At 60.2% G+C, this 53,405-nt stretch carries 63 protein-coding genes and 1 pseudogene (2 of these 64 running past the window's edge); 26 read left to right on the top strand and 38 right to left on the bottom strand.

Annotation, left to right across the window (positions count from 1 at the left end; genetic code table 11):
- The 3 genes from LQK83_RS09890 to LQK83_RS09880 form a co-directional block, all read right to left on the bottom strand.
- Positions 1 to 607: the 5' portion of an SDR family oxidoreductase gene (locus tag LQK83_RS09890; RefSeq protein ID WP_230837233.1), read on the bottom strand. It extends 254 nt beyond the left edge of the window; only the first 607 of its 861 coding nucleotides appear in the window; it begins with the start codon at positions 605 to 607; the stop codon falls past the left edge of the window.
- A 140-nt stretch (positions 608 to 747) separates the two neighbouring features.
- Positions 748 to 1,077, bottom strand: a complete 330-nt coding sequence (locus tag LQK83_RS09885) for a DUF982 domain-containing protein (protein ID WP_230837232.1) — start codon at positions 1,075 to 1,077, stop codon at positions 748 to 750.
- Between the two features lie 66 nt (positions 1,078 to 1,143).
- Positions 1,144 to 1,479, bottom strand: a complete 336-nt coding sequence (locus LQK83_RS09880) for a hypothetical protein (RefSeq protein WP_230837231.1) — start codon at positions 1,477 to 1,479, stop codon at positions 1,144 to 1,146.
- A 163-nt stretch (positions 1,480 to 1,642) separates the two neighbouring features.
- Between LQK83_RS09880 and LQK83_RS09875 the strand changes: the two genes are divergently transcribed.
- Complete coding sequence (locus LQK83_RS09875) at positions 1,643 to 2,008, top strand: hypothetical protein (RefSeq protein WP_230837230.1); 366 nt, start codon at positions 1,643 to 1,645, stop codon at positions 2,006 to 2,008.
- Positions 2,009 to 2,115: 107 nt separating this feature from the next.
- On the opposite strand, the gene LQK83_RS09870 is transcribed toward LQK83_RS09875, so the two are convergent.
- Entirely contained in the window at positions 2,116 to 2,616 is a 501-nt protein-coding gene (locus LQK83_RS09870; protein ID WP_230837229.1) for a YciE/YciF ferroxidase family protein, read from the bottom strand.
- 241 nt (positions 2,617 to 2,857) lie between these two features.
- On the opposite strand from LQK83_RS09870, the gene LQK83_RS09865 reads away from it, so the two are divergent.
- The 9 genes from LQK83_RS09865 (at position 2,858) to ligD (ending at position 9,171) form a co-directional block, all read left to right on the top strand.
- Positions 2,858 to 2,977 (top strand): hypothetical protein, encoded by a 120-nt coding sequence (locus tag LQK83_RS09865; RefSeq protein ID WP_230837228.1) that lies wholly within the window; start codon positions 2,858 to 2,860, stop codon positions 2,975 to 2,977.
- On the top strand, positions 2,974 to 3,135 hold the full coding sequence (locus LQK83_RS09860) for a hypothetical protein (RefSeq protein WP_230837227.1): 162 nt from the start codon (positions 2,974 to 2,976) through the stop codon (positions 3,133 to 3,135). Before LQK83_RS09865 ends, LQK83_RS09860 begins: the two co-directional genes overlap by 4 nt.
- A gap of 37 nt (positions 3,136 to 3,172) precedes the next feature.
- Positions 3,173 to 3,436: a hypothetical protein gene (locus LQK83_RS09855; protein WP_230837226.1), complete on the top strand. Its 264-nt coding sequence runs from the start codon at positions 3,173 to 3,175 to the stop codon at positions 3,434 to 3,436.
- A gap of 77 nt (positions 3,437 to 3,513) precedes the next feature.
- Positions 3,514 to 3,699: a hypothetical protein gene (locus LQK83_RS09850; protein WP_230837225.1), complete on the top strand. Its 186-nt coding sequence runs from the start codon at positions 3,514 to 3,516 to the stop codon at positions 3,697 to 3,699.
- A gap of 77 nt (positions 3,700 to 3,776) precedes the next feature.
- Entirely contained in the window at positions 3,777 to 4,430 is a 654-nt protein-coding gene (locus LQK83_RS09845; RefSeq protein WP_230837224.1) for a BON domain-containing protein, read from the top strand.
- A 105-nt stretch (positions 4,431 to 4,535) separates the two neighbouring features.
- Positions 4,536 to 5,561: a DNA topoisomerase IB gene (locus LQK83_RS09840; protein WP_230837223.1), complete on the top strand. Its 1,026-nt coding sequence runs from the start codon at positions 4,536 to 4,538 to the stop codon at positions 5,559 to 5,561.
- A gap of 41 nt (positions 5,562 to 5,602) precedes the next feature.
- Positions 5,603 to 5,878: a hypothetical protein gene (locus LQK83_RS09835; protein WP_230837222.1), complete on the top strand. Its 276-nt coding sequence runs from the start codon at positions 5,603 to 5,605 to the stop codon at positions 5,876 to 5,878.
- Positions 5,875 to 6,708: a non-homologous end joining protein Ku gene (gene ku, locus LQK83_RS09830; protein ID WP_230837221.1), complete on the top strand. Its 834-nt coding sequence runs from the start codon at positions 5,875 to 5,877 to the stop codon at positions 6,706 to 6,708. Before LQK83_RS09835 ends, ku (LQK83_RS09830) begins: the two co-directional genes overlap by 4 nt.
- Positions 6,709 to 6,711: 3 nt before the next feature.
- Positions 6,712 to 9,171 (top strand): DNA ligase D, encoded by a 2,460-nt coding sequence (gene ligD, locus LQK83_RS09825; protein WP_230837220.1) that lies wholly within the window; start codon positions 6,712 to 6,714, stop codon positions 9,169 to 9,171.
- 24 nt (positions 9,172 to 9,195) lie between these two features.
- Here ligD and ku (LQK83_RS09820) read toward each other — a convergent pair whose 3' ends face one another.
- Both ku (LQK83_RS09820) and LQK83_RS09815 read right to left on the bottom strand, forming a co-directional pair.
- Positions 9,196 to 9,984 carry a non-homologous end joining protein Ku gene (ku, locus tag LQK83_RS09820; protein ID WP_230837219.1) on the bottom strand — a complete coding sequence of 263 codons (789 nt, stop codon included), beginning with the start codon at positions 9,982 to 9,984 and terminating at the stop codon, positions 9,196 to 9,198.
- A gap of 394 nt (positions 9,985 to 10,378) precedes the next feature.
- Positions 10,379 to 10,855: an MgtC/SapB family protein gene (locus LQK83_RS09815; RefSeq protein WP_230837218.1), complete on the bottom strand. Its 477-nt coding sequence runs from the start codon at positions 10,853 to 10,855 to the stop codon at positions 10,379 to 10,381.
- Positions 10,856 to 11,022: 167 nt separating this feature from the next.
- On the opposite strand from LQK83_RS09815, the gene LQK83_RS09810 reads away from it, so the two are divergent.
- The 3 genes from LQK83_RS09810 to LQK83_RS09800 all read left to right on the top strand — a co-directional run bounded on the left by LQK83_RS09810 (position 11,023) and on the right by LQK83_RS09800 (position 12,964).
- Complete coding sequence (locus LQK83_RS09810; protein ID WP_230837217.1) at positions 11,023 to 12,285, top strand: cation:proton antiporter; 1,263 nt, start codon at positions 11,023 to 11,025, stop codon at positions 12,283 to 12,285.
- Positions 12,286 to 12,354: 69 nt separating this feature from the next.
- Positions 12,355 to 12,579, top strand: coding sequence for a hypothetical protein (locus tag LQK83_RS09805; RefSeq protein ID WP_230837216.1), 225 nt, complete (start codon positions 12,355 to 12,357; stop codon positions 12,577 to 12,579).
- 148 nt (positions 12,580 to 12,727) lie between these two features.
- The gene (locus LQK83_RS09800) at positions 12,728 to 12,964 is read left to right on the top strand and encodes a hypothetical protein (RefSeq protein WP_230837215.1); all 237 of its coding nucleotides are present in this window, start codon (positions 12,728 to 12,730) and stop codon (positions 12,962 to 12,964) included.
- 266 nt (positions 12,965 to 13,230) lie between these two features.
- On the opposite strand, the gene LQK83_RS09795 is transcribed toward LQK83_RS09800, so the two are convergent.
- Positions 13,231 to 13,425 carry a hypothetical protein gene (locus LQK83_RS09795; RefSeq protein WP_230837214.1) on the bottom strand — a complete coding sequence of 65 codons (195 nt, stop codon included), beginning with the start codon at positions 13,423 to 13,425 and terminating at the stop codon, positions 13,231 to 13,233.
- Between the two features lie 441 nt (positions 13,426 to 13,866).
- Positions 13,867 to 14,052 carry a hypothetical protein gene (locus LQK83_RS09790; protein WP_230837213.1) on the bottom strand — a complete coding sequence of 62 codons (186 nt, stop codon included), beginning with the start codon at positions 14,050 to 14,052 and terminating at the stop codon, positions 13,867 to 13,869.
- Between the two features lie 391 nt (positions 14,053 to 14,443).
- Between LQK83_RS09790 and LQK83_RS09785 the strand changes: the two genes are divergently transcribed.
- The 3 genes from LQK83_RS09785 to LQK83_RS09775 all read left to right on the top strand — a co-directional run bounded on the left by LQK83_RS09785 (position 14,444) and on the right by LQK83_RS09775 (position 15,533).
- Positions 14,444 to 14,926 (top strand): sigma-70 family RNA polymerase sigma factor, encoded by a 483-nt coding sequence (locus tag LQK83_RS09785; protein ID WP_230837212.1) that lies wholly within the window; start codon positions 14,444 to 14,446, stop codon positions 14,924 to 14,926.
- Positions 14,922 to 15,248, top strand: coding sequence for a DUF4142 domain-containing protein (locus LQK83_RS09780; protein WP_330166277.1), 327 nt, complete (start codon positions 14,922 to 14,924; stop codon positions 15,246 to 15,248). Before LQK83_RS09785 ends, LQK83_RS09780 begins: the two co-directional genes overlap by 5 nt.
- A 75-nt stretch (positions 15,249 to 15,323) precedes the next feature.
- Positions 15,324 to 15,533, top strand: coding sequence for a hypothetical protein (locus LQK83_RS09775; RefSeq protein ID WP_230837211.1), 210 nt, complete (start codon positions 15,324 to 15,326; stop codon positions 15,531 to 15,533).
- Here the strand turns inward: LQK83_RS09775 and LQK83_RS09770 are convergent.
- Complete coding sequence (locus LQK83_RS09770; RefSeq protein WP_230837210.1) at positions 15,530 to 15,838, bottom strand: hypothetical protein; 309 nt, start codon at positions 15,836 to 15,838, stop codon at positions 15,530 to 15,532. The genes LQK83_RS09775 and LQK83_RS09770 overlap by 4 nt on opposite strands.
- A gap of 147 nt (positions 15,839 to 15,985) precedes the next feature.
- Between LQK83_RS09770 and LQK83_RS09765 the strand changes: the two genes are divergently transcribed.
- From LQK83_RS09765 to LQK83_RS09750, 4 genes are all read left to right on the top strand, one after another.
- Positions 15,986 to 16,276 (top strand): glycine zipper domain-containing protein, encoded by a 291-nt coding sequence (locus LQK83_RS09765; protein ID WP_230837209.1) that lies wholly within the window; start codon positions 15,986 to 15,988, stop codon positions 16,274 to 16,276.
- 90 nt (positions 16,277 to 16,366) lie between these two features.
- Positions 16,367 to 16,972, top strand: coding sequence for a BON domain-containing protein (locus LQK83_RS09760; protein ID WP_230837208.1), 606 nt, complete (start codon positions 16,367 to 16,369; stop codon positions 16,970 to 16,972).
- Between the two features lie 84 nt (positions 16,973 to 17,056).
- Positions 17,057 to 17,242 carry a DUF3008 family protein gene (locus LQK83_RS09755; protein ID WP_230837207.1) on the top strand — a complete coding sequence of 62 codons (186 nt, stop codon included), beginning with the start codon at positions 17,057 to 17,059 and terminating at the stop codon, positions 17,240 to 17,242.
- Positions 17,243 to 17,254: 12 nt separating this feature from the next.
- On the top strand, positions 17,255 to 17,548 hold the full coding sequence (locus LQK83_RS09750) for a BON domain-containing protein (RefSeq protein ID WP_230837206.1): 294 nt from the start codon (positions 17,255 to 17,257) through the stop codon (positions 17,546 to 17,548).
- 12 nt (positions 17,549 to 17,560) lie between these two features.
- On the opposite strand, the gene LQK83_RS09745 is transcribed toward LQK83_RS09750, so the two are convergent.
- From LQK83_RS09745 to LQK83_RS09730, 4 genes are all read right to left on the bottom strand, one after another.
- The gene (locus tag LQK83_RS09745) at positions 17,561 to 17,752 is read right to left on the bottom strand and encodes a hypothetical protein (protein ID WP_230837205.1); all 192 of its coding nucleotides are present in this window, start codon (positions 17,750 to 17,752) and stop codon (positions 17,561 to 17,563) included.
- Between the two features lie 344 nt (positions 17,753 to 18,096).
- On the bottom strand, positions 18,097 to 18,594 hold the full coding sequence (locus tag LQK83_RS09740) for a BON domain-containing protein (protein ID WP_230837204.1): 498 nt from the start codon (positions 18,592 to 18,594) through the stop codon (positions 18,097 to 18,099).
- A gap of 10 nt (positions 18,595 to 18,604) precedes the next feature.
- Positions 18,605 to 18,862 (bottom strand): hypothetical protein, encoded by a 258-nt coding sequence (locus LQK83_RS09735; protein WP_230837203.1) that lies wholly within the window; start codon positions 18,860 to 18,862, stop codon positions 18,605 to 18,607.
- A gap of 41 nt (positions 18,863 to 18,903) precedes the next feature.
- Positions 18,904 to 19,179, bottom strand: coding sequence for a hypothetical protein (locus LQK83_RS09730; protein WP_230837202.1), 276 nt, complete (start codon positions 19,177 to 19,179; stop codon positions 18,904 to 18,906).
- 143 nt (positions 19,180 to 19,322) lie between these two features.
- Here LQK83_RS09730 and LQK83_RS09725 point away from each other — a divergent pair, with 143 nt between their 5' ends.
- On the top strand, positions 19,323 to 19,466 hold the full coding sequence (locus tag LQK83_RS09725; protein WP_230837201.1) for a hypothetical protein: 144 nt from the start codon (positions 19,323 to 19,325) through the stop codon (positions 19,464 to 19,466).
- A 47-nt stretch (positions 19,467 to 19,513) separates the two neighbouring features.
- On the opposite strand, the pseudogene LQK83_RS09720 reads toward LQK83_RS09725, so the two are convergent.
- The 10 genes and pseudogenes from LQK83_RS09720 to LQK83_RS09675 form a co-directional block, all read right to left on the bottom strand.
- Positions 19,514 to 19,767, bottom strand: a pseudogene (locus tag LQK83_RS09720) (FAD-dependent oxidoreductase); the annotation flags it as partial.
- On the bottom strand, positions 19,757 to 20,137 hold the full coding sequence (gene sdhD, locus LQK83_RS09715) for a succinate dehydrogenase, hydrophobic membrane anchor protein (protein ID WP_230837200.1): 381 nt from the start codon (positions 20,135 to 20,137) through the stop codon (positions 19,757 to 19,759). The pseudogene LQK83_RS09720 and the gene sdhD, both read right to left, overlap by 11 nt.
- Before the next feature lie 227 nt (positions 20,138 to 20,364).
- Entirely contained in the window at positions 20,365 to 21,138 is a 774-nt protein-coding gene (locus tag LQK83_RS09710; RefSeq protein ID WP_230837199.1) for an enoyl-CoA hydratase, read from the bottom strand.
- Positions 21,139 to 21,215: 77 nt separating this feature from the next.
- Entirely contained in the window at positions 21,216 to 21,962 is a 747-nt protein-coding gene (locus LQK83_RS09705; RefSeq protein ID WP_230837198.1) for an SDR family oxidoreductase, read from the bottom strand.
- A 10-nt stretch (positions 21,963 to 21,972) separates the two neighbouring features.
- Positions 21,973 to 23,421 (bottom strand): aldehyde dehydrogenase family protein, encoded by a 1,449-nt coding sequence (locus LQK83_RS09700; RefSeq protein ID WP_230837197.1) that lies wholly within the window; start codon positions 23,419 to 23,421, stop codon positions 21,973 to 21,975.
- A 20-nt stretch (positions 23,422 to 23,441) separates the two neighbouring features.
- Positions 23,442 to 25,064 carry an ABC transporter ATP-binding protein gene (locus tag LQK83_RS09695; protein WP_230837196.1) on the bottom strand — a complete coding sequence of 541 codons (1,623 nt, stop codon included), beginning with the start codon at positions 25,062 to 25,064 and terminating at the stop codon, positions 23,442 to 23,444.
- Positions 25,064 to 25,930: an ABC transporter permease gene (locus LQK83_RS09690; protein ID WP_230837195.1), complete on the bottom strand. Its 867-nt coding sequence runs from the start codon at positions 25,928 to 25,930 to the stop codon at positions 25,064 to 25,066. Before LQK83_RS09690 ends, LQK83_RS09695 begins: the two co-directional genes overlap by 1 nt.
- Positions 25,930 to 26,877 (bottom strand): ABC transporter permease, encoded by a 948-nt coding sequence (locus LQK83_RS09685; RefSeq protein ID WP_230837194.1) that lies wholly within the window; start codon positions 26,875 to 26,877, stop codon positions 25,930 to 25,932. Before LQK83_RS09685 ends, LQK83_RS09690 begins: the two co-directional genes overlap by 1 nt.
- A gap of 53 nt (positions 26,878 to 26,930) precedes the next feature.
- The gene (locus LQK83_RS09680) at positions 26,931 to 28,418 is read right to left on the bottom strand and encodes an ABC transporter substrate-binding protein (RefSeq protein ID WP_230837193.1); all 1,488 of its coding nucleotides are present in this window, start codon (positions 28,416 to 28,418) and stop codon (positions 26,931 to 26,933) included.
- A gap of 83 nt (positions 28,419 to 28,501) precedes the next feature.
- Complete coding sequence (locus LQK83_RS09675) at positions 28,502 to 29,842, bottom strand: acetylornithine deacetylase/succinyl-diaminopimelate desuccinylase family protein (protein WP_230837192.1); 1,341 nt, start codon at positions 29,840 to 29,842, stop codon at positions 28,502 to 28,504.
- Positions 29,843 to 29,917: 75 nt separating this feature from the next.
- Between LQK83_RS09675 and LQK83_RS09670 the strand changes: the two genes are divergently transcribed.
- The gene (locus LQK83_RS09670; RefSeq protein ID WP_230837191.1) at positions 29,918 to 30,490 is read left to right on the top strand and encodes a PAS and helix-turn-helix domain-containing protein; all 573 of its coding nucleotides are present in this window, start codon (positions 29,918 to 29,920) and stop codon (positions 30,488 to 30,490) included.
- 93 nt (positions 30,491 to 30,583) lie between these two features.
- On the opposite strand, the gene LQK83_RS09665 is transcribed toward LQK83_RS09670, so the two are convergent.
- Positions 30,584 to 31,600 carry a hydroxyacid dehydrogenase gene (locus LQK83_RS09665; RefSeq protein ID WP_230837190.1) on the bottom strand — a complete coding sequence of 339 codons (1,017 nt, stop codon included), beginning with the start codon at positions 31,598 to 31,600 and terminating at the stop codon, positions 30,584 to 30,586.
- Between the two features lie 112 nt (positions 31,601 to 31,712).
- Positions 31,713 to 32,948 (bottom strand): ROK family transcriptional regulator, encoded by a 1,236-nt coding sequence (locus tag LQK83_RS09660; RefSeq protein WP_230837189.1) that lies wholly within the window; start codon positions 32,946 to 32,948, stop codon positions 31,713 to 31,715.
- A 232-nt stretch (positions 32,949 to 33,180) separates the two neighbouring features.
- Here LQK83_RS09660 and LQK83_RS09655 point away from each other — a divergent pair, with 232 nt between their 5' ends.
- The 3 genes from LQK83_RS09655 to LQK83_RS09645 all read left to right on the top strand — a co-directional run bounded on the left by LQK83_RS09655 (position 33,181) and on the right by LQK83_RS09645 (position 36,520).
- Positions 33,181 to 34,221, top strand: a complete 1,041-nt coding sequence (locus LQK83_RS09655; RefSeq protein WP_442966730.1) for a substrate-binding domain-containing protein — start codon at positions 33,181 to 33,183, stop codon at positions 34,219 to 34,221.
- Between the two features lie 155 nt (positions 34,222 to 34,376).
- Positions 34,377 to 35,708 (top strand): sugar ABC transporter permease, encoded by a 1,332-nt coding sequence (locus LQK83_RS09650; protein WP_442966729.1) that lies wholly within the window; start codon positions 34,377 to 34,379, stop codon positions 35,706 to 35,708.
- Between the two features lie 11 nt (positions 35,709 to 35,719).
- Positions 35,720 to 36,520 (top strand): ATP-binding cassette domain-containing protein, encoded by an 801-nt coding sequence (locus LQK83_RS09645; protein ID WP_230837188.1) that lies wholly within the window; start codon positions 35,720 to 35,722, stop codon positions 36,518 to 36,520.
- 61 nt (positions 36,521 to 36,581) lie between these two features.
- Here the strand turns inward: LQK83_RS09645 and LQK83_RS09640 are convergent, their stop codons facing one another.
- The 13 genes from LQK83_RS09640 to chvE form a co-directional block, all read right to left on the bottom strand.
- Complete coding sequence (locus LQK83_RS09640; RefSeq protein WP_230837187.1) at positions 36,582 to 37,883, bottom strand: glycosyltransferase; 1,302 nt, start codon at positions 37,881 to 37,883, stop codon at positions 36,582 to 36,584.
- 91 nt (positions 37,884 to 37,974) lie between these two features.
- Positions 37,975 to 38,712 (bottom strand): HAD-IIB family hydrolase, encoded by a 738-nt coding sequence (locus LQK83_RS09635; RefSeq protein ID WP_230837186.1) that lies wholly within the window; start codon positions 38,710 to 38,712, stop codon positions 37,975 to 37,977.
- Positions 38,709 to 40,247, bottom strand: a complete 1,539-nt coding sequence (locus LQK83_RS09630) for a glycosyl hydrolase (protein ID WP_230837185.1) — start codon at positions 40,245 to 40,247, stop codon at positions 38,709 to 38,711. Before LQK83_RS09630 ends, LQK83_RS09635 begins: the two co-directional genes overlap by 4 nt.
- Before the next feature lie 65 nt (positions 40,248 to 40,312).
- Entirely contained in the window at positions 40,313 to 41,185 is an 873-nt protein-coding gene (locus LQK83_RS09625; RefSeq protein ID WP_230837184.1) for an amidohydrolase family protein, read from the bottom strand.
- A gap of 103 nt (positions 41,186 to 41,288) precedes the next feature.
- Entirely contained in the window at positions 41,289 to 42,197 is a 909-nt protein-coding gene (gene folD / locus LQK83_RS09620) for a bifunctional methylenetetrahydrofolate dehydrogenase/methenyltetrahydrofolate cyclohydrolase FolD (protein ID WP_230837183.1), read from the bottom strand.
- A gap of 7 nt (positions 42,198 to 42,204) precedes the next feature.
- The gene (gene purU, locus LQK83_RS09615; protein ID WP_230837182.1) at positions 42,205 to 43,089 is read right to left on the bottom strand and encodes a formyltetrahydrofolate deformylase; all 885 of its coding nucleotides are present in this window, start codon (positions 43,087 to 43,089) and stop codon (positions 42,205 to 42,207) included.
- Between the two features lie 241 nt (positions 43,090 to 43,330).
- Positions 43,331 to 44,836 (bottom strand): aldehyde dehydrogenase (NADP(+)), encoded by a 1,506-nt coding sequence (locus tag LQK83_RS09610; protein ID WP_230837181.1) that lies wholly within the window; start codon positions 44,834 to 44,836, stop codon positions 43,331 to 43,333.
- Positions 44,837 to 44,938: 102 nt separating this feature from the next.
- Positions 44,939 to 45,856 carry a dihydrodipicolinate synthase family protein gene (locus LQK83_RS09605; RefSeq protein ID WP_230837180.1) on the bottom strand — a complete coding sequence of 306 codons (918 nt, stop codon included), beginning with the start codon at positions 45,854 to 45,856 and terminating at the stop codon, positions 44,939 to 44,941.
- Between the two features lie 12 nt (positions 45,857 to 45,868).
- The gene (locus LQK83_RS09600; protein ID WP_230837179.1) at positions 45,869 to 46,807 is read right to left on the bottom strand and encodes a Gfo/Idh/MocA family protein; all 939 of its coding nucleotides are present in this window, start codon (positions 46,805 to 46,807) and stop codon (positions 45,869 to 45,871) included.
- Complete coding sequence (gene araD / locus LQK83_RS09595; protein WP_230837178.1) at positions 46,807 to 48,549, bottom strand: L-arabinonate dehydratase; 1,743 nt, start codon at positions 48,547 to 48,549, stop codon at positions 46,807 to 46,809. Before araD ends, LQK83_RS09600 begins: the two co-directional genes overlap by 1 nt.
- A gap of 147 nt (positions 48,550 to 48,696) precedes the next feature.
- On the bottom strand, positions 48,697 to 49,902 hold the full coding sequence (gene mmsB, locus LQK83_RS09590) for a multiple monosaccharide ABC transporter permease (RefSeq protein WP_230837177.1): 1,206 nt from the start codon (positions 49,900 to 49,902) through the stop codon (positions 48,697 to 48,699).
- 9 nt (positions 49,903 to 49,911) lie between these two features.
- A complete protein-coding gene (gene mmsA / locus LQK83_RS09585) occupies positions 49,912 to 51,432 on the bottom strand; it encodes a multiple monosaccharide ABC transporter ATP-binding protein (RefSeq protein WP_230837176.1) in 1,521 nt (506 codons plus the stop codon).
- A 232-nt stretch (positions 51,433 to 51,664) separates the two neighbouring features.
- Positions 51,665 to 52,735, bottom strand: a complete 1,071-nt coding sequence (chvE, locus tag LQK83_RS09580) for a multiple monosaccharide ABC transporter substrate-binding protein (protein WP_230837175.1) — start codon at positions 52,733 to 52,735, stop codon at positions 51,665 to 51,667.
- A 162-nt stretch (positions 52,736 to 52,897) separates the two neighbouring features.
- Between chvE and LQK83_RS09575 the strand changes: the two genes are divergently transcribed.
- Positions 52,898 to 53,405: the 5' portion of a LysR family transcriptional regulator gene (locus LQK83_RS09575; protein WP_330166275.1), read on the top strand. Its footprint extends 434 nt past the window's final position; 508 of the gene's 942 nt are visible here — the first part of the coding sequence; its start codon is at positions 52,898 to 52,900; the stop codon falls past the right edge of the window.

Raw genomic sequence — 53,405 nt, 5'->3', positions numbered from 1 at the left:
TGAAATTCTGGACCGCGCCTTTGGTGGTCGCGTAGGCAAGAAGCGTGGGCTTCGGATTGTCGGAATTGATGGAGGCGGTGTTGATGATCGTGCCTCCCTCGCCCAGATGCGGCAGCGCAGCCTTCGACAGGTAGAACATTGAAGAGATGTTGGTCGCTAGGGTCAGATCCCATTCGGCGTCGGAGATATCCTCCAGGGTATCGAATGTCATCTGGTGGGCGGCGTTGTTGACCAGAATGTCAAGACCGCCAAAGGATTGGACGACCTTGTCGATCAACTGACGACAGTTATCAGCTTTCGAGACGTCGATGCGGATCGTCTCGCATGCGCGTCCCTCCGCTTCGATCAGCTTTCGCGTACTCTCAGCATCCTCATCTTCATTGAGGTAGCAGATGGCGACGTCAGCGCCTTCGCGTGCGAAAGCGATCGCCACGGCGCGGCCGATGCCGGAATCGCCACCGGTGATCAGCGCGCGTTTGCCTTGCAGTCTCCCCGAGCCGACATAGCTTTCCTCGCCATGATCGGGTCTCGGCTGCATTGCGTCGGTCTTGCCTGGAACCGCCTGCTGCTGCTTGGGAAACGGAGGACGGGGGAAGTGCTCGTTCATCTGATTTCTCCTTCAGTCACGTTGGGATGAAACCGTCGCTCTGGAGAAATGTTCCGGCCCGGCCTCCCCCCCCAAAAAACGCAAATCGGCCCGCGCATCGCACGGGCCGAATTCGGGCAATGGATCGGCTGAGGGTGCCGTTACACCGGCAGCGCGAAACCCTTCCGTCGCTCCGACGCACGGGGCAGCACGGACGACCTCTGCTTGCGGGCAGGCGCCCGGCCGAAGATCAGAATTCCAGCTTCCAGTGCCGCCGCCATGAACGCCTCGCGTGCCTTTTCCGAGCGGCCAAGCTCGTGACACGCGAGCTTGCACTCCTGAATGGCAGTCTGATGGTGCTTGCCACCAGGCGCCGGCCAGTCGTCGTGCAACAGGGAGAGAGCCTGCATCGGCCCCTCCACAACGGTCGCGTCGTCGTCAAGAACGCCAACGCGGATGGGTGCAATCCATTTGAGATCGAATGTGAGCATGTGCGCTACCTCCAGCCCTCACAACTCGGCCCGAAGACAAAGGTTCCTGAGCTTGTTCACGATTGCTCAACCTTTGCCTGGCCCCCGCGCCGTAAGCGGCAGAATGACCTTGGGATCAACAGAACCACTCAACAGCTGGCGCGGTCCTTCGCTCACGTAACGGCCGCTCAGATCTTCGATCACGGTATAGAGCTTCTCGTTCCGAAAGGCGGAAGCGTCCGCTGTCGACACCCCCTCGCCCGGCTTCGCGTGATGTTGCAGAAAGTCCGCCTCGGCTTCGGCAGCAACCACACGAGCATCACCGCTGGTTCTGGCACGCACAATGACTTCGCCCTGGTCCGGCGAGAGGGACCAGTTCGGATCATCGGCTTCGGCGACCGGGATGAGCCTATAGATATGCATGATTGTGCCTCCGTGCTTGCCCATGCCGGATGAACCGCGCGGCCTAGATCTTGTTCCCGCATCCTCCCTTTCGATGGAACCGAAGCCGCAACGCCGCGTTTGAACACCGGCGTTCGTCTGACGAACCGCAGCGTCAGGAACCCTCTCAGAAGGAGGAAAGAGCATGAGCATGAAGATCGCAACGACGCGGCTTGCCGATCCGGGTGACGACTGGCACGGGCCGATCGTCGAGATCACGACAGACGACCACATCACTCTTGTTGTCAATCTGCCACTGGCTCCGTCGCAGGCAGAGTCCGACCCCATCGACCGGGCGCTCGGCGCACTTTCGGATCTGTCCTCCGCTGCCGGCGATGAGCGGGCAAGGCGCGCCGGCAAGGATGCGAAGGCCAGTGCGCGCAGTGCGCAGGATCAGGCCGAACTGGATGACCAGTTGAACGCGGGGCTGGAGGATTCCTTTCCTGCAAGCGACCCGGTGGCAACGGTCGTCACGTCTACATTGCCGAAACGGGCCCATGCCGGCTCGTGAGCGCGGAACTTCGCCGTTTCGTTACCGTAAGGCACAAGAAAACCCGGCGGGATCAATCCGCCGGGTTTTTGTGTTCAAGCGACGGTGACGACGGCTGATCGAAACGATCAGGCAGCCTTCTTCTGGGCAGCCTGGTTGACGGCCGCTTCGGCAAGCTTGGTCAGCGCCTCATCGGTTTTGGACTCCTCGGCCAGCGTCTGCTCCAGAAGCGTCACGGCGTCCTTGAGGCCGAGTTCGCGGGCCCAGGCCACCAGCGTGCCGTAGCGGCTGATCTCATAATGCTCGACAGCCTGAGCCGCAGCCAGAAGGCCAGCGTCGAGCGCAGGCGCTCCCTTGAACTCCTCCATGATTTCCTCGGCTTCTTCAACGATGCCCTCGATTGCCTGGCAGGTCTTGCCACGGGCATTCTTGCCGATGATTTCGAAGACCTGCTGCAGACGTTCGACCTGCCCTTCGGTCTCGTCGCGATGTTTCTGGAAGGCATTCTTCAGCTTGTCGCTCTGCGCATTCCGCGCCATTTTCGGTAGAGATTTCAGTATCTTACGCTCAGCATAATAGATATCCCTGAGCGTCTCGTGAAAGAGGTCATTGAGGGTTTTCTCGGCCATTGCAGGGTCTCCTTTGGCTCATGTTTCATGCCACAGTCGAACATGTCGCCGCCCGATTTGTTCCAGTTTTCGAAGGCGGTGCGTGAGCGGCCTTCCACCCCCCCCCCAACGGATCCGCCGCCGGGTTACTTTCTCATGCACAACAAGATGTTCATCAGTGACATCTTCCGGAACCTTGCTGCGCTTTTTCAGTTGGGCCCGCCACACGAGCCGAAGTCTCCTAACGATAGAAGAGGCGCATATGAGGGTTGCAATCATCGGAACGGGTTATGTTGGACTGACGACCGGATGCTGCCTGGCGGAGCTGGGTCATCGCGCCCGCTGTTTTGACGCTGATCGGGCAGCCGCGGCGATCACATGATCGACTTGCGGAAGATCATCGATCCGGCAACGGCAATCGCAAGCGGTTTTCGTTATCGCGGGGTCGGACGCAACGGAGGGCCCGTGGCCCCGCGTGCAGAAAGCGGCGGCGAGATCGGTCCGCTGACGGCGGACAAGGCGGCAGCCGCGGCATTTTGAATATCTGCGACAGCATCGTGAAAGAAGGAGGTTTCAAATGACGAAGGCACAACAGACGACGGATCACGAAAAAATCAGGGCCTGGATCGAGGCGCGCAGGGGACGCCCCTCCAAGGTCGCCGCGAAGGGCAAGAGCGGCATTCTGCGCGTGGAATTCCGGGAAAAGGACGAGGATCTGACCGAAATCGGCTGGGACGAGTTCTTCCGGATTTTCGAGGAGTCGAACCTCGCCTTTCTCTGCCAGGAGGAAACCGCCAAGGGCGAGAAAAGCCGTTTCAACAAATTCATCGACCGCGACTGACCCAGAGACAACCTTCTGAAACGACGTCGCCGCCAGCGGGTACCGGAGCATCCGATGCAGGAGAGGAGACAAAGCCGATGCGCGAAGACAAGGCCGAAGACAAGCGCACAAGCGAGATCGAACGTGACGCCGAAGGCCAGTTTGCTCCCAAGCAGGCCGGCGGAAAGAACAATGGCGTCGCTGACGCCAAGCCGCGCGTCATCAACACGTCCGAGGACGCCACCATCCACAACCGTCCGCCCAAGTCGGACGGCAAGAATTAGGCCTCGCTACGAGCCTGGAACAATCAGCCAAGGTTGACGTTCGATGACTATACCGACATCCAAAAGGAGATCGAGACATGGACGATCGTGATTACGAACACGGCCGCCGGCGCGGCCCCATCGTTGCTGGCCATCCGGATCGGGAGCCGAGGGAACGCGGCCACGCGGGCACCTATGACAGGAGCACGTATGGCGGCGATCATCCGCGTCCCGGCGCCCCGCGCTACGGACGCCAGGAAGGCTATAGTGACGGTTTCGATCAGGGCTATGGCGATGGCGGCCCAACCGGAAGCGGCTATGCCCGCTACGCTGCGAGCGGCTTCTATCCGTCCGACCATCCTTTCCAGCGGGGCGGCTACGCCCGAACTGCCTACCCCTATCAGCACTCCTTCCGGGGCAGAGAAGAACGAGGCGGACAGGGCTATTACGGCGAGCGGCGCGATGAGGGCGAATTTCGCGGCAAGGGCCCGCGCGGCTATCAGCGCGCCGACGAGCGGATTGAGGAAGATGTCAATGACCGGCTGAGTGATGACCATCACCTCGATGCGTCAGATATCGAAGTCTCGGTCAAAGCAAGCGAAGTGACGCTGACCGGCGAGGTCAACAGCCGCGCCGACAAGCGCCGCGCGGAAGATTGCGTCGAAAGCGTTTCGGGCGTCACCAACGTGCAGAACAACCTGCGCGTCCGCGGGACCTCCGACCCTCGCTCGGCAACGCTGACACAGGCCTGAACAAGCCTGCCCCTCCCTCCCCCCGAGTACGAAAAACGTCGCCGCAGTCGAGGCTGCGGCGACCTCAGGCTCAACTCGCTTTCGGCGCCACTGAAATCCCCTCCCATGGATGACCCTTTCGATCCCAAACTCTTGCGACAGGCCGGACTGGTTTATGTGAGCGACCGCGAGCCCGGGATCACGCGCCGCAAGCGCGGCAAGGGCTTCAGCTATCATCTGCCGGGCGGCGAAGCCCTGAACGCCGCCGCCGACAAAGCCCGTGTCGCGCGTCTGGCCATTCCGCCCGCCTATCGCGGTGTCTGGATCTGCGCCCTGGCCGACGGTCATCTGCAGGCGACCGGTTACGACGATCGCGGCCGCAAGCAGTATCGGTATCACGAGCGCTGGCAGGCACTACGCGACGAACAGAAATTCGATCAGCTCGTCCCCTTCGGTCATGCCCTTCCCGCGCTTCGCCGGCAGGTACTGGCGGATGCGCAGCGGCTGGAAGAGCCGGAGCGGGCGACGCTCGCGGCCCTCGTCCTCCTGCTGGACTCGGCCCACCTGCGCGTCGGAAACCGGCAATATCTGGCTGAAAACGGAACCTACGGCGCAACGACCCTTCTGAAACGCCACGTGCGCTTCGGTGAGGGGCTGGAGCTGCAATTCACGGCCAAGGGCGGCAAGAAGGTCCGGCGCCACCTGCGGGCGCCCCGGCTTCAGCGCATTCTGGAAAGCATTGCAGACCTGCCAGGCCGCGAACTCTTCGTCTGGCAGGACGTGACGGGAAACCTGCGATCCGTCGATTCCAGCCAGCTCAACCGCTATATCGCGGACATCAGCGGCGCACCGGCCTCGGCCAAGACCTTCCGCACCTGGGGCGGGACGGTTGCGGCCTTTACGGCGGCGCTAAGCCAGCTCTCGAAAGACGAGCGACCGACCATCAAGTCCATGGCGGAAGCTGCGGCAGACGAGCTGGCCAATACGCCCGCGATCAGCCGAAAGAGCTACATCCACCCGCAGGTCCTCAAGATCGCCACGGATCCCCTGATGGGCGAAGAGCTGAAAAAACAGGCGAGCGAGCCCTTGCCCCGGAAAGACGGACTGCGGGCCGACGAACAGCGGTTGCTGGCCTTTCTGGAAAGCCGTTGATCCGGCTGGAACAAATCGCCGGTCCGGATGATTTGAACGCTATGACGACAGAACCGCTTCATCTTCAGCAATCCTCAAAGCCGGACGCCCGAGACCGGCTGATCATGGCGCTATATGCTGAACTCAAGGCCGAACGGCTGACGCGCGAGGCCCTTGAGGAGGCGATCCGCAATGGCGTCGTCTCCCGCGAGGTGCTTGCCGCCATCGTCTCCGATCCGGTGCCCGTGGTCACGTCGGAAGACATTGCGGAAATCGAAGCCGGGCTCGCCCGCGACAAGACATCGACCGAAACCCGTAGCGGGGGACATTCGCCGTGACCCGCCGCGCATTGTGGAAAGGCAAGCTGAACGGACCGGGCGTCGACTGCGGCGTCGCTCTCTATTCGGCCTTGTCGTCGGATGAAAAGGTGTCGTTCCACATCGTGAACCGCAAGACCGGAAACCGTGTCGAGCGCCGCTTTGTCGACAGCGAAACGGAGCAACCGGTGGAGCGAGACGCTCAGGTGCGCGGATTTCAGCTCGATGACGGAAATTACGTCCTCATAGAGCCCGAAACTCTGGCCGCGCTGATCCCCCACAGCGACAAGACAATCGCGATCAAGCATTTCCTGCCCTGCGATGCGGTGGACAAGCTCTATTTCGACAAGCCCTACTATCTCGCCCCCGCCGCAAAGGCGGACGAGGAGGCGTTTCGCGCCTTCAGCGAAGCGTTGGAAAAAGGCGCAACGACCGCCTTTGCACAGGCCGTGCTGTTCCGGCGCAATCGCGGCCTGATCCTGAGGGTTCATGAGGGCATCGTTATCGCCACCACGCTGAACTATGATTACGAGGTTCGCTCCGCGCGGAACGCCTTCCGCGGCCTTTCGGAGCCCCACTATGACGAGGAGCTGCTGGATCTTGCCGGACACCTCATCCAGACGAAATTGAGCCGCTTCGATCCGGCCGAATTTCACGACCGATACAATGCGGCACTGCTGAAACTCGTCCGCGCCAAGATGGAAGGCCGGCCGCTGCCGAAACCCGACAGGGAGCCGGAGCAAAAGGTCGTCGACCTGCGCGAGGCGCTGCGCCTCAGCGCCCTGCAGAGTGAGCGGAAAAGCGACACAAAGCCGAAATCGACCCGCGGCAAGATGCGAAAGGCTGGTTAGCTCATGGGCCTGGAGACTTACAACGCGCGCCGGCGTTTCGATAAAACGCCCGAGCCGGAAGGTGCGACAGGACAATCAGGCGGTTTCAGCTTCGTGATTCAGAAACACGCGGCCCGCCGACTGCATTACGATTTTCGCCTGGAACTGGACGGCGTACTGAAAAGCTGGGCCGTCACACGCGGCCCGAGCCTCGACCCCGAAGAAAAGCGGCTGGCGGTGGAGGTTGAGGATCATCCCCTGGCCTATGGCGATTTCGAGGGCGCCATTCCGAAGGGGCAATATGGCGCCGGTGCGGTCATCCTTTGGGACCGCGGCACCTGGGCTCCGCTCGACGACCCGCACAAGGGCCTGAAAAAGGGCCATCTCGAATTCACGCTCGAAGGCGAAAAGCTCTCCGGCCGCTGGCATCTCATCCGCATGAAGCGGCGCGACAACGAGAAGCGCAACAACTGGCTGCTGATCAAGGGCGACGACGACGAGGCCCGGCCGGGAGACGGCGACGCACTGCTGGACGAGATGCCGCAATCGGTAAAGTCGAAGAAAAAGATCGAGGACATGGCGAAAGCGCCGGTCGCCCACTGGAGCGGCGGCAAGGCAATGAAGGAACCCGGCGCACCGACCGATTGGCCCAAGGGTGCCAAACGCGCTCCACTGCCCCGCTTCGTGAAGCCGCAGCTTGCGACCCTGAAGCCCGTGCCGCCCAAGGGCACGGCCTGGCTGCATGAAATCAAGTTCGACGGCTATCGGATAGAAGCCCGTCTCGACCATGGCGAGCTGACGCTTTCGACCCGCAGCGGTCTCGACTGGACCGAGAAATTCGGGGAGACGCTCGGGAAGGCCCTGCTTGCGCTGCCCGCGGAGAGCGCGATCATCGACGGCGAGATCGTTGTAGAAAGGGCCAATGGCGTCTCGGACTTCTCGGCCTTGCAGAAAGACCTCAGCGAGGAGCGCAGGGACCGGTTCGTCTACTATGCGTTCGACATTCTCTATCTCGACGGCCATGACTTGAGAAACGCAGCGCTTGCCGATCGCAAGGCGCGTCTGGAGGCCCTGCTGCGAAATGCCGATCCGCAGATCCGCTTCAGCGCGCATTTCAGCGAGGCAGGCGGGTTGGTTCTCGAGCATGCCTGCCGCCTCAGCCTGGAAGGCGTCGTGTCCAAGCGTGCCGATGCCAGTTATCACTCTGGCCGCAGCCGAGAATGGATCAAGTCGAAATGCTCCGAGCGGCAGGAATTCGTGATCGGCGGCTATGCCCCCTCTTCCACTTCGCGCGCGGCGATCGGGTCGCTTGCGCTCGGCGTTTATGAGCGCGGCCGGCTTCGTCATGTCGGGCGCGTCGGCACCGGCTTCACCCGCGACATGGCGGAAGCTCTCTTTGACCGCCTCCAGCCTCTGATCACCCGCGAAAGCCCCTTCGAAGAACCGCTTGACGCGCTAGCAAGACGACAGCTCATCTATGTCAGGCCGGAATTGGTCGCAGAGGTCGAGTTCCGGGCATGGTCCGGCGATGGCAATCTGCGTCACGCTGCATTTAGAGGTCTTCGCGAGGACAAGCCGGCGGAAGACGTCGTGCGGGAGGGGAATGTGACGGATCGCAGGAAAACCCCACAGTCGGGCGTCAAGCTCACCCATCCGGACCGTCTCTATTGGCCAGATGAGGGTGTCACCAAGCAGGGACTGGTCGATTACTACGCGGAGGTCTGGCGGCTCATGGCCCCCTTCGTGGTGGATCGGCCGATTGCGCTGGTGCGATGCCCCGATGGCATCGCCGGGCCGCATTTCTTCCAGAAACATGGCTGGCGCGGGATGAACCGGCATATCAACGAGATTGCCGATCCGAAAGACAAGACCGGAAAGCCGGCCATGCGCATTCTGGATTTCGACGGCCTTGTGGCACTGGCGCAGTCCGGCTGTCTCGAAATCCACCCCTGGGGCACAACGACCCGGAACTGGGAACAGCCGGACATGATCACCATGGATCTGGACCCGGCCGCAGATGTCGAATGGACTGCGGTGATCGAAGCAGCCCAGAGGCTCAAAAGCCGGATCGAGAAGGACGGTCTTGCCGCCTTCGTGAAGACCTCCGGCGGCAAGGGGCTGCATGTCGTCATTCCGTTGAAACCTGCGGCGCGCTGGCCCAAGGTGAAGGCCTATGCCAAGAAGCTCGCGGCCAACATGGCGAAGGAAGAGCCGACCCGCTACATCGCGGTCGCCACCAAGGCCAAGCGTCATGGCCGCATCTTCATCGATTATCTACGCAACGGACGCGGCAGCACGGCGGTGGCCCCCTATTCCACCCGCGCCCGGCCGGGCGCCGCCGTGTCCATGCCGCTCGACTGGTCGGAGCTCTCGGCGACGATCGGGCCGGCGCATTTCACGATCGACAAGATACGAAACCGGCTGGAAAACCTGCGCGACGATCCGTGGGCAGGTTTCTTTGCGGCGGCGCGACCCCTGCCCTGACTGTCTCTGTGGACAGTTCGACTGTCAGGGATTGCGCAGGCTGTTTCGCAACGCTTCCGTAATGTCGACAATGCGTCCGGTCTTGGCGGGGGGTGTGTGGGCAGGTGCCTTGGCCGGCCGCAGATCGTCGCGATGTGCTTTCACAATATCGCTCAGACGTTTCTGCATGGGATCCTTGACGAGAGAAGGCCGCCAGGTGCCACATTTCTTCTCGATCGTCTTCTCAAGCTTTGTCATCGCGGCCGCGTCCGGCTTGGGCAATTTATGCAGATCCACCACCGGCCCCCGGACAGTCTCGCCATAGCGCAGGGTCCACAGAATGATGCCGTTTCGCAAGGGCTCGAGCAGAACCGCCCTCTCGCGCCCGTAAAGCACGAGACGGGCGATCCCGAGAACCTGATGCTCCCGCATCGACTGGAGAATGACGCCATAGGCTTCCTCGCTCAGATCGTCATCGGGTTTCAGGAAGTGCGCCTTTTCGTACCAGATCCAGGCGACCGAGCCGGCGGGCACGAAGGCCTCGATATTGATCGTGCGGGTGCTTTCCAGCGCGGCGGAATCGATCTCGTCATCGTCCAGCAAAACGAAGTCGTCTTCAGCGCCGTCCTTGGGAAAGCCCTTGACCTCATTGCGTTCCGACACCGGCCGGTGGGTCTTGCTGTCGAAATAGCGCGCCTCGACTCGATTGCCGGTATCGCGGTTGATGAGGTGAAAACGGATTTTCCTAGATTGCGTCGTCGCCGCCGTCAGCGATACCCGCGCCGTCACAAGCGAAAGCTTGAGATGGCCTTTCCAGTCTCGTGTTCGTGCCATGGGATTTCCCGTTTCTGAAGGACTGCTGGAGACGGTCAAACGAGGCATCCGGGCAATTGTTCCAGGGATGATCAGCATCTTCCAGAGGAACAGGTGGCGCTAAGCGCGGTTACGCATCTCGACCCATGAAAAGGATAGACCGTGCAGTCTTTAAGGCCGCTTTGCGCGGGACGGTCACCGCTCTGCGGGGTCGTGCCCGGTATGTGCGCCTCTGCCTTGAAGGGCTGAGCAGACGGTTCCGCGGCAACAGCTTGCCAGGGCTCAAGGAGCGGCACCGTCAACAGGAGTGCGGATAGAGCCAGAGTTATTCCCTGAATGTTTCGCATCACGATCTTCATGTCCATGTTACAAGTTCGACTTCATCCTGGCACCACGCCCGGGCTAGACGAGGTTGCTATTTCCGCTCCCGACCTCCTCTCTTCGGGGCGTCGGTCCGGGTATGGTCTTTCAGAGGCGGCATGGTTTTTTCGACGCTGCGCAGCAGCGACAGCACCACCAGCGCCGCGGCGGTGGCGACGAGCGCGATCCGCCAGAAGCCAAGACCGGCCGCGAGCCCGATCGCGCCCGCAAGCCAGATTCCCGCCCCCGTCGTCAGACCCACCACGCGGCCGCGCGTGAAAGCGATCATGCCGGCGGCGAGGAAAGCCACGCCATTCGTGATCGCCTCCAGAAGCCGCATCGGATCCATGCGGATCTGGCCTTCGAAGAGTTTCGAGCGGGCGAGTTCGAGCGCTATTGTGGCGAGAACCGCTGCTGAAAGGCTGACCAGAATATGCGTCCTGAGCCCGGCCGAATGGTTGCGCCATTCGCGTTCCGCACCCACCACTGCGCCGCAAACGGCCGCAAGCAGGAGGCGAAAAACAATTGCCATCCAGGGCAAGGTTTCCGCTGTCGCCACCTGCGCAAAAAATCCGTCTGTCATCGTTCAAAACATGGATGGGCACGATTGGTTCCCAAGCCGCAGCTGCGCTGGTCCTCGGAACCAAACGCCTTTTCATAGGTTGCTGAAATGAACCGACCCGTAACGCGGAGACTCGCGTGCTCTTTCAAACCATCTCTGCCCTTGTCGTGGCGACAGCCGTTTTCAGCTGGATCAACCGCCGCTTTCTCGGTCTTCCGAGCAACGTGGCGCTCTTGATCATGGGTATGGCCGCGGCCTTCATTCTGCTCGGCGTGGAACTCGTTCTTCCGCACGAGACCGTCCCTCAGCGGCTGAAAACGGCCCTGGGCGAGATCGATTTCTACACGACCGTCATGAACGGCATGCTGGCCTTTCTGCTCTTTGCCGGCGCTGCGACCATGGAATGGGACAAGCTGCGGGCTCGCGCGCCGATGGTTTCGCTGCTGGCGACGATCGGGGTCGTCGTGTCGGCCTTTCTGGTGGCGGCGATCTGCTGGCTGGCCGCGCAGGCCCTGAGCCTTCCGATCGGGTTTGCCTGGTGCCTTGCTTTCGGCGCGCTGATCGCGCCCACAGATGCGGTTGCCGCGATCGCCGCACTGAAATCCGTGGATCTGCAGGAAGCGCTCGAAACGGAGATCTCGGGCGAAGCACTGTTCAACGACGGCGTGTCGATCGTCCTTTTCACGGTGGCGCTGCAATTCGCCATGACGGGCCCGCAAAACCCGCAGCCCACGGAAATCGCCATTGCCCTTGTGCAGCAGACTGCCGGCGGTCTGCTGCTTGGTCTTACAACGGGGTATCTCGCCTTTCACGCGATCAGGACGGTCAACGACTATTCCGACGAAGTTCTGTTTTCTCTCGCTCTGGTGATGGGCACCTACGGGCTGGCCGAGACCCTCAATGTCAGCGGTCCGATTGCCGTGGTGATCGCCGGCATCTTCATCGGCAATCGCGGGGCGCCGCTCGTCATGAGCAAGGAAACCCGTTCCTATTTCTTTGGCTTCTGGCGGCTGGTCGATTATATGCTGAACGGCATCCTGTTTACCCTTCTGGGACTGGAAGTGCTCATCCTGAACCTCCATTGGACCGTTGTTCTGAACGGCGTCCTCGCAATCCCCGTCGTTCTCGCCGTGCGCTATGTCGCCGTGCGTTTTTCCATGCTGTCGGTCGAAAAATGGCTCGATTTCGGACCGGGCGCGCCCGTTCTGCTGACGTGGAGCGCGATTCGGGGTGCGATCTCGGCGGCGCTGGCGCTCGCCCTGCCGGCGAGCGAGGCAAGACCGTTCATCCTCGCCGGCACATATGCCGTCATCGTTTTCTCGGTCATTGTCCAGACGCTCACCCTCCCGCGCCTGATGAAGCGCTATGCCGGAAGACCGGGAGACGCAGATCGTTCCTGAAGGGACCGGAACAGGAGATGGCCAAAAGGGTTGGGAGGCTGATCCGTCACCACATGAGGAGCAGATGTTATGACAATCGAGAAACCGCAGGATGGCGTACCGGGAACCACCGAACAATCGCCGCGCTGGGAGGGACCACAGGACGTCACGCCGCGAGGCTACATGAAGGCGAAAGACGACCCGGAAAAGGATAGGGACGCTCACGGAGAAAACCTGCGTGATCCGCGGCGCAAGACGGTCGCCGACGCAGGAAAAACACGAAAGGATTCGGCCAAACGTTCCGACACAGACTAAAAAATTCCGGCCCGTACGGAATATTATTTCGCAATCCTTACTGGTTAATTCTGAGGCGGGAGGTTGTCGCGAGGGGGTTATTACGCTATCTTCAATCCGTGGAAGTCAAAAACGACCTCACCAGCCTCTCATTTGAAAGGAGGCGGAAATGTCCACGAACACGCAATCTAGCCCTGCCCGCTTTATCGGCTACTTCTCCCCCACGGAACTTTCGCGTATTGAAAAGGTCGTCAAGGACGTTTGCCTTGACATCGAAGATCACGACGGCTCGCATTCGAGCAAGATCGCCGGTCAGGCGATCAAAATGTATCAGAACGGTGTGCAGGACTTCGATGTCATGCGGAACCGTCTGCGGCTGATATCCGGTTACAAACGCCCTCTCTAGCCGGCGGTCTTACCGCCCGGACAGGCCCTGTACGCCCATGAAATCCGCACGCACCTGCTGAAACTCATTCAATGCGTAGCGTTCAGCGCGCCGGCCTCTCCGCTGCTTCCGTAGAGTGACAGCAAAGTCATCTCCTGCTGGGCGGCCGCCATCCGCGCGGACAGAAATACCGCATCGACATGGTCCGGCGGCGCGGCTCTCATATCAGTGTCCTCATGTTCGCGGGCCCCGCATTCGGGTGGCTAGGCGGTTCATTGCGAGACGGTTCATTGATAGATGCGCAAATGCCGCGCCTCTTCCTCGAGAATATCGGCAACATCGGCAAGCGGCATGTGGGTCGCACAGAGATGGATCGCGCATTCCAGAAATCGCATTGACGATCGGCGCAGGAACTCTTCGCGCTCCTTTCGCGCCAGATGGTCGAGTGTTTCATGCGTCTTCCGTTTGGATCCCCCCGGCATCAACAGCCCTCCTCATTTTGTCCAAGCTCGCCTGCGCCCTTACACACAATGACGGCCAAACCCGAGGCAAGGCGGCTTGTTCCATGCATCGGGGAAACGAAAAACGCCGGGTGAACATTCAACGATGAAAGCGGCTCGAGCCTGATCGACAAGATCAACCCCTAGGGTTCCGCTTGAGGAAGGCCTGAAGCCGGCGAGCGAGTGGTTCATGCAGGCCGTGGGTGACGAGGAAGATGCAAGCAGGCGCGTGCGTCCGCGCACGCCGCTCGCCTCCGCCGTTGGACACGCGCAGTGACAGGCGACACCCCTCAAGCTGCATGAATCGTAGTCGGATATGTCAGTAATCTGCCGCGCATGCGCGGAAGATGGTCAAGTTTTCAACCGTGACGCGGTGTTCAAACCGGCTGCCTTATCTGCATCAGCGGCGGGCGATTTCAAGCGTCAACGGTTCGGCTTGAGCGCTGTTTCGGTCGTCCGTTGATCGATCAGTGACTGAAGCTTGATCGCAAGCTCGCGGATCGCCGTAGGCACCTCTGCCGCCCCAATCTCCCTGATCAGTTCGTTTACGAGCTTGTCGACCTCGCCATCTTCGGCGCGACCGGCAACTCCGTCGAAAGAATGAGCCATAACTACCCCGCGCCTAGCTTCCGGAAAATCACTAACCGCAAATCCTACGTTTCGTTTCACCGATCAGATCAATGATCGCACGAATTCCTGCCCAAACGAATGTTAGGCATGGCTAATTCTAGTGGGCTCACCTCCGGAACAATGCTTCAGGCAGGACATTACCCCATCGCATACGACTGGATCACCATGATCGTGCGAGGAGGAAGACGTCCATGGATCGACTGCAGCAGCCGTCCCGATTTTGCGTCAACAGCCCGGTTTCCCGGCCTCCTGGAGCGGGGCTACGTCAGGACGATCCGGTGAGCCCGAAGCCCCATGAGAAATTATGTCCGAACAGCTGGCGCTGGTCGTTCTTGTCATTTTTCGATCAAAACCAGGCGTGGAACCCGACATGAGTCGTGAACAAGTTGTTGAACTGATTCCGGCATTGAGAGCCTTCGCAAGAATTCTTTGCCCTCAGCCCGAAAATGCGGACGACCTTGTGCAGGAAACCCTCATCAAGGCGATTGCCAACCTCAACCAGTACACCGAAGGCACGAGGCTGAAATCCTGGCTCTTCACGATCATGCGGAACACGTTCAACACGCGTTATCGCAAGAGGGAGCGCGAGGTGATCGGCCTCCCCCCCGACAGCGTCAATACGCTGGTCACGCAACCGGATCAGGAATGGTCGGCGCGGGCCAAGGAAGTTTATTCGGCGCTGATGCGTCTTCCGGATCAATATCGCGAGATCCTCGTACTAATCGTCATCCAGGGGGAAAGCTACGAAGATGCGGCTGTGATCTGCGATTGCGCGGTGGGCACGATCAAGAGCCGCCTGAACCGCGCACGCCAGCGCCTGAAGGAGGAACTGGGCGAAGCGGTCGAGGATTGAACCATCGGGAAACTTTGAGAACGGGAAACGACAGCACCAGCGCCGAACTGAAACAGCAACTTCAGTCCACCAAGGCGGTGTCTCAACTCCCTCTGCAATATCGAAGTCGCAACAGAAGATGCTCGAAAAGCTGAAGAGCCTCAAGGGCGAAGCCCTGTCCGCCGAGTATCGCAAGGAACAGGTCGCAGCCCACCGCAAGGCGGTGGATCGCTTCAGCGCCTATGCCAATACGGGTGATGATGAAACGCTGAAGGCGTGGGCCGGCAAGACGCTGCCGGCGCTTCAGGATCACCTGAAGATGGCCCAGGGTCTCGGCAATTAGACCGGGTTTCCCCAATCACGCAAAAAGAGAACGCGGCGCATCAGTAGCCGCGTTTCTCGGACAGGATATATTCACATGCGCTCGCTTTTCCCGGCCCTTGCCGACGATGCTGTCGTGCCGCCCCAACCGGAGCTTGTTGCGCCGCCCATGACGCCGTCTTCCCCGATCAACGAGCCGGAACCGGATCGCCTGCCTGACGAGACGCCGGTCCCGAACCCTGATGAATACGACCGCCCCGCCAAGATCATGATCTTGAGATGGTCACAGCCGCTAGCGGGACACTAGGAACGGTCGCCTTCGGCGCGTTCCCGTTCCTCGACAAGACGCAAGGCGGTTCTCGCCTCTTCAAGAAGCGGCTCAAGGTCCTTGCCGCGCGGACTTGCGTCAATACGCCCTTCGATCTCACCAATCAGCTCCTGCAGACGGCGGCGGCGTTCGCCGAAGGGTTCACCGGAAATCGTGATCGCATTGATCTCCCCTGAATTGATGTGAAGGGCAATGCTGGCCACATCCGTTTCGGAACCGACCGGAGCATTGATGACATCGGGCTTTTCATGGGCCCGAGGAGGCGTTCGGCTGGGATCTTCCATGATGTTTCTCCTTTCATGTCTCCTCAACGCGCAACGTCGCCCGATTGTTTCTTGCGGGGTGACTTCGGGCCCGACTGGCTGGAACATCGCGCCGGATGCGGAGTTAGCGTCCTGTAACCCTCACTGACAGAATGCTTGGAGACGCTCATGAAACACCTGCTCGTAATGCTCCCGCTGATGACGGCAGCCGCCGCATTGGCATCCTGCACAGCGACCGAACGGGGCGCCGCCATCGGCGGTGCGGGCGGCGCCATCGTAGGCGGTGCCGTCACCGGCGATGTGGGTGGTGCAGCTGTCGGTGGCGCCGTCGGGGCTGTTGCCGGCGCCCTGATAGGCTCCGCCAACGAACCGGGCCGCTGTGTCTATCGCGACCGCTACGGCCGCCGCATCGTGGAAGACTGCCCCAGCGATTATCGCTGGCATGGCCGTCGCTACTGACGCCTCTCTGCACCGGCCCTCCGGCCGGTACAGGACGGGGAGCCGCACGGTCCCCCGCACAAGAAACCAATCGACCAAGGAGAAAGCACCATGGCATACGAGAATTACGGACGCTACGAGCGGGAGACGATGAACGATCGCGGACGAAGCAACCGTCGTCCCAATCGTGATGACTGGACGACCGACGATCTGGGCTATGGCGAAGACGGTTACGGATCGCGTTATGGCCGCGGAGGTCCCTCTGTCTACCAGGGCTACATGCCCTTCGGCCCCTCGGACCGCTACGGCTCGCCACGGGATGCGGATCGCTATCCGGGAAGCTACGGGCGCGGCGAAGACCGCGACATGTGGGATCGGGCCGGCGATGAAATCGCCTCCTGGTTCGGCGACGAGGACGCAGAGCGCCGTCGCGACATGGATGCGCGCCGGGACGAAAGCCATCGCGGCCGCGGCCCCAAAGGCTATCTGAGGTCCGACAGCCGCATCAACGAGGATGTGCATGATCGCCTCACCGATCACCCCCGGCTGGATGCCAGCGATATCAGCGTGAGTGTCGAGAACGGCGAGGTGACACTAAGCGGCTTCGTCCGTCGGCGCGGCGACAAGCGCGTCGCGGAGGACTGTGCGGAGTCTGTCACGGGCGTGAAGAACGTTCAGAACAATCTTCGCGTTCAGGAGCGGCAGGACCAGGTCTGAACCACAGCAAGTTCGATGGCCCCGGCTGGCTCACCAGCCGGGGCTTTCCGTCCGCAAAACAGCCACTCGAAGAAGGAGAAGATCATGCCCGCCAAATCCAAGGCGCAACAAAAGGCAGCTGGTGCAGCGCTTGCTGCCAAGCGGGGCGACATCAAGAAAAGCGAGCTTCAGGGCGCGTCCCGCAGCATGGAAAGCTCCATGTCCGAAAAGGAATTGAAGGACCTTGCCTCGACCAGGCGCAAGGGCAAGCCCGAACACAAAAGCGAATAAGGAGCGTAGGTCATGGTTCACAAACCCAGGCGAAATCACGACTCGTTGGCCGAAGTCGAAGTCCTGCATCCGGTCAAGGCGGGGTTGGAAACACTCGTCGCGAACCTGCTGGCCACCAGCGGCTCGGTCGACGCCTCGGATGTCACGGTGGTTGCCGAGGGCAGACGGATTCGGCTGTCAGGCCACGTCTACAGCCCCGTAGAAATCGCTCGATGTGCCGAGATCGCCCTGTCGATCGACGGCGTCGAAGAAGTCGACAACCAGATCGCGCTCAGCCGAAGCCCGAAACGTAAAGATTATATTTGAAGGGACCGCAGCTCAGCGCTGCGTCTCTGTCTTCGGCCTATTGGCGCTGTCCGTCGGGTTCTCCGGATAGGAGCCCGTGAAGACATACAGGTAAAGCAGTGTCAGCGCGCCGAAAGCGAGGACGAAGGACACTATGAGGACGATCAACGTGCGGGGCGAATTTCGACCTTGCCGCGCCTGTTCAGGGGGGATTTCCTTGACCATGATGACCTCAATCTCCGCGTTTTGATGAAGCCGGAACCGCTCAAAGCACGGCTTGTTCCCCTCAAATCTGCGAAGCCCGTCTGTCATACATGTTTAACGCAGCGGCTCATTGCAAAACCGCTGTTAGGGGATGAAAATCCAGTCCAGGACGACAACGGCAATCAGGGCCAGCAGAAGAAGCAAAGCCTTATGGCTGCGGTTCAGGCGCCGCCTGCTTTTCTCGCGCGGCGGATGGGGTCTCGGCTTCCTGTTTTCCGGTTCTTCTGGACAGTTCGTGGCGTTTGGAACTTTGACCTCTCCTGAGCAACAGGGTCAGTCGATCGTTTCGACCGAAGTGACGGCCATCAGACGTCGGCATCCGGCGGGATGAGACCGTCGACACCGATGAGCACAAGGTCATTGACGCACCGGCGGACTCCACCCACGGACTTTGTCAGCATGGCGGCAAGCGCGCGTGCGGCGGCGGTTTCCACCTCGCCGGACAAGGTCGCGACCCCCTGATGAACCGTCACGGTAATCAGATCTGCATCGAACTCTTCACCTGCCGAAAGAACATCCGTAATCCGCTCCTCGAGCGCATCATCCTCAATGATATCCTCCTCACGCCAGGGCAGAACCGCAGGCCCGCCCGCGCTGTCGATGGCCGGACGATCGGCCACCTCGATCCCGACGCGCTCCGCCTCGTCGAGGTTGGAGCTGCCTGCTCCATAGGGCGCATTGGATGGGGCCGGTACACCGTCTTCATCGGCATAAGGCCAACCATCACCGATGTTACGCTTGTCGTAATCACGGTAGTCTTCCTCGCGGGATGTTTCGCGCGACGGGGTTTTGTCGTTGGCCATGATCGTTCCTTTACCGGGAGTTGCTGTGAAGTCTCAAGGTCGCGCCTTTTGACAGGTCGCCGCGGCTGATGGATGCCGGAACCCGAATTTCCGTGCGCCGCGATTTGGGCAAAGGCGGCAGGTGGAACGGCGGCGCCGCCTTCTCCAGTGCAGATGCAAGCGGAGCGTCAATCACGGTTTCCAGGCGGGTGACCGTGCCGGTTTCGCCTGCGCGCCGCTCGCCGACGTCGCCTTTCGGCGCTTTGAACGATTTGTCGTCTTGAGTCATGTGAAGAGAACTATCGTGGCCCTGTTAAGGTTCCACCGATCTCAAGCTTTGTTCTTGCGCGCCTGCATCCGCTGCTGGGCCGCATCGAAGATCGCCCGGACTTCCGCGGCAAATTCCGCCTGTTCCGCATAGGCGTCTGTGGGTATCACACCGGGATCCTCCTGCTGGTCATAGACCGCCAGGTCGTCCCCCGGGCCGCCCTGCGCGCCGGCCGGAACGCGCCCGCCATCGGACATGATCAAGGACATCATCTCGATCAGAAGTTCACGATGGGCATTCAGCCGCCCACGCAAGTGGGTAATATTAACATCATCCATTTTCCGCTCCTGGTATCTCTGCGGTTGAAGATTGCAGAGCCTGAAACCCAACGGAAGGCTCGCGCCAAAGTTCCCGCCCGGCCGGACCAAAGGAACCTTTCCGCCGATACCCGGTTCGACCCTGCGATATGAAGGAGAGAACCATGAACAACAACCGCATCGTCTGGGGCGTGATCGTGGTCATCCTGATCGTCGCCGCTCTCGCGTATTTCGGCACGACAGGAAACATGAACCGCGGCGTTCAGACACAGCCCGACACGCAGACAACCCAGCCGCAAACCCAATGAGCCGCATTGACATTCAAGGGTCAGGTTTTGTCGTCGATGACACGGGCGACATTGCGATATCTCCCGAGCGTACGCCAAAGCGGTTCGGAAATGTCTGCGGGAGAGAGGATCGCGCGGCGACCTGATAGAGAAGCGGCTGAAACAGGTTGTGATTGCGGCGGTCGATCAGCGTCACATCGGCCTCTGCTTTGCCAAGGGCCGAAGCGCAGGCAAGCCCGCCGAAGCCGCCGCCAACAATGACCACGCGCGGCCGCCTGCCGGCCTTGCCCGGCTCGTCCCCGAAACGATGCTCACGCCACAGGTCTGAGAGCGATCATGAGAAGGGCGAAGATCAGGGCCGACCCGGCCGCAATGGTGAAGGCCCAGTTGGCGAAAATCAGCGTCAGTTTCCAGCCCTTGTGGTGGATATAGTCCTCAATGATCACCTGCATGCCGAGACGCATGTGGAGAAGACTGATGATGACAAAAACCATGACCGCGGGCGCAACCCAGATCCGCGACAGCGTGTCCATGACCACCGCGCGGGGCCGGCCGAAGAGATAGACGCCGAGGCCGATCATGTAAGGCGTGAGAAGGGTCAGGACGACCGCCCTCACGCGATCGGCGAAGAAGTCCTCGGTGCCAGAGCGCGCCGAACCGAGACCGAGAACACGTGCAAGCGGCGTTCTCATGCCGTTTTCCTCAAGCCGGAAAACACAAGCTGCAGACCTGCCGCTGGCGAGCGCAGAAGGCGGTTTGGAAAGTTTGAAAGCATCGTCGGACCTCGGTTTCCCGCGTCTAACTGCCTCCGACTTCTCCTGTTCCTTCGTTTACTCGGTGAATTTCACGGAGGCTGGCCTCAAAGCGCAGCTTACGCGGGCAACGACATCATTGCCAGCGCCGAAGACCCGCGCCACGGTTAACGATGCTTGAAACTGGGCGGGCGCTTTTCGGTGAAAGCGGCCATGCCTTCCTTCTGGTCCTCCGTCGCGAAGAGCGGATAGAAGACGCGCTGCTCGTAATGGAGACCTTCCGTCAGCGTTGTTTCGAAGGCGCGGTTGACCGCCTCCTTGGCGGTGACAACTGTGGGACGCGAATAGGATGCGATGGCTTCCGCCGCCGCAAGTGCCGTCTCAAGAAGCTTGTCCGCCGGCACGACACGGGCGACGAGGCCGGACCGCTCGGCCTCCTGCGCATCCATCATGCGCCCCGTCAGCACGAGATCCATTGCCTTCGCCTTGCCGACGGCGCGCGTCAGACGCTGGGTTCCGCCCATGCCCGGAATGACGCCGAGCTTGATTTCCGGCTGACCGAACTTCGCTGTCTCGGATGCAATGATGAAATCGCAGATCATCGCCAGCTCGCAGCCGCCTCCCAGGGCAAAGCCGGAAACGGCAGCAATCATCGGCAGCTTGGCGGCTGTCAGCGCGCTGAAGCGGCGGCCGAAGAAATCGGCATTCTTCATGTCGATATAGGTCTTGTCCGACATTTCCTTGATGTCGGCTCCCGCAGCGAAGGCCTTTTCCGAGCCGGTGATCAACACGCAGCCGACGCTCTCATCCTCGCTGAGGGCATCGAGATGCGCGCAGAGCGTCGTCAAAAGCTCGGAATTCAGCGCATTGAGCGCCTGAGGACGGTTCAGCGTCAGAAGGGCCACGCGGCCCTTGCGCTCCAGCAAAACAGTATCACTCATCGGCAATCCTCCAACACCAGTTCAAGTTTGAACGAAGTGCTAGCACGGCCCCCGCTCCTCGAAAAGTCATCCGAAGGTTATATGCAGCGTCCGCCATCCACTTCCATGGCGACACCGGTGATCATCGAGGCTTCGTCCGAGCAGAGGAAGCAGGCCGCATTGCCCATATCCTCCGGCGTCGAGAAACGGCCTATCGGGATGGACGCCAGAAACTTGGCGCGTATATCCGGCGTGTCCTCACCCATGAAACTCTTCAGCAGCGGCGTCTCCCCGGCCACGGGATTGATCGCATTGACGCGAACGCCGGCCGGCGCGAGCTCGATCGCCATGCCGCGTGTTGCCGTGATCATCCAGCCCTTGGAGGCGTTGTACCAGGACAGCCGCGGACGCGGACTCACGCCGCCGGTGGAAGCGACATTCAGGATCGCGCCCTTGCCGCGTGCCTTCATCTGCGGAACCAGATGCCTTGCAGTCAGATAAACAGACTTTACGTTTACCGAAATAACACGATCGAAATCAACCTCGGAAACGTCTTCCATCGCCGCCGGGAGATGCGTGACACCTGCATTGTTGACCAGAATATCCACCTGCCCGAAGACCTCGATCGCGGCCTGCGCCATCGCGGCCACACTGTCGTCCTTCGACACATCGACCTGCCAGCCCATGGCCGCATCGCCGAGCTCTTTGGCGAACGCCTCAGCGGCCGCGCCATTGATATCCGCGACCATGACCTTTGCGCCTTCGGCAATGAATTTGCGCACGATGCCAGCACCGAAACCCGATGCCCCGCCCGTGACGATGGCTGCCTTGCCTTCCAAACGCATGATTGTCTCCTTACCCATGCAGCGCAGCAACGGTCTTCAGGACCGAAAAGCCATAGAGCGCTTCAAACCCCTTTTCCCTGCCATGGCCGGACTTGCCCGTGCCACCGAAGGGAAGCTCGACGCCGCCGCCGGCGCCATAATTGTTGATGAAGACCTGTCCGGCCCGTAGCGCCTTCGCAAGCCGCATCTGCCGGGCGCCTTCACGCGTCCAGACACCGGCCACCAGCCCATAATCAGTGCCGTTGGCAATTCGGATCGCATCTTCTTCCGTATCAAATGGAATGACCGCCTGAACGGGACCGAAAATCTCGTCCCGCGCCAGCCGGTGCGACGGATCGAGACCGGCGATGAGATGTGGAGCCACATAGTTTCCACCCTTCGGTGCGTCGGCGACGATCACCCCGCTGGCGGCCACGCTCGCCTCTTCGGCCAGGGACAGGAAGCCCTCCACAATCTCCTTCTGCCGCGCCGAAATCAGCGGGCCGACATCGAGATCCGCCATGGCCGGGCCAACCTTCAGCGCGCGATATCGCTCGGCCATGCGGGCGACGACGACATCGTAGACCTCCTTCTGCACAAGAATGCGCGATGCCGCCGAGCAGGTCTGGCCGGCATTCTGAATGCCGGCATTGACGAGGAAGGGGAGCGCAGCATCCAGATCGGCATCGGCGAATACGACCTGCGGCGACTTGCCGCCCAGCTCCAGCGTCACCGGCACGACATTACGCGACGCCGCCGCCTGGATCTTGATGCCGACGCCGACAGAGCCGGTAAACGAAATGTGGTTGATGCCGGGATGCGCTGAGAGCGTTGCCCCCGCCTCTTCGCCAAGCCCTGGCACGACGTTCAGCGCACCCTTCGGCAGACCGGCCTGATGGCAGATATCGGCAAAGGCGAGCGCCGTCAGGCAGGCCTCTTCCGCGGGTTTCAGAACCGCCGCATTGCCCATGGCCAGCGCCGCGCCCACCGAGCGACCGAGGATCTGCATCGGGTAATTCCACGGGATGATATGGCCGGTCACGCCATGCGGCTCCCGCAATGTATAAACAGTGTAACCATTTAAATATGGAATAGTTTCACCATGGAATTTATCACAGGCGCCGCCGTAAAACTCCAGATATCGTGCCAAAGCAACAGCATCCGCACGGGCCTGCTTCAACGGCTTCCCGACATCGGCTGCCTCAAGCCTGGCAAGATCCTCGACTCTTTCGAGAACCGCCCTGCCAACCTTGGCCAAAAGCCTGCCACGCTCGAAGGCGGGCATTTCTCCCCACGCCCCGTCCAGCGCACCGCGCGCAGCGGCCACAGCGAGATCGACATCCGCCGAGCCACCCCGCGCAATGGCGCCAATGACCGTGCCGTCCGAAGGATCCTCGAGCGGCAGGCTGTCCTTGCTTGCAGGCGCAACCCAGGCGCCGTCGATGAAGCATTTGTCCGTTGGGAACCACGTCGAAATCATGGGAAATCTCCTTGCATGCATCAGGCCGCCGCGATCTCGCGACGCTTCAGCGCCGCCTCCAGATCAGGCGTGGCGGCAATGAGCTGCCGCGTATAGTCGTGTTGGGGATTGGAGAAGACCACCTCGGTCTCGCCCGTTTCAACGATCTGGCCGGCTTTCATGACCATCACCCGGTCGGTGATCGCCCGGACCACCGAAAGGTCGTGCGAGATGAAGAGATAGGACAGATCGAGCCGGTCCGAGAGATCGGCGAGAAGATCGAGGATCTGCGCCCGGATCGACACATCGAGCGCCGAAACGGCCTCATCCAGAACGATCAGCGAAGGATGGGTAATCAGCGCGCGCGCGATCGCCACGCGCTGGCGTTGCCCTCCGGAAAACTCGTGAATGTATTTGTCGGCATCCCGCGCGGAAAGCCCGACATTCTCGAGCGATTCCGCAATGCGCGCTTCAAGTGCCGCGCCGGTCGGCGCATCGCGGCCCATCAGGTAAAACGGCTCGGTAACCAAGCGCCGAACCTTGTGGCGCGGGTTGAACGACCCGAATGGGTCTTGGAAGACGACCTGCATCTTGCGACGGGCCGCAAGGCTGGCGCCGGACTTCGTGGTGACCAGTTCCCCGCCCACGCGGATCTCGCCGGACTGCGTCGCCTCCAGCGCGAGAATAGCGCGCGTCAGTGTCGATTTCCCGCAGCCGCTTTCGCCCACCAGGCCGACATTCTCGCCCTTGTGGATTTTGAAACTCACGTTGTTCACGGCGCGAAAGGCGCCGGGCCGTGCGAAAAGGGTCTTTCGCGGCAGCGCATATTCGCGCACGACAGACGAAACCTCCAGAACAGGAACCGCATCCAGCGCAACATGAGGCGGCTTCCGCACCGGATGATGGCCCGTCGCAGCCATCAAAGCCTTCGAATAGGGATGCTGCATGGCGCGGAACAGCTGGACGGCCGGCCCGGCCTCCACCACCTCTCCCGACTTCATGATGACGATGCGATCTGCAATATCGGCAACAACGGCCAGATCGTGGGTAATGAGGATCAGGCCCATGCCGTCCTCGTCCACCAGCTTCTTCAACAGCGCCAAAATCTGCGCCTGCGTCGTCACGTCGAGCGCCGTGGTCGGTTCGTCTGCGATCAGCAGTTTCGGCCGCAGGGCGATTGCCATGGCGATCACAACGCGCTGGCGCTGCCCGCCGGACAGCTCATGCGGATAGCGCGTCAGCGGAAACCGTTCCTCCGGCAAGCCGACCCGGTTCAGGGTTTCGCGGGCGATCGCAAGAGCCTCAGCCCGGCGGACCCCCTTGTGGATCATGACAGTTTCGGCAACCTGATCGCCAATGGTCTTGACAGGATTGAGCGCCGTCATGGGCTCCTGAAAGACCATGCCGACATCCGATCCGCGAACGCGGCACATCTCTCTTTCGCTCTTCGAAAGAAGCTCTTCTCCATCCAGCCGAATGGAACCAGAGACCTCGGTGCCATGCGGCAGAAGCTGCATGACAGACATGGCCGTCATGGATTTTCCGGAACCGCTCTCTCCGATGACGCCGACGACTTCCCCACGGTCGACCTCAAACCTGACAGATGACAGGATATTGAGACCGAGAATTGAAAGGCTGAGATTGTCGATCTGCAGGAGCGTCATCAGCGACTTCTCCTCAGTTTCGGGTCGAATATATCCCGCAACCCATCCCCCATAAGGTTCAGTCCAAGGACCGTCAGCACGATGGCGGCGCCGGGAAACAGCGCCATATGCGGCGCAAGGCTGATCATGGTCTGCGCATCCGCAAGCATGCGGCCCCAACTGGGAACGGGAGGCTGAGCACCGAGCCCTACATAGGAGAGCGCCGCATCGGCCAGAATGCCAAGCGAGAACTGGATCGTTCCCTGCACGATCAGCAGGTTCATGATGTTGGGCAGAATGTGCTCAGCCGAAATGCGCACTGCGCCCTTGCCGGCAACACGGGCCGCAAAGATATATTCCCGTGTCCACAAGGTCAGCGCCGCGCCGCGCGCCAGCCGCGCAAAGACCGGAATATTGAATATTCCGATGGCAATAATAGCATTGACAGCTCCGGGACCGAAGACGGCGGTAATGAGGATGGCGATCAGGAGTGCCGGAAAGGCGAAGACGAGATCATTGGCGCGCATGATGATCTCATCGACGAGCGAGCCCTGACGCGCCGCGGCCCAGAGTCCCAGAGGCACACCGGCAGCGATCCCGATGCCCACGGACACGAAGGCGACCGCAATGGATGTCCGGGCTCCCACCATGATCATCGACAGAATATCGCGGCCAAAATGGTCTGTGCCCAGCCAATGCGCCGCCGACGGCCCCCTCAATTTTTCGGCGACGGAGATGGCCGTCGCATCATAGGGCGTCCACACCAGGGAAAGCACGGCCGCCACGATGAAAGCACCGGTCAGGAGAAATCCGAGGGAAAAGCTCTTCGACCTGAAAGCCTCGCCGACGAGCGAACGCCTGTCATCTGTCAGGGAAATTTCCTGCATCAGGAGCGGCTCCTAAGACGGGGATCGACCACCGCATAGGCGATATCGACGAGGAATGTGATGACAATCACCGCAAAGACCAGCAGCATGACCACCGATTGCACGACGATCAGATCGCGCTGCGTGATGCCCTGGAAGACGAGGCGGCCGAGGCCGGGCAGATAAAAGACATTTTCGATGATGATCGCGCCGGCCAGCAAGAAGGAAAACTGCAGCCCGATGATGGTGAGAACAGGGATCATCGCGTTGCGCACCGCGTGCCGGACCAGCGTCTGGCTGCGGGTCAGGCCCTTTGCACGCGCGGTACGGATATAGTCTTCCGAAAGCGTGTCCAAAAGCGAAGAACGGGTCACGCGCGCCAGGATAGACGCCTGCGGGAGCGCCAGCGCAATCGCCGGCAGCGTCAACGCCTTCATCGCGGGAAGGAACCCAGCGCTCCAGCCCGGAAAGCCGCCTGCGGAAAACCAGCGAAGCGTTATGGAAAACAACAGGACCAGCAGCATGGCGAACCAGAAGTTCGGCACCGCGATTCCAAATTGAGTGACGCCCATGATGCCGTAATCGGCTGCCGTATTTCGTTTTGCAGCAGCGATGATGCCAACTGGCAGCGCAATCAGCGTGGAGAGAACAAGGGCGTAGACGGCTAGAGGAAGCGATACCCAAAGCCGCTGGCTGATCAGTTCCGCAGTGGGCACCTTGTAGGTGTAGCTGATCCCGAAGTCTCCATGGGCCAGTCCGGCGATCCACGTGAGGTAGCGCCAGACAAGCGGTTCATTCAAACCCATCTGCTGCCTGAGGGCCTCGACCGTCTCCGGCTGCGCGTTCATGCCAAGCATGTAGGAAGCCGGATCCCCAGGAACGACCTGAAGTACCAGGAAGATCACGACGCTCGCCGCCAGAAGGCTTAAAGCAAGGGAGATCAGTCGTTTCAGGAGAAATGGGACCATGGGGGCGCAAGCGACCGGCGACCGGAGGCGTTCCCGCCTCCGGTCTACGCGGATCAATCCTTCCAGTAGACTTCGGACATGTCGTTGGCAGGCGTCGGCTGGTTCTTCCACAGACCGACGATCTTGGCATTTGCGACACCCGTCTTCGGCAACTGGAAGAGGAAGGCGTTGACATAATCGTCCGCGATCTGCTTCTGCGCCTGCTTCAACAATTCGCTACGCTTGGCCGGCTCGGTCGCGCTGGAGAGTTCCGCCATGATCTTCTTGTAGGCGTCGCTCTTGTAATTGAAATAGTAGTTGTCACGACTGTAGATATCGAGATCCATCGGCTCGACATGGGCAATGATCGTCATATCGTAGTCCTTGCCCTTGAACACCTGCTCGAGCCACTGCGCCCATTCGACATTGCTGATCTCGGCCTTGATACCGACCTTGGCAAGTTCGGCCGCGATAATTTCGCCACCCTTACGGGCATACGGCGGCGGCGGCAGCTTCAACGATACGGTAAAGCCATTGGGATAGCCTGCCTCTTTGAGCAGAGCCTTCGACTTTTCCGGGTCGTAGTTCGATTGGCCCGTCAGATCGACGTAGTCAGGATTCTGCGGCGAGAAATGCGTTCCGATCGGCGTACCATAACCGAACATCGCGCCATCGATGATTTCCTTGCGATTGATGGCATGCGCAACTGCTTCACGCACCTTGATGTTATCGAAAGGCTTCTTGCCATTGTTCATGGCCAAGATCGTCTTGCCTTCCGTGTTGCCGACAATCACCTGAAATCTCGGGTCGCTCTTGAACTGCTCGAGCGTTTCCGCCGCAGGAAACATGGGGAAAGCATCGACATCGCCCGCCATGACCGCAGCGAAGGCTGCCGAAGGGTCGGAGATGAACTTGAACGTCACCTTGTCGAGCTTGGCCGGCGCACCCCAGTAGCCATCGAATTTTGCAAGCTCTACATGGTCGCCCTTGACCCAGTTCACGAATTTGAATGGCCCCGTGCCCACAGGCTTTGTGGCTTCTGTCGCGATGCTTTTCGGCGAAAGAATGACCGCATCGCCCCAGGCCATGTTGAAAAGGAAGCTGCCATTTGGCTTCTTCAGCGTCACTTTTACCGTTAAAGGATCAGCGACATCGACGGAGGCAATATCTGCAAAGAGCCCCTTCTGGGCATTGGTGGAGTCTGGCGCGCGCGCCCGATCCAGAGAGAATTTCACATCGTCCGCGCTGAAATCGGAGCCGTCATGGAATTTGACGCCCTTGGCCAGATGGAACGTGTAGGTCAGACCATCGGGCGAGATATCCCAGCTCTTGGCGAGATCCGGAATGATGGCGCCATTGGCGTCGAAGCGCGTGAGGCCCTGGAAGATGTTGGCATAGGTGACTTCACGGATGGCCGCAGCGGCACCCGAAGTCGGATCGAGGTTCGGCGGCTCGAGAACCATGCCGACCGTGATGGCGGTGTTGGCCGCAAATGCTGGTGTCATCGCGCTGGCGGCCGCCAGAATGGCCGCCGTCGTCATCAGCTTCATCAATCTGTTCATTGTCATGTCTTCCTTCCCCTCGATAGCGTTATCGTACCGCGTCTCCGCCGACCCATTACCCCTAGCCGGCAAATTCCCGATGCTCAAGCGCCATCGGGCTTCATGAGCAATTGCAACAATGACAAGGCCATGACCTTGGCGCTGTCAACCATATCGTCAATACCGACATATTCGTCCGGCTGATGCGCAAGATCCAGAATGCCGGGGCCATAGGCGATGCAATTATACATCTTGCCGATACGGGCTATGTGTTTCTGGTCGTAAGTACCTGGAGAAACGACATATTCCGGCTCGCGATCGAAGACGGCCTGGATGGCGCTCGCGACCGTTTTCACCACCGGCGCATCGCGTTCGGTCATGGTCGGGGTTACCCCCCACAGCTCCTTCAGCTCATAGTCGAAGCTCGGCCGCTGCGACTTGACGCGATTGAGGAGCGCGACAATTTCGCCCTTCACTCCTTCCGGGCTTTCCTCGATCAGATAGCGGCGATCGAGCACCATGCGGGCGCTGTCCGGCACCACGGGCGAGGGATAGCCACTGAACCCCTCCTCCGGCTCCTTCAGACCACCATGGAAAGAATTGATGTTGAGCGTTGAGCGGCGGGCGGGCGGCGGGATGACCGGCATGGATGTCTGCCGCGCGGCAAGCGCCGGAAAAAGACTCTTTTCCATTTCCGCGACGACCGCGCCCATGTGTCGAACCGCGCAATCGCCCAGAAACGGCATCGAGCCATGAGCGATATGCCCGAAGGTTTCGATCTCGCCCCACCACACCCCGCGATGGCCCAGACAAATCCTGTCCTTGTGCAGCGGCTCCGGAATGATGACGTGCTGGACGCGGGACGGCGAGAAATACCCAAGCTCCGCCAGATGGGCCACGCCGCCGAAACCACCCGTTTCCTCGTCTGCTGTGCCGGAAATCTCCACAGCGCCGAAAAAATCGGGAAAGAGCGCGACAAAGGCTTCTGCAGCAACGATGGACGCAGCAAGGCCGCCCTTCATGTCGCAGGCGCCGCGCCCGTAGACCTTGCCGTCACGGATCTCTCCGCCGAACGGATCCATCGTCCAGCCCCTGCCCGGCTCGACGACATCCGTATGCGAATTGAAATGGACGCATTCTCCCGAATAGCGACCTTCGCGGCGGGCAATCACGTTCCAGCGGGGATATCGATCGCTGTCGCCGGGCGCGCCCTCGGCGCGGATCATCTCGATGGCGAAGCCTTTCGGAGCGAGCCGCCTCTTGAGAAACTCGCAGACCTCCAGATAGGCTTCACCGGGCGGGTTGAGCGTGGGAATGCGAATGAGATCGGATGTCAGCGCGGCAAGATCGTCGCGCCGGGCCTCAATTTCGCGCAGCAGACGGGCAGAAGCTGCATCCTGCGCAAATTCTATTGATTTACCAATGGTTTCGCTATCTATTTGCATGGCGTCAGCTTCACGAAAGAATGGAGCTGACACAATTCTGTAAAAATACGGGACGCATAAAAAACGGGAACGCACATGAACCTGGCCGAGGCCTTGGCCGACACCGATGACTTACAACAATTGGCGTTTGAATTCGCACCGATCGGCATCGTTCTGACCGAGGACAGGATCATACGACAATGCAACCGACAATTTGCCGAGATGTTCGGCTATCCGCGAGAGGCCCTGATCGGCCAATCCTTCCGTATGCTCTATGCTTCCAACAAAGAATTCGAGGCCATTCGCGATGTCGGCTTCAAGGCGCTGAAAGAGGCCGGACGCTATATGGACGAACGTCTGATGCCGAGACGGGATGGCTCCATCTTCTGGTGCCGCGTCCGCGTCTTCACGTTTGATGCAGAAGCCCCGCTGGCCCGCGCAATCCTGACCTTCGCGGATATTTCAGACACGAGGCCCGCGATTTCCTTGACCAACAGGGAGCGCCAGATCGTCAAGTGTCTGGCGCGCGGCATGACCAGCAAGGAAACAGCACGCGAGCTGAACCTGTCCCCCCGAACGGTGGAGGATTACCGCGCGCGCCTCATCAAGAAGTTCGAAGTGCGGAACTTTTCGGGCCTGATGGCTAGACTTGCCGGTTTCTCCATTTAACACAATGCCTTAGGCTATCTTAGTCTACTCACCTGAGCTAGCCTGTTTCGAAATGGAGTTCGGTCTCTCAACTGGTGTTATCGGAACAAGCCGTCAGGTTTTATCCACCGGCTTGCTGCGCATGCGCATCACCGTTTCGCGTTCGGCGCGACGGCAGGAGACCGGCGGCAGGCCCCGGCTGATAAGATCAACGTCCTCCAGTACGCGTTTGCCGATTTCCTGCAATGCCGAATTCAACGCGCCGGCGCGATGCGGTGAGAACAGCACATTGGGCAAAGCGCGAAGCGTATCACCGGAGGGCACTGGCTCCTGGGGAAAGACATCCGTTGCGACCCTGATCCGGCCGGTGGACACGATTTCGGCCAGGGCATCGAAATCCAGAACGGCCGCGCGGCTCAGCAAAATCAGCGATGCGCCGGGCTGCATGAGACTCAGCTTATCGCGGTTGAGCAAATGCTGGTTTTCGGTCGTGATAGAGGCGACCACAAACACGAAACGGCTCTTTGTCAGAACCTCATCCAGCGATGCCGGTTGAACTCCAAGCCTCGCAAGATGGCCATCTGGCAACCAAGGATCGAAGACACGAACAGCTGCCGGACGGAAGGCGGGCAGAAGCGCCTGGAGTGCCTTGCCGAGATCGCCGAAGCCGATGAACCCGAACTGGGATCCCGTCAAGAGTTCGGCATCCCCGTTCCCCTCGAGCCCATATCGTTCCGTCCCATCGAGAAAACGCGCATGTTCACTATGGATGCCGCGCGCAAGGCTGATGGCCATGCCAAGCCCCATCTCCGCGACGGCGAGGGCAAAGACGCCGCTGGGTGCCAACACATGAATGCCGCGCTGGAAACAGGCTTCGTAGTCGATATTGGGAAGGAAATTGGTCTCAACATTGAAGATGGCCTTCAAGTTCGATGCCTTCGCCAGGCGATCAGCCCCCATCGGCTGCTGGCTCACCAGGATGTTGCAATCCGGGAGATGCGCGTCATAGAAAGCGTCGCGATCGCCGCCATCATAGGTCACCACATCGTATCCGCCCATGAACGCGGAAAAATCCTCATTGCTGAACATCTCTGCCGCCGTCCGCGGCGCGGGATCGTAGATAATCTTCATTTGCTTCTCCCAGAAAACCTGAACTCAAAACCGCATAGAAATCGCTGCCATTCGGCATTTTATCATCACATCATGCCAAATTTGACTCACTGACTCCTCACTACCACTTCACTTATCTGCCATCAGCCTCCACAACGAGCTCCACTTGATCGGGAAGAGACATATCATAGGCGGCGAGCGCCTTCAGCATGGCGCCTTGGCGCATCAGCTTCGGCGCATCGGGATAGACATCCACGATGTCGGGTTCCACCTCACGACCAAAGCTCTGATTTGCAAACGCGGCCCTGATTTCGTCCATCATGAAATCGAGCGCGACCGTGGAAGCACCGGCCATGATGAGAGGCACGCCGTCAAACAGCGTGAAGAGGTTGACGAGCCCGTTCCCTATGGCACGACCCGCCTCTTTCAGCGCCTGGCGCTCCGGCCCGTCCGATCGTCTGGCCTTTTCTACGATGTCCACCAGCGTGTCGTTTTCCGGCACGTCCTCAATCACCACATTGGGGTCCTGCCCGGCTACCGCCCGACGAATGGCGTAGATCCCGGCGTAGGCCTCGATGCAACCATGCCGGCCGCAACGACACAGCGCTCCACCCGGCTTGTAGATCATATGACCGAATTCCATCCCGGAGGACTTCGGGCCAGACAGCATCTTGCCGTTGATCGCCAGCCCGAGGCCGACGCCGTTCGCCATCAGGAGCGCGGCAAAATTCTCGCCCGACGCTTCGGGCGCGGTCCAGGTCAATCCCTCCGCCACGGCATTGCAATCGTTCATGACCTCGGCGCTGACGCCGAATTCGGCCTCTAGAAGGGAGGCAATGTCCATTTCGTGCACATCCGCGAAAGGTGTGCTGAGAAGCAACCGGCCGGCGCTATCAACAATGCCTTCAACGGCCACAGCAATCCGGACCAGATTGGCCCTGCCGCGGCCGGCTTCCTCAGCCACGCCATCGACAAGCTCAACCATCAGCCGCACAATGCTCTCCGGCGCGAGCGACAGCGTCCGGCGGCGTAACTCCCGGCGCCCCAATTCGCGGCCTGCATAATCGAAGAGCGCCGTTTCAACCACGCCGCGGGCAAGACGGATCGTGGCGACAGTGGCGTAGTTGCCATCCGGCGCAATAAGCACCTGCGGCCGCCCCCGCTTGTTGACGGTCGCCGTTTCGGGCAAACGGTCGGTCAGAAGCCCCCGCTCGATCAGGCTGTTGGTGATCACCGTCACGGTCGACGGCGACAAGCCCGTCAACGAACTCAGAGCAGTGCGCGAAAGCGGACCATGCCGCCTCAGCGCCCGCAGAAGTCCGAACTGATTCAGCCGCCGGACGTCGTCCTGGCGCACAATGCCTGACATTCTACTCCTCCGCGAGGTGTCCGGATCTCCGCACTCACGCCCTATTTCAAAACGTCCCGCAATGCAAAAAACTGTTTGCATTGCAGCAACTTAGCGAATTGTGTTTTTATCTTGACATATGAAAATAAGCGTGTCACTTATTTTTTTGAGGCTCAAAAAAAGTCTCGGCACGGGGTTGGGAGTCCCTGCGCCATTTTTGCTTTTGATGCTTGAAAGCATTTGGGAGGACATCATGAAGAAGTTTGCAGCTGCGCTTGCAGGCGCAGTGTTTGTCATGTCTGCGGCGAGCCCGGTTTTTGCTGCCGGCAAGACCATTGCCGTGTCCTGGAAGATCTTCCAGGAAGAGCGCTGGAAGCGCGACGAAGCCGTTATCAAGAAAATCGTTGAGGCCGCCGGCGACAAGTATATTTCCGCCGACGCCCAGGGATCGGCAGCCAAACAGCTGACGGATGTGGAATCGCTGATCTCGCAGGGTGCCAACGTTCTGCTCATCGTTCCGTGGGACTCGGAAGCCATCATGCCGGCTGTTCAGAAGGCTAAGGACGAAGGCATCCCGACGATCGCCTACGACGTTCAGATCGAGGATCCAAGCGTGCTCTACATGACCTTCAACAATGTCGGCGTCGGCAAGATGATGGCCGAGGAAGTGCTGAAGGTGAAGGACAAGGGCAACTTCGCCATCATCAAGGGCGACCAGGGCGACCCGAACTCCGCCTTCCTGCTGAAGGGCATGATGGAGGTCATCAAGCCGAAGATCGATTCCGGCGCCATCAAGATCGTCGGCGAAGCATCTTCGGATGGCTGGAAGCCGGAAAATGCCCAGAAGAACATGGAGCAGATCCTCACCGCCAACAACAACAAGGTCGACGCCGTTCTTTCGCAGAACGACGGCATGGCCGGCGGTGTCGTTGCCGCGCTTTCGGCGCAGGGCCTTGCCGGCTCCGTTCCGGTCACCGGCCAGGACGGTGACGCAGCCGCCATCAACCGTGTAGCGCTCGGCACCCAGCTCGTCTCGATCTGGAAGGACTCGCGCGAACTCGGCAAGGCAGCCGCCGAAGCTGCGCTCATGCTCGCGGACGGCAAGGACGCCTCGTCCGTTCCGAACGTACAAAAGTTCAAGGACGGTGCGCGCAAGGTCGAGATGAACGCCGTTCTTCTCAAGCCTTTCGCGGTCACCAAGGACTCGCTCGGCGACGTCATCAAGGCCGGCTGGATCGACAAGGCCACGGCTTGCGCTGGTGTAAAAGCCGGCAGCGTCAAGGCGTGCAACTGATCGACAATCGCGGTCAACAGAAAGCCGCGCCGCTCATGGCGACGCGGCTTTCTGATGCATAACACCTCAATGACTGCACCCGGGCGCCTGCCATTTGGCGCCTCAATAACAAGAACCTGCCATTCAACAGACTTTGTTTCGAGGGGGAACGGCACGTGACACAGACCGACACCGCCATCACCAATCCGTCGTCGGCCAGCCGCGAGGGGCCTATTACAACCTTCCTTAGAGCGACAGAAATCGATGCGCGCATGCTTGGCATGTTCGGCGCGCTGCTGCTCATCTGGGTCGGTTTCCATGTCTATGGCATGGTTTTCAACGACAATGGCGCCTTCCTCACCTACCGAAACCTCTGGAACCTGTCGGTTCAGACCGCCTCCATCGCGGTGATGGCGACCGGCATGGTGCTCATCATCGTCACCCGACATATTGATCTTTCCGTCGGCTCGGTTCTCGGCGTGACCGCCATGGTGACAGGCGCGGCACAAGTCTGGATATTTCCGAAAGTGCTCGGTCTCGGCCTCGGCCATCCCATGATCTGGATTCTGGCGGTTCTGGTCGCGCTCATCGTGGCTACGGCGATTGGCGCCTTTCAGGGACTGCTCGTCGCCTATCTGCAGATCCCATCCTTCATCGTGACTCTCGGCGGCATGCTTGTGTGGCGCGGCGCCGCCTGGTGGGTGACGCGAGGTGAGACCATTTCGCCGGTCGACCCCAACTTCGCCCTGATCGGCGGCGGCCCTTATGGTGCCATTGGCGTTACAGCAAGCTGGATTGTGGCGGTTGTCGTCTGCGTTCTGATCGTGGCTTCCCTCGCCACAAGCCGCAAGCAGCGCAAACGCTTCGGCTTTCCGCGCCGCCCCCTCTGGGCGGAAATCTTCATTGCCATCGTCGGTTCCGCGCTGGTGCTGGGTGCGGCCTATGTTGCCAACAACTATCCCTGGCCGGCCGGCATCGTGAAGCAATATGCGGCGGCCCATAACATCACCATTCCGCCAGGCGGCCTGTTCATCGGCCATGGCTTCGCCATTCCGGTCCTGATTGCCGGCGCGGTGCTGGTCATCATGACCTTCATCGCCAACCGCACCCGCTTCGGCCGCTACGTCTTCGCCATTGGCGGCAACCCGGAAGCCGCGGAACTGGCCGGCATCAACACCAAACGTATGACCGTCATGGTCTTCGCCCTGATGGGTACGCTGGTCGGCATTTCCGCAATCATCGCCTCGGCGCGTCTGAATTCCGCGACCGCCGATCTCGGCAAGATCGATGAGCTCTATGTCATCGCGGCCGCCGTGATCGGCGGCACATCCCTGGCAGGCGGATCCGGCACGATCTGGGGCGCCATGCTGGGAGCCCTCGTCATGCAGTCGCTGCAATCGGGCATGGTGCTTATCGGTTTCGAAAGCGCCATGCAGCAAATGGTCGTCGGTGGCGTCCTTGTCGTCGCCGTCTGGCTCGATACCGTCTATCGCCGTCGCATCAGATAAGGAGGATGAACATGAATGCCAACATCGGGATTCCTCATTCCGGCGCAACGCCCCTGGTCGAAATGCGCGACATTTCCATCGCCTTTGGGGGTATCAAGGCCGTCGATCATGCCAGCGTGGATCTGTTTCCGGGAGAGGTCGTGGGACTGCTTGGACACAATGGCGCCGGCAAGTCCACGCTCATCAAGATCCTGTCGGGGGCCTATCCCCGCGACGCCGGCCAGATCCTCATCAATGGCGAGGAGGCGCAGATCGGCAACCCTCGCGACGCCAAGGCCTATGGGATCGAGACGATCTACCAGACTCTGGCGCTTGCCGACAATGTCGACGCCGCTGCCAATCTCTTTCTCGGCCGGGAATTGCTGACAGGCTGGGGAACGCTCGATGACGCGGCGATGGAGGCCGAAGCGCGCAAGGTCATGGGCCGCCTCAACCCTAATTTCCGCCGTTTCAAGGAGCCCGTCAAAGCGCTTTCAGGCGGGCAGCGTCAGTCGGTCGCCATTGCCCGCGCCATCCTCTTCAATGCACGCATCCTGATCATGGACGAGCCCACGGCGGCGCTTGGCCCCCACGAAACCGCACAGGTTGGGGAACTCATCAAGGAGCTGAAAAAGGACGGCATCGGCATTTTCCTGATCAGCCACGACATTCACGATGTCTTCGACCTTGCCGACCGCGTGGCAGTGATGAAAAACGGTCAGGTGGTTGGATACGCCAAGACCACGGAGGTCACCAAGGACGAAGTCCTGGGCATGATCATCCTCGGAAAATGCCCGCCTACTGCCATTCGCGGGCCCGGCGCGATCGACTGATCCAGCGAAAAATGACTATGATTAGATAATAAATATTTTATTATCTAATCATTTTACACCTTCACGCAGCGGGGTGCTCAATCTCGTCTGTCTTGTACATATCATAGCGACCGCGGAACTGTTCGAAGAGATTCAGCGTGCGGCGCGCAATCCCCGTCCAGCCGAAGGCTCGGCGGGCGAAGCGGGCTCCCTCCACGGAAAGCGTTTCACGCAGCCACGAATACTGAAGGGGCATGTTCAACATGGCGGCGAATTCTTCCGGCCGCTTCGGGTCGGCGACCAGCGCGTGCCGACCGAACTCGATCTGTTCGTAAAGCCCGCCGTGAATCGTCATGACGGTCGGAGTGCCACAGGCCATGGCCTCCACGGCGGTCATTCCAAAGGGTTCGTAGCGCGAGGGAAGCGCAAAAACGCCCGGTGCGCGGTAACAATCCGCCAGATCCCTGTCTTCAACATAGCCGCGCCAGTCGATCCGGTCTTCCACGCCGACCTCGGAAGCGATTGCCTTATACTGATCTAGGAGCGCGATGTCGCTGTCGGAATTCGCGCCCGCCGCCAGAACAAGCCGGGCCTCGGGCTGAAGCTCCCGAAGATGTGCCATGGCGTGTATCGCCAGATCATACCCTTTGTTTTCGGCCGCGCGGCCGACGATGTAGATATCCTTTTCCGTCAAATCCAGACGGGAGCGCGCACGCCGAACCATGTCTGGTGTCGCAGGTGTGAAGCGGCCTTCGTCTATCCCTGGCGGGATCATGGTGATGTGATCGCGCGGCAATTCATATTGTTCGGCGATCAGGTCAAGCTGCTGTTCGCTCGTGGCGATCACGTGGTCGCAGTTTCGATAGAGCACGAATTCACGCCGGATACGCTCTTCAAAACGATAGCCGGCAATCTCCTCAGGATCCGCGCCTGCCATATCGTGACGCTTCCACCAGCCCAGCGAATGCGGCGTATGGACATGGGGAATTTGCAGCTCTTCGGCGATTTTCTGACCGCTCACCCCGGCATCCCAGTAATGCGAATTGATGACGTCATATTGAATCTTGCGCTTGCGTATGTAGGCCAGCGCATTGGTGATGAAGTCACCGTACCAATCGTGCATGTCTTCCTTGCGGATGAAATCGCGCCCGCCGAACGGGATTCGGACAATCTTGAGATTGTCGTTGATCTCATCCTCGGCCGGCTGGTCTTCAAAACGCCGTGTCATAACATCGACACGGTAACCCAGTCGCGAGAAACGCTTGGCAAGCTCCAGCACGAAAACCACCTGGCCTCCCGTGTCCGGCTTCCCCAACTCCGGCGAGCCCGCGACATAGCCATGCAGCGAGATCATCAGGAGCGAACCGACATGTTGTCCGGCCATGTGTGTCTTCCTCTTCTACTTGAACGGCGTCCATCGCACAGTTTGACGTTATCGTCTAACGTCTGGCAGCTACCAAGGTTCCGCTCCGGCGTTACGACGGGAGCACACCGTAGGCCTGCAACCCCTCGAGCACACCAGCAGCGTGGTCCGCCCGGGCGAAGTAAGTCTTGTGGCGCGGGGCGGCGTACCGCAATTCACGCCGGGCGTTGCCAACGGCAATGGCCCGGTCGGCGGCCTCGAACATGGCAAGGTCATTGCCGGAATCGCCCGCCGCAATCACTCGCCCGGGGCCAGCGGAAAAATGCTTTGCCAGGAACAGCAGAGCGGCATCTTTTCCGGCACCCGGCGCGATCAGATCGAGATCGCTTGCGCCGGAATAAATGGCACGAAACGGCAGACCGCGCTGAGAAAGTACCTCCAGAAGCCTCTCCACCGCCCTCTCATCCGGCACAGCGAAGCTCGCTTTGGCTGGCGTCTGAAACACGTCCGGATGCGGCGCGTGACCGAAATCCTCAACGAGATCAACGATCTCCTGCCGCGGCCAATTTTCAAAGCGTGCTGCCCACTCAGTCAAGAGAGCGCCCCCTATCCGAATCTCGGTGCCCAGCCCGGTGATGATCGCGTCCGGGGAGAAATCCTGCGGGAAATAGTCTCGAATGGTTTCGTCAACACTTCTCGCCGGGCGGCTGGAATTCAGAACAAAACGGATGGGCTCCTCGGCATCTCGCAGCACCGACCAGAGATGAAATAACGCATCCCTGTCACCTGTCAGAGTGTCGTCAACATCACTAACAACAAGCCAGACGTCGACCTCGGTGCGCGCCGTCATCGCGCAGCCTCCTTATCGGAGTGGTCGACGCGGGTGGCGGTGTAAACCATTTCGGATGCATGCTCCGAGACAGGACGCGCGAGATTTTCGATGATCAGGTCGCGAATGCCGAGCGTCGCCGATTCAGCATAAAACCCAACAGCACCGTCAGCATAGGTCTCGTCCACAAGACTGAGAACCACGTAACCGCCGATGGAAACCTCAAGATACATGCCGTGCGCGACAACTTCGATCAGCCAGCTCTCCCGCTGCTCCTCCTGGAAGTGAGCATCCTGAAGCTGCTCGTAGCGGAAGGAGTGTTCGAAGACGGGCGTCGGGTTCGCGCCCCAGGCGCGGATCTGTGCCACGCCCTTGATCAGGTCGAGGGCCAGATAATAGCCGTCGCCTTCTTCGTTGATCCGCAGGACAAGGCCGCATTTGCCTGAACCCTGCAGCGTAAGAACGCAGCGGAGCCGAAAGTCCGTGTGATGCCCCGGCAGCAGCACTGCTTCGTAACCGCTCCGACAGGAGAAGCTGAGATAGCCATCCTGATCATCCAGCGATGCATGGGAGTTGCCGTAAAGAAAGCGGCATTGCGCTACGGCGGTGATCTTCTCGCCGCCAGTCACCAGATCGTCAAAGGCCCGTGACGACTTCAGCCTGAGCCGGCCGCTGCTGCCCTGAACCAGCTCCTTCGGAGGCGGCAACACCTTTTTTGTCACCTCACGTCCGTTGATGATCTCGGTGCGGGCGAAGAAGCAGAACAGCAAGGGACGCCCGCCGTTCTGGCATACACGCGCGGCGTAGTTGCCAAACGGCAGCAGAACATTTTCGAAGAAATTCTCGTATGGTCCCTCCAGCCGCTCGGAATACCAGTAATGAATCTTGATGTCCTCGCGGATCGAGCCAATGAGGTAATAGCGGTCACCGAGCCAGAAGAGATTGGGCACCTCGACATCGTCATAGAGCCCCGGCTTGTGAAGGGGCGAGAGAAACTCGAATGAATCCGGCGCGATCTCGCGCGCCATGGCGACGCAGCCGCGGCGGATAACGGGTCCGTTCCTGACCCGACCCGAGGCAAGAAGAAGTCTTGAACCGGTCTTTTCATCAGTGAAAAAGAACGGGTCGCGAAAGCTTACCCACTGCCGCCCCTCATCAATGCCGGACTCGTAGTAGGGGCCCCGGATTTCCAGCGGATAGCCGGCGTCCGTGCAGCGCTCCCAATGATAGAGATCCTTGGAGCGCGCCAGACCGACGCGCTGTATGCGACCATATTCGGCTCTTGAAAGGCCGGTGTAGAACATGCGCCACTCGCCTACCCGATCAGGGTCGGGAGAGACATGCATGGTCCACAACATGTCGTCGTCCCAGCTGCCGGGGTCTCCGACGAAAAGCGCGTTCTTGACGCGCCGCCATGACAGGCCGTCTTCGCTGACGGCATGGGCTATAAAGTCGTGATTGGGGAGGACAAGGTGAAAGAGATGGTACAGACCGTCGTGAAAGATCACGTCGACGTCACCAATGTCCGATCTCAGAAATCCGTGCGATGCGTACATGCCCGGAATTCTGCCCGCGTACGTGGCAGCGGGCAAGAACTATATTTTTGTGAACCTGGGGAACTTCAGCTCAATTTCAGGAGTTTAACCGCGTTGTCCTTCAGGATGAGCGGACGGACCTCATCCTTGATGTCAATCTTCTCGAAGTCGGCCAGCCAACGTTCCGGCGAGATCATCGGCCAGTCCGAACCGAACAACATCTTGTCTTTCAACAATGTATTGGCATAGCGAACCAGAAGCGGCGGGAAATACTTTGGCGACCAGCCGGACATGTCGATATACACGTTGGGCTTGTGCGTGGCGACCGCCAACGCCTCCTCCTGCCAGGGGAAGGACGGGTGCGCCATCACGATCGGCATGTCCGGAAAGTCGACAGCAACATCGTCAAGATGGATTGGGTTTGAAAATTTGAGCCGCATGCCGTTTCCGCCGCGCATACCAGAGCCCACGCCCGTCTGGCCGGTATGAAACAGTGCTATGGCGCCGTATTCGGCCAGGACCTCATAAAGCGGATAGGCCAGGCGGTCGTTGGGGTAAAAGCCCTGATATGTCGGGTGAAACTTGAAGCCCTTAACCCCATAATGCTCGATCATGCGGCGCGCCTCGCGCACGCCCATCTTGCCCTTGTGCGGGTCGATCGAGGAAAAGGGTATCAGAACATCATTGTATTCGGCCGCGAGTTCGGCAACTTCCTCGTTGCTGTAGCGACGATAGCCGGTCTCATGTTCTGCATCGACCGGAAAGATAACAGCCGCTACATTCTGCTTTCGGTAATGTTCCGCCGTTTCGGGAACAGTCGGCGGATGCTCCCACGCCGCGCGGAAGTAGCGCGCCATGGTCGACTGAAGCTCATCGTAACCATCATCCGCGTGACATCCACACGCCTCTTCGGCATGGGTGTGAAAGTCGATGGCGCGGATTTTGGAAAGATCGATCATGGCTTCCTCCCGAGTTCGATGACCCGGTTTTAAAAGCCAAATTAGTTATAGTCAATAACAATAGAGAAGCCGGGGCGACTGAATGCGCTTGGCCACCATCGCCTCACAATGTGCCGAAATCCGGCGCGGGCACAGCCGACTGCTGATAGGCGGCCGTCACAGTGTTGGCCATCAGCATCGCGATCGTCATCAGACCGACGCCGCCCGGAACAGGCGTAATCGCACCCGCGACAGCTTCAGCCTCGGGATAGTTGACGTCGCCCACGAGGCGGGTCTTGCCCTCCCCACGCTCCGGCGCGTCGATCCGGTTGATACCGACATCGATCACTGTCGCACCGGGCTTCACCCAATCGCCGCGCACCATCTGCGGCCGTCCGACAGCAACGACCAGAATATCGGCCATCTGGCAGATCGCCGCAAGATCCCTGGTGCGCGAATGCGCCATGGTGACGGTCGCATTCGCGTTCAGCAGCAGCTGCCCCATGGGCTTGCCGAAGAGATTGGATCGGCCGACGACGACGGCATGAAGGCCAGACAAATCCTGCCCATGCACCATGCGCACCATGATCATGGCACCCGCCGGGGTGCAGGAGATAAGCCCGGTTTTCAGATCGCCCGTGGCGAGCTTGCCGGCATTGACGACATGCAGACCATCGACATCCTTTTCCGGCCGGATCGCCTGAATGATCGGCTCCGAATCGAGACCTTTCGGCAACGGAAGCTGAACGAGTACGCCATGGATGGCCGGATCGGCGTTCAGCTTGTCGACCAGGGCAGCAAGCTCGGCCTGAGAGGTACCTTCCGGAAGCGAATGCTGGACCGAATGAAAGCCGCACTCCTTCGCAGTGCGCGACTTTGAGGCGACATAGGTCTGGCTCGCGGGATCTTCGCCGACAATGACGACTGCGAGGCCCGGCTTCACGCCATGATCGCGCTCAAGCTGCGCGGCTTCCGCCTTCACCTTGTCGATGACGGCTGCCGCCGTAGATTTACCTTCGATCCGTCGAACCATTTTGTCTTCAGCCCATTCTCTCGGACGCGTAAGACCCCGGGCTTGCCGGGAAAACAACCGTCCGGTTGCCATTGATGAAGGTGCGGTGATGGATATGGGCGTGGATGGCCCGCGCCAGCACCTGGCTTTCCACATCGCGCCCCAGCGATACGTAATCGTCCGCGCTCTGGGCATGCGTAATGCGAACAATGTCCTGTTCGATAATCGGGCCTTCGTCAAGATCGGCAGTGACATAATGCGCCGTCGCGCCAATCAGCTTCACACCGCGCTCATAGGCCTGCTTGTAAGGGTTCGCGCCCTTGAAAGACGGCAGGAAGGAGTGGTGGATGTTGATGATCTTGCCCGACATTTTCTTGCAGAGATCGTCGGAGAGAACCTGCATGTAGCGCGCCAGCACGATGAGTTCTGTGCCGGACTGCTCCACGACCTGCATCAGCTGGGCTTCCGCCTGCGGCTTGTTTTCCTTCGTCACCTTGATGTGGTGGAAGGGAATGTCGTGGTTCACGACGACCTTCTGATAGTCAAAATGGTTAGAAACGACGCCCGCAATGTCAATTGGCAGCGCACCGATCTTCCAGCGATACAGAAGATCGTTGAGACAATGACCAAAGCGGGACACCATGAGCAGCACTTTAACGCGCTGTTCGGGGCTATGGATTTCCCAATCCATTGCGAACTTCTCTGCAACGGCCTTGAAGCCCTTGCGCAGATCATCGCCGCTGACGCCGCCTTCGGAGACGAAGGAGACGCGCATGAAAAACTTGCCCGTATCCAGCGCGTCGAACTGGGAGCTATCGACGATGTTGCATTCCTTCTCGGCCAGATAACCCGAGATGGCGGCAACAATGCCTCTGGTTGATTTGCAAGAAACGGTGAGAACGTAACTGTTCATGTCCGAGGGCCCCTCTTCTTCTCCGCCGAGTCTTCTCTAGCCGGAAAGTGGCAGACTGCAAGGTCTTTCGTCTTTCCGTTCGGCATGCTCAATTCGTATCCTTGCGACCCCTTCCCTCGCTCTTCCGCATCCGACACAGTTTGGCGCATTCGGAATGTCGCAAAGAGCGCAATTCACATCACATACGACAAAGGCGGGACGTTTCCGCCCCGCCTTTTCAGAGTTTCGCAGGCGAAAAGCCTCAGCGCAGATCAACCGGCAGAAGCTCGACCGGCATGTTCTGGTAAGAAACCGGACGGAGGAAACGACGGATGGACAGCGTGCCGACCGAGGTCGCGCCGAAGTTGGTCGTCGCCGGATACGGGCCGCCGTGAACCATGGCATCGCAGACCTCGACGCCGGTCGGGTAACCGTTGACCAGAATGCGGCCCGCCTTGCGTTCCAGGATCGGCATCAGCGTCTGCGCATCGGCCGTGTCGGCGGCGTCCATATGGATCGTCGCCGTCAGCTGACCGGCGAAGCTCAGTGCGAGTTGACGCATTTCCTCGAGATCGTTGACGACAACGACCATGCCGAGCGGGCCGAAGACTTCCTCGCTGAGGACGTGGTTGCCAAGCCAATCCTGACCCGTCGTCACGTAGAGATAAGGCGTCGCATTGCGTAGGTCGCAGACCGAAGTCAGAACTTCACGAACGCCGGCCGTGGCGCGGACGCGATCGCGGCCGCGGCGGAAGGCTTCGGCGATGCCGTCGGAGAGCATGGTCTGCGCGCCGACAGGCTCGAGACCCTTCACCGCGGCGTCGATATAGGTGTCGGCGCTTTCACCCTTCACCACGATCGAGATGCCGGGGTTGGTGCAGAACTGCCCCGCTCCCATGGTGAGCGAACCCGCCCAGCCCTTGCCGATGGCTTCGGCGCGAGCGGCTGCGGCATTCGGCATCACGAACATCGGGTTGACCGAGCCGAGCTCGCCGAAGAACGGGATCGGCTCGGGACGGGCCACGCAGAGGTCGAACAGCGCCTTGCCGCCACCGAGCGAGCCGGTGAAGCCGACAGCCTTGATCAGCGGATGCTGGACGACGGCAGCACCAAGTTCGCGCGTCACGCCCTGAACGAGCGAGAAGACGCCGGGATGAATGCCGCAGGCCTTGATGGCGGCATCAATCGCCTGCGCGATGATCTCGCCCGTGCCGGGATGGGCCTGATGGCCCTTGACGACAACCGGGCAGCCGGCCGCGAGCGCTGCTGCCGTGTCACCGCCGGCGGTCGAGAAGGCCAGCGGGAAGTTGGAGGCGCCAAACACGGCGACGGGGCCGACGGGACGCTCGATCAGACGGATATCCGGGCGCGGCAGCGGCTGACGGTCCGGCAGGGCCGGATCGTGACGGCGGTCGAGATAGTCGCCCTTTTCAATGTGGCTGGCGAAAAGGCGCAGCTGGCCGGTCGTGCGGCCGCGTTCGCCCTGAAGACGGGCTTCCGGAAGGCCCGTTTCGGATGAGCCGATCTCGGTGATCTGGTCGGCACGGGCTTCAATTTCGTCAGCGATCTTGTTGAGGAAAGCGGCGCGCTCGGCGCGCGTCGAATAGCCGTAGGACCAGAAGGCCTCTTCGGCGGCCTGCACGGCACGATCGACTTCGGCTGCGCCGCCATCAGAATAGGCGCGGGATTCGCCTTTGGCCGGGGCAGAGTTGAAGGTCTTTTCAGAACTGACCCATTCGCCAGCGATCAGGTGTTTGCCAGTCAGCATTGTGTTGCTCCTTGCGGTCAAATGGAAGGGTGGTGAAATGGAAAGTGGCGAGCGGGCCGCTCGCCACTGAAGGTAAGAACTATCAGCCGGAGTTCAACCGGCTCACTTGCCCCATTTCAGAGCAAGCACATCAAGGTCACGCGCCAGTGACAGCAGGCGCTGCTTGGTGCGGTCCGACATCGGCTTCAGCGGATGACGCACATAATCACTCTTGATCACGCCGCCTTCCATCATCACCGTCTTGGCAGCGCGCAGGCCGCACTGGCGGTTCTCATGGTTGACAAGCGGCAGGCAGCGCTGCCACTGCGCCAGCGCCGCATCAACCCGGCCGGCGCGATAATCGATCACGATCGGACGGATCTTTTCCGGGAACATGGCCGAGGTCATGGTGCCCGTTGCGCCGGCGTCGAGGTCCGCCAGCAGGGTCACTGCTTCCTCGCCGTCGAACGGGCCCACGATTTCCGGACCGCCTGCTTCAATCAGTGCCGCCAGCTTGTCGGCTGCGAACGGCACTTCGATCTTGAAATAGGAAACGTTCTCGATCTCCTTCGCCATCTTGACCAGCATGTCGACGGGGAGTGATGCACCCGAGATCGGGGCATCCTGGATCATGATCGGGATCGAGATCGCGTCCGACACGGCCTTGAAATGCTCGTAAATGCCGAGCGGGGCCGGCACCATGCCCACACCGTGGTAAGGCGGCATCATCATGACCATGGAAGCGCCGAGGCTCTGCGCATATTTGGCGCGCTCGACGACGATGTTCGTCGCGAAATGGCTGATCGTCACGATCACCGGAACGCGGCCGGCGACATGCTCCACCGAGAGCTTGGTCAGCAGCGCGCGTTCTTCATCCGAAAGCACGAACTGTTCGGAGTAGTTGGCCAGAATGCAGATTGCATCGACGCCCTGGTCAATCATGCAATCGAGCACGCGGCGCATGCCGTCTTCGTCAACGCGTCCGTCCGCCGTGAACGGCGTCGGGGCTACGGGCAGAATGCCAGTCAAAACATGTTTCATAATCGAAGCACCTTATTCGTAAAACGGTTCGACGGTCACGCGCTTGCCGAGCAGGAAGGCATCGGCAACATGCGCCATCGGCGAGATGTCCATGTGGATGGCGCGGGCTTTCACCAGCGCCGCCATCTTGGCGTAAAGGCGCGGATATTCGCCTGACAGGGTCAGACCGCCCTCAAGCGCCGCCTGCCGTTCGCCATTGATGAAGAGGTTCGCGCCGCCTTCTGTCAGGCTGAACTTTCCCTCGTCCGTCTCAACGTCGATCGACCATGTCTGTTCACCTTCCTGGCGGAAATCGAACACGGCCGAAACCTCAGCACCCTGTGGGTGGAAGAAGTCGAGCGAGGCTGCAATCGGCGTTTCGCAATTCGACGGGAAGGACAGCTCAGCCGACTTCAGATGGATCGGCACGGGCAGGATCTCGGTCACGATGGACAGAGCATTGATGCCGGGATCGAAGACACCGAGACCACCCGCCTGCCAGATCCAGGCCTGACCCGGATGCCAGCGACGCACATCTTCCTTCCACGTCACCTTCAGCGACTTCAGCGCCTTGTCCTTGAGCCACGCCTTGGCAGCGGCAACGCCTTCTGCTTCGCGCGAATGCCAGGTCGCATAGATCGAAACACCGGCCTTGCGGGCCAGCGCTTCGAGCGCATGGCATTCGGAAACGGTGGCGCCCGGCGGCTTTTCGAGCATGACATGACGCCCCGCTTCGATGGCCGCCTTGGCATAGTCAAAGCGCGGAACAGGCGGCAGGCAGAGCGATACTGTCTCGACGTCCGGACGGGCAGCGAGCATCTTGTGGAAATCGTCGAAAGCCTCGACGCCTTCCACTGTTCCATGGCGCGACACGGTCGCAACCAGCTCCCAGTCCGACGACGCCTTCAGCGCCGGAACGTGCTGGTCGACTGCAATCTTGCCGATGCCGACAAGGGCAAGTTTCATGACCATCAGTGTGAATCCCTTCCAACCGGAGCGCCGCGGCAGCCCTTGAGGAAGTCGAGGTCGGCACCCGTGTCCGCACCCATGACGTGGTTCTGGTGCAGCCAGGCGTAACCCGACTCCGGCTGATCCGGCAGCGGCTTCCATTCGGCAAGACGCGCCTGCAGTTCGGCATCGGAGATGTCGAGATGGATGCGGCGCGCTTCGACGTCTAGCTCGATCATGTCGCCCGTGCGGACAACAGCCAGCGGGCCACCGGCAGCAGCTTCTGGCGAGGTGTGCAGAACCACGGTGCCATAGGCGGTGCCGGACATGCGCGCATCCGAGATGCGGACCATGTCGGTGATGCCCTTGCGCAGCACCTTGGGCGGAAGGCCCATGTTGCCGACTTCGGCCATGCCCGGATAGCCTTTGGGGCCACAGTTCTTCATGACCATGACGCAGGTCTCGTCGATGTCGAGGTTCTCGTCGTTGATCTTGGCCTTGTAGTCGTCGATGTCTTCGAAGACCACGGCGCGGCCGCGATGCTTCATCAGGTGCGGCGAAGCAGCCGAAGGCTTCAGAACCGCGCCCTTCGGAGCCAGGTTGCCCTTGAGAACCGCGATACCGCCATGCGCGGTCAGCGGCCTGTCAGCTGGCAGGATCACGTCTTCATTGTAATTGACGACGTCCTTCACTTCGTCCCAGATCGGGCCGCCCGACACGGTCAGCGCATCCTTGTTCAGGAGGCCGGCCTCACCGAGGCGCTTGATGACGACCGGCAGGCCGCCGGCATAGAAGAACTCTTCCATCAGGTACTTGCCCGAGGGCATGAGGTTGACGATCGTCGAAACCTCGCGGCCACAGCGGTCCCAGTCGTCCAGCGTCAGGTCAATGCCGACGCGGCCGGCAATCGCCAGAAGATGGATCACGGCGTTGGTCGAGCCGCCGATCGCGCCATTGGTGCGGATGGCGTTTTCGAAGTTTTCCTTCTTCAGGATGTCGGAGGGCTTCAGGTCGTCCTTGACCATCTGCACGATACGCATGCCCGTCATGTGCGCCATGACGCGGCGGCGACTGTCGACGGCCGGGATCGCGGCATTGCCGGAGAGCGTCATGCCGAGCGATTCCATCATGGAGGCCATGGTGGACGCCGTGCCCATCGTGTTGCACGAACCCGGCGAACGCGACATCGAGGCTTCGGCCTGGGCGAACTCCGCCTGCGTCATCTCGCCTGCCTTCACGGCTTCGGAGAACTTCCACAGATGCGTGCCGGAACCGACGCGCTCGCCGCGGAAATAGCCGTTGAGCATCGGACCGCCTGAGACCATGATGGTCGGCAAGTCGCAGGATGCAGCACCCATGAGCAGCGACGGCGTGGTCTTGTCGCAGCCGACGAGGAGCACGCAGCCATCCATCGGTTGGCCGCGGATCGCTTCTTCGACCGCGAGTGCTGCAAGGTTGCGGAACATCATGGCCGTCGGGCGGAAGGCGCTTTCAGAGGCCGAGAAAACCGGAACTTCGACCGGGAAGCCACCGGCTTCATAGACGCCGTACTTCACCTTTTCAGCCAGGTCGCGCAGATGCGCGTTGCAGGGCGTCAGCTCCGACCAAGTGTTGAGGATGCCGATGACCGGGCGACCGTCGAACATGTGGTGCGGGAGACCCTGGTTCTTCATCCAGCCGCGGTGATAGATCTGGTCTCGCCCGTTACCGCCGAACCATTCCTGAGAACGCAGTTTTCTAGGCCATTGAGCAGGCTTGAAAGTCATAGGGCACCTTTGAAAGGTTATGTTTCGTAAGGGATGGCCGCAGTGCTTCGGCGGGATTGGAACCGCCGAAACGCTGGGGCACTTGCTCATTCTCAAAAGGCGCAGCGCGCTTTTGACTGGAGTTTCCTCCAGGTCCGGGCTGAAAAATCAGCCCGCCTTCTGCTTGTAGTAAACGTCCAGGAACACCGCGAGCATCAGTACGACGCCCTTGATCACCTGCTGCAGGTCGATGCCGATACCCATGATCGACATGCCGTTGTTCATGACACCCATCAGGAAGGCGCCGATGACCGCGCCGACAACCTTGCCGACGCCGCCGGTGGTGGCCGCGCCGCCGATGAAGCAGGCCGCGATCACGTCGAGTTCGAAGCCGAGACCAGCCTTCGGGGTTGCCACGTTGAGGCGGGCCGCGAAGATGAGACCGGCGAGACCAGCCAGCGCACCCATGATGGTGAAGGTGAGCAGGATCAGGCGCTCGGTGTTGATACCGGAGAGCTTGGCTGCCTTTTCGTTACCGCCCAGCGCATAGATACGGCGGCCGAAGGTCGTGCGCGTCGTAATGAAGGTGAAGAGCACGATGAGTGCGAACATCACGATCAGAACGTTCGGCAGACCGCGATAGCGTGCCATCAGATAGGTGAAGCCCAGGAAGCCGATCGCAATCAGGATGTTGCGGCCGAGGAAGATCATGCTCGGCTCTTCAGCCATGGAATGCTGAAGCTGGTTGCTGCGTTCCTTGACGTTCGCACGGATGATCAGAGCCGTGACGATGACACCGATCAGCATAGCCAGCACGTTGAAAGGCTGACCAAAGAGCTGGAAGGTCGTGAAGTCAGGGACATAGCCCGAAGACAGAAGCTGGAATTCCTTCGGGAACGGACCAACAGAGGCGCCGCCGAGAACGGTGAGCGCCAGCCCCTTGAATACAAGCATACCCGCGAGCGTCACGATGAAGGCAGGAATGCGGTAGAACGCCACAAAGTAGCCCTGCAGAGCGCCGATGAGCGCGCCGAGCGCAAGGCAGATCACCACCGAGATGACGGGGTCCCACTTCCATTGCACCATGAACACGGCCGCCACCGCGCCGATGAAGCCGGAAACCGAACCGACCGACAGGTCGATGTGACCCGCAACGATGATCAGCAGCATGCCCAGCGCCATGATGACGATGTAACTGTTCTGCAGGATGATGTTCGTCATATTGACCGGCATGAACAACGTGCCATTGGTCGAATACTGGAAATAGGCCATGATGATGAGAAGGGAGATCAACAGCGCGTAGTCGCGGATGTTCGCCTTCACGAAGTGCAGAATATCGATTTTATCCCGCGAAGTTTCCGTCGCCTGGGCCATGTTTCTCTCCTATGATCTCATTATCGCGCGCATGATGGCCTCCTGCGAGGCCTCCGCGACGGGCATTTCAGCAACAAAGCGGCCTTCGTTCATGACATATATCCGGTCCGACATGCCGAGAAGCTCGGGCATTTCAGACGAGATCACGATCACGGCCTTACCGGCTTCGGCCAGCTTGTTGATGATGCCATAGATTTCGTATTTCGCGCCGACATCGATGCCGCGCGTCGGTTCATCCAGAATGAGCACGTCCGGACCGGAAAACAGCCACTTGGACAAGACAACCTTCTGCTGGTTGCCACCCGAGAGGTTGCCGGTCTTCTGGAAGACGCTCGAAGAACGAATCCCCAGGTCGCGGCGATAGCCGTTGGCGACCTGCAATTCGCGGATATCGTCGATCACGCCCTTCTTCGAGACATCCTCGAGATTGGCAAGCGTGATGTTGTGCTTGATGTGGTCTATGAGGACCAGACCATAGGTCTTGCGGTCTTCGGTCACGTAAGCCAGGCCGGCATCGACGGCGCGCGGTATGGTCGAGACATCGACTTCCTTGCCGTGAAGCTTGACCGAGCCCGTGATCTTCTGGCCCCAGGAACGGCCGAAGAGCGACATCGCGAATTCCGTGCGCCCTGCCCCCATGAGGCCGGCAATACCAACGACTTCGCCGGCGTTCACGGTGAGGTTCACGCCCTTGATCGTATGGCGTTCGGCGTGATGCGGGTGATAGACCGACCAGTCCTTCACTTCCAGAACCGGCTGACCGATCGTCGCATGACGCGGCGGATAGCGGTCCGACAATTCGCGACCGACCATGGCGCGGATGATGCGGTCTTCATCGACCGTACCGTCGGAACAGTCCATCGTGTCGATGGTGGAGCCATCGCGGATGACCGTGATGCGGTCGGCAACCTTGGTCACTTCGTTCAACTTGTGCGTGATCAGGATCGACGAAATGCCCTGCGAGCGGAAACCCATGAGCAGCTCCAGGAGCGCGTCGGAATCCTTCTCGTTCAGGCTCGACGTCGGTTCGTCGAGGATCAGCAGCTTCACCTTCTTGTTCAGCGCCTTGGCGATTTCAACGAGCTGCTGCTTGCCGGTACCGATATTGGTGATCAGCGTGTCGGGGCTCTCGTTGAGGCCGACCTTCGCCAGAAGTTCCTTGGTGCGGGCAAAGGCCTCGTACCAGTTGATCACGCCCATCTTCGCCGTTTCGTGCCCGAGGAAGAGGTTTTCCGCGATCGAAAGAAGCGGCACCAGGGCCAGTTCCTGGTGAATGATGATGATGCCGATGTCTTCGCTGTCGCTAATGGCCGAGAACTTCTGTTCCTTGCCCTCGAACATGATCTTGCCGGTGAATGTACCGTCCGGATACACCCCGGACAGAACCTTCATCAGCGTGGACTTGCCAGCGCCATTTTCACCGACAATGGCGTGAATTTCTGCAGGCATCACGGAAAGGTTCACATTCGTCAGCGCTTTCACGCCCGGGAACGTCTTGGTGATGTCTCGCATTTCGAGAATTGGCTGCATTTCTCTCCCCCGGCGTATCGTAGCACATTCGCGAACATTGTCGCAGGCATGATGCGGGCGTTGTTATTTTTATCGGGTGCCGGTCGCGTCTTCACTGACCGCCGCACGCTTCCCTGCCCTTCCGATAAACCGGATATCAAGGCAGAGGCCACCATGTCATGGATAGCGGCAGGTATTTCTGAAGTGAGGAAGCCCGGCTCGCGGCCGGACTTCCCCTGTTCGTTAACCAGGTTTACTTGGCGATCTGGTCCTTGGTGTAGTAACCGGAGCCGACGAGAACCTTCTCGATGTCGTCCTTGTAGACAACATGGGGCGACAGCAGCATGGACGGAACAACCTTGACGCCATTGTTGTAGGTCTTGGTGTCGTTCACTTCCGGCGTCTTGCCCTGCATCACGGCGTCAACCATCTTGGCGGTCGTTGCAGCGAGGTCGCGGGTGTCCTTGAAGATGGTCGAATACTGTTCGCCGGCGATCATGCCCTTGACGGAAGCAAGCTCGGCATCCTGACCGGTGACGATCGGGAATTCCTTGCCGGCCGGATCATAGCCAACGCCCTTGAGCGAGGAGATGATGCCGCGCGACAGACCATCATAGGGAGACAGTACGCCGTTGACCTTCTTCGAGGTGTAGTTGGCCGAAAGCAGGTTGTCCATGCGAGCCTGTGCAACAGCACCGTCCCAACGCAGCGTACCGACCTTGTCCATGCCCATCTGACCCGACGGAATGGCGATCTCGCCCTTGTCGATCATCGGCTTCAGGACGCTCATGGCGCCATCGTAGAAGAAGAAGGCGTTGTTGTCGTCCGGCGAGCCGCCGAAGAGCTCCACGTTCCACGGCTTCACGTTCGGGAAGCGTTCCTTCAGACCCTTTACGAGGGATTCAGCCTGGAGCACGCCAACCTTGAAGTTGTCGAAGGTCGCGTAATAGTCGACATTCGGAGTTTCGCGGATGAGGCGGTCATAGGCGAAAACCTTCACGCCGGCCTGATGAGCCTTGGCGAGAATGTCCGACAGCGTCGTGCCGTCGATGGAGCCGATGACCAGAACCTTGGCGCCCTTGGTGACCATGTTCTCGATCTGGGCGAGCTGGTTCGGAATATCGTCTTCAGCGAACTGAAGATCGGTGTCGTAACCGAGCGCCTTCAGGCTCTTGACCATGCTTTCGCCGTCGGAGATCCAGCGCGTGGACGACTTCGTCGGCATTGCGATGCCAACGAGGCCCTTGTCGGCCGAAAATGCAGGCGCGGCCAATAGACCGACGCCGAGTGCAATCGACGCCAGAGCGGAAATAACTTTCTTCATTTAATCCTCCCGGATTGATACGACATCGTCACGATCGCTTTCAAAACAGCACGTTGACGACACCCTTGAGACCCGTTTGATCCCGACGCCAATTAGAAAAGTCGCAACTTGACTTTCAATTGCATTTGCAGTCAATCTGCATAACAAATTTGGTAACCCATCGTGCAAGTTCTTCAAAACCGGCTTCAACTCAAAGACTTTCGCCTCATCCGGGCCATTTATGAAACGGGCCAATTGGCCATAGCAGCCGAGCGCATGTCGCTGACGCAGCCGGCGGCATCTCGCATGCTGGCGAGCATCGAGCGCATGGTCGGCATGACGCTTTTCGTGCGCCATCCCAAGGGCATGACCGCCACGCCGGCTGGGGAAATTCTGGCCCGCAATGCCGCCGGCCTGCTGAACGGTCTCGAACAGACCTTGCAGGAGGTGACGGCCGTGACTTCCGGCAAGGCCGGCAGTGTGCGCGTGGGCTCTGTCACCGGCGGAGCCGTCGCCTTCGTCGTGCCCGCCATCCAGAAGCTGAAGGCCAATGCGGGTGCGGCTGACATCTATGTGGACGTCGCACCGAGCGACGTGCTGATTCAGGGGCTGATCGACGGCGAATACGATTTCGTTCTCTCACGCCTGCCGCCCGGAACGGACTCGAGACAGTTCAACATTCTGACCGGAC

Origin of the sequence: Rhizobium sp. C1 (assembly GCF_021026335.1) — a bacterium.
In the GTDB taxonomy this organism is placed as follows: domain Bacteria; phylum Pseudomonadota; class Alphaproteobacteria; order Rhizobiales; family Rhizobiaceae; genus Ensifer_A.
This window is presented reverse-complemented; position numbering and strand designations above follow the sequence as displayed.

What these genes read in the sequence shown, in the direction of transcription:
- LQK83_RS09885 (WP_230837232.1), bottom strand. Translation starts at nt 1,077, where the DNA reads ATGCTCACATTCGATCTCAAATGGATTGCACCCATCCGCGTTGGCGTT.
- LQK83_RS09880 (WP_230837231.1), bottom strand. Translation starts at nt 1,479, where the DNA reads ATGCATATCTATAGGCTCATCCCGGTCGCCGAAGCCGATGATCCGAAC.
- LQK83_RS09875 (WP_230837230.1), top strand. Translation starts at nt 1,643, where the DNA reads ATGAGCATGAAGATCGCAACGACGCGGCTTGCCGATCCGGGTGACGAC.
- LQK83_RS09870 (WP_230837229.1), bottom strand. Translation starts at nt 2,616, where the DNA reads ATGGCCGAGAAAACCCTCAATGACCTCTTTCACGAGACGCTCAGGGAT.
- LQK83_RS09865 (WP_230837228.1), top strand. Translation starts at nt 2,858, where the DNA reads ATGAGGGTTGCAATCATCGGAACGGGTTATGTTGGACTGACGACCGGA.
- LQK83_RS09860 (WP_230837227.1), top strand. Translation starts at nt 2,974, where the DNA reads ATGATCGACTTGCGGAAGATCATCGATCCGGCAACGGCAATCGCAAGC.
- LQK83_RS09855 (WP_230837226.1), top strand. Translation starts at nt 3,173, where the DNA reads ATGACGAAGGCACAACAGACGACGGATCACGAAAAAATCAGGGCCTGG.
- LQK83_RS09850 (WP_230837225.1), top strand. Translation starts at nt 3,514, where the DNA reads ATGCGCGAAGACAAGGCCGAAGACAAGCGCACAAGCGAGATCGAACGT.
- LQK83_RS09845 (WP_230837224.1), top strand. Translation starts at nt 3,777, where the DNA reads ATGGACGATCGTGATTACGAACACGGCCGCCGGCGCGGCCCCATCGTT.
- LQK83_RS09840 (WP_230837223.1), top strand. Translation starts at nt 4,536, where the DNA reads ATGGATGACCCTTTCGATCCCAAACTCTTGCGACAGGCCGGACTGGTT.
- LQK83_RS09835 (WP_230837222.1), top strand. Translation starts at nt 5,603, where the DNA reads ATGACGACAGAACCGCTTCATCTTCAGCAATCCTCAAAGCCGGACGCC.
- ligD (WP_230837220.1), top strand. Translation starts at nt 6,712, where the DNA reads ATGGGCCTGGAGACTTACAACGCGCGCCGGCGTTTCGATAAAACGCCC.
- ku (WP_230837219.1), bottom strand. Translation starts at nt 9,984, where the DNA reads ATGGCACGAACACGAGACTGGAAAGGCCATCTCAAGCTTTCGCTTGTG.
- LQK83_RS09815 (WP_230837218.1), bottom strand. Translation starts at nt 10,855, where the DNA reads ATGGCAATTGTTTTTCGCCTCCTGCTTGCGGCCGTTTGCGGCGCAGTG.
- LQK83_RS09805 (WP_230837216.1), top strand. Translation starts at nt 12,355, where the DNA reads ATGACAATCGAGAAACCGCAGGATGGCGTACCGGGAACCACCGAACAA.
- LQK83_RS09800 (WP_230837215.1), top strand. Translation starts at nt 12,728, where the DNA reads ATGTCCACGAACACGCAATCTAGCCCTGCCCGCTTTATCGGCTACTTC.
- LQK83_RS09795 (WP_230837214.1), bottom strand. Translation starts at nt 13,425, where the DNA reads ATGCCGGGGGGATCCAAACGGAAGACGCATGAAACACTCGACCATCTG.
- LQK83_RS09790 (WP_230837213.1), bottom strand. Translation starts at nt 14,052, where the DNA reads ATGGCTCATTCTTTCGACGGAGTTGCCGGTCGCGCCGAAGATGGCGAG.
- LQK83_RS09785 (WP_230837212.1), top strand. Translation starts at nt 14,444, where the DNA reads ATGAGTCGTGAACAAGTTGTTGAACTGATTCCGGCATTGAGAGCCTTC.
- LQK83_RS09775 (WP_230837211.1), top strand. Translation starts at nt 15,324, where the DNA reads ATGCGCTCGCTTTTCCCGGCCCTTGCCGACGATGCTGTCGTGCCGCCC.
- LQK83_RS09770 (WP_230837210.1), bottom strand. Translation starts at nt 15,838, where the DNA reads ATGGAAGATCCCAGCCGAACGCCTCCTCGGGCCCATGAAAAGCCCGAT.
- LQK83_RS09765 (WP_230837209.1), top strand. Translation starts at nt 15,986, where the DNA reads ATGAAACACCTGCTCGTAATGCTCCCGCTGATGACGGCAGCCGCCGCA.
- LQK83_RS09760 (WP_230837208.1), top strand. Translation starts at nt 16,367, where the DNA reads ATGGCATACGAGAATTACGGACGCTACGAGCGGGAGACGATGAACGAT.
- LQK83_RS09755 (WP_230837207.1), top strand. Translation starts at nt 17,057, where the DNA reads ATGCCCGCCAAATCCAAGGCGCAACAAAAGGCAGCTGGTGCAGCGCTT.
- LQK83_RS09750 (WP_230837206.1), top strand. Translation starts at nt 17,255, where the DNA reads ATGGTTCACAAACCCAGGCGAAATCACGACTCGTTGGCCGAAGTCGAA.
- LQK83_RS09745 (WP_230837205.1), bottom strand. Translation starts at nt 17,752, where the DNA reads ATGGTCAAGGAAATCCCCCCTGAACAGGCGCGGCAAGGTCGAAATTCG.
- LQK83_RS09740 (WP_230837204.1), bottom strand. Translation starts at nt 18,594, where the DNA reads ATGGCCAACGACAAAACCCCGTCGCGCGAAACATCCCGCGAGGAAGAC.
- LQK83_RS09735 (WP_230837203.1), bottom strand. Translation starts at nt 18,862, where the DNA reads ATGACTCAAGACGACAAATCGTTCAAAGCGCCGAAAGGCGACGTCGGC.
- LQK83_RS09730 (WP_230837202.1), bottom strand. Translation starts at nt 19,179, where the DNA reads ATGGATGATGTTAATATTACCCACTTGCGTGGGCGGCTGAATGCCCAT.
- LQK83_RS09725 (WP_230837201.1), top strand. Translation starts at nt 19,323, where the DNA reads ATGAACAACAACCGCATCGTCTGGGGCGTGATCGTGGTCATCCTGATC.
- sdhD (WP_230837200.1), bottom strand. Translation starts at nt 20,137, where the DNA reads ATGAGAACGCCGCTTGCACGTGTTCTCGGTCTCGGTTCGGCGCGCTCT.
- LQK83_RS09710 (WP_230837199.1), bottom strand. Translation starts at nt 21,138, where the DNA reads ATGAGTGATACTGTTTTGCTGGAGCGCAAGGGCCGCGTGGCCCTTCTG.
- LQK83_RS09705 (WP_230837198.1), bottom strand. Translation starts at nt 21,962, where the DNA reads ATGCGTTTGGAAGGCAAGGCAGCCATCGTCACGGGCGGGGCATCGGGT.
- LQK83_RS09700 (WP_230837197.1), bottom strand. Translation starts at nt 23,421, where the DNA reads ATGATTTCGACGTGGTTCCCAACGGACAAATGCTTCATCGACGGCGCC.
- LQK83_RS09695 (WP_230837196.1), bottom strand. Translation starts at nt 25,064, where the DNA reads ATGACGCTCCTGCAGATCGACAATCTCAGCCTTTCAATTCTCGGTCTC.
- LQK83_RS09690 (WP_230837195.1), bottom strand. Translation starts at nt 25,930, where the DNA reads ATGCAGGAAATTTCCCTGACAGATGACAGGCGTTCGCTCGTCGGCGAG.
- LQK83_RS09685 (WP_230837194.1), bottom strand. Translation starts at nt 26,877, where the DNA reads ATGGTCCCATTTCTCCTGAAACGACTGATCTCCCTTGCTTTAAGCCTT.
- LQK83_RS09680 (WP_230837193.1), bottom strand. Translation starts at nt 28,418, where the DNA reads ATGAACAGATTGATGAAGCTGATGACGACGGCGGCCATTCTGGCGGCC.
- LQK83_RS09675 (WP_230837192.1), bottom strand. Translation starts at nt 29,842, where the DNA reads ATGCAAATAGATAGCGAAACCATTGGTAAATCAATAGAATTTGCGCAG.
- LQK83_RS09670 (WP_230837191.1), top strand. Translation starts at nt 29,918, where the DNA reads ATGAACCTGGCCGAGGCCTTGGCCGACACCGATGACTTACAACAATTG.
- LQK83_RS09665 (WP_230837190.1), bottom strand. Translation starts at nt 31,600, where the DNA reads ATGAAGATTATCTACGATCCCGCGCCGCGGACGGCGGCAGAGATGTTC.
- LQK83_RS09660 (WP_230837189.1), bottom strand. Translation starts at nt 32,948, where the DNA reads ATGTCAGGCATTGTGCGCCAGGACGACGTCCGGCGGCTGAATCAGTTC.
- LQK83_RS09655 (WP_442966730.1), top strand. Translation starts at nt 33,181, where the DNA reads ATGAAGAAGTTTGCAGCTGCGCTTGCAGGCGCAGTGTTTGTCATGTCT.
- LQK83_RS09645 (WP_230837188.1), top strand. Translation starts at nt 35,720, where the DNA reads ATGAATGCCAACATCGGGATTCCTCATTCCGGCGCAACGCCCCTGGTC.
- LQK83_RS09640 (WP_230837187.1), bottom strand. Translation starts at nt 37,883, where the DNA reads ATGGCCGGACAACATGTCGGTTCGCTCCTGATGATCTCGCTGCATGGC.
- LQK83_RS09635 (WP_230837186.1), bottom strand. Translation starts at nt 38,712, where the DNA reads ATGACGGCGCGCACCGAGGTCGACGTCTGGCTTGTTGTTAGTGATGTT.
- LQK83_RS09630 (WP_230837185.1), bottom strand. Translation starts at nt 40,247, where the DNA reads ATGTACGCATCGCACGGATTTCTGAGATCGGACATTGGTGACGTCGAC.
- LQK83_RS09625 (WP_230837184.1), bottom strand. Translation starts at nt 41,185, where the DNA reads ATGATCGATCTTTCCAAAATCCGCGCCATCGACTTTCACACCCATGCC.
- folD (WP_230837183.1), bottom strand. Translation starts at nt 42,197, where the DNA reads ATGGTTCGACGGATCGAAGGTAAATCTACGGCGGCAGCCGTCATCGAC.
- purU (WP_230837182.1), bottom strand. Translation starts at nt 43,089, where the DNA reads ATGAACAGTTACGTTCTCACCGTTTCTTGCAAATCAACCAGAGGCATT.
- LQK83_RS09610 (WP_230837181.1), bottom strand. Translation starts at nt 44,836, where the DNA reads ATGCTGACTGGCAAACACCTGATCGCTGGCGAATGGGTCAGTTCTGAA.
- LQK83_RS09605 (WP_230837180.1), bottom strand. Translation starts at nt 45,856, where the DNA reads ATGAAACATGTTTTGACTGGCATTCTGCCCGTAGCCCCGACGCCGTTC.
- LQK83_RS09600 (WP_230837179.1), bottom strand. Translation starts at nt 46,807, where the DNA reads ATGGTCATGAAACTTGCCCTTGTCGGCATCGGCAAGATTGCAGTCGAC.
- araD (WP_230837178.1), bottom strand. Translation starts at nt 48,549, where the DNA reads ATGACTTTCAAGCCTGCTCAATGGCCTAGAAAACTGCGTTCTCAGGAA.
- mmsB (WP_230837177.1), bottom strand. Translation starts at nt 49,902, where the DNA reads ATGGCCCAGGCGACGGAAACTTCGCGGGATAAAATCGATATTCTGCAC.
- mmsA (WP_230837176.1), bottom strand. Translation starts at nt 51,432, where the DNA reads ATGCAGCCAATTCTCGAAATGCGAGACATCACCAAGACGTTCCCGGGC.
- chvE (WP_230837175.1), bottom strand. Translation starts at nt 52,735, where the DNA reads ATGAAGAAAGTTATTTCCGCTCTGGCGTCGATTGCACTCGGCGTCGGT.